The following is a 57,671-nucleotide window of genomic DNA, read 5'->3' as shown; positions in this document are numbered from 1 at the left end:
CATCGGTGTAAGCTTAAGGCGGGCCGGGTCTGAAAAATGACAGGGGCCGCAGCAATGAAGGGCAGCGTCGGGTGCTTCGGGCCGGATGATGCCGCTGAGTGGAGAGAGAATACATGAGTAAAGTTATCGGTATCGATCTCGGTACAACCAACTCCTGCGTTGCCATCCGTGAAGGCAACGAAAACCGGGTGATCGAAAACAGCGAAGGCGCCCGCACGACGCCGTCCATGGTCGCTTTCACCGAAGGTGGTGAAATGCTGGTCGGACAGGCCGCGAAACGCCAGGCCGTCACCAACCCGACCAACACGCTGTATGCCGTAAAGCGCCTTATCGGACGTCGCTTCGACGATCCGACCGTCCAGAAGGACAAGGAGCTGGTCCCCTACGAAATCGTTAAGGGTGACAACGGCGACGCATGGGTCGAGGCTCGCGGCAAGAAATACTCCCCGTCGCAGATCGCCGCTTTCGTCCTGGGCAAGATGAAAGAAACCGCCGAGTCCTATCTCGGTGAGAAAGTGACGCAGGCCGTCATCACCGTCCCGGCCTACTTCAATGATGCCCAGCGTCAGGCCACGAAAGACGCCGGCAAAATCGCCGGTCTCGAAGTCCTGCGCATCATCAACGAGCCAACAGCGGCAGCCCTGGCTTACGGCCTTGAGAAGAAAAACGGCGGCACGGTCGCTGTTTACGATCTCGGCGGCGGCACGTTCGACGTTTCGATCCTCGAAATCTCCGACGGCGTGATCGAGGTGAAGTCCACCAACGGTGACACCTTCCTCGGCGGTGAAGACTTTGATAACCGCATCATCGATTTCCTCGCGAGCGAGTTCAAAAAAGATCAGGGTATCGATCTGAAGTCCGACAAACTGGCTCTGCAGCGTCTGAAAGAAGCAGCGGAAAAAGCGAAGATCGAGCTGTCCTCCTCCAAGGAGACCGAGATCAACCTGCCGTTCATCACGGCGGATGCGTCCGGCCCGAAACATCTCGTGGTCAAGCTGAGCCGCGCGAAGCTCGAAAGCCTGGTCGATGATCTCATCACCCGTACCATGGAGCCCTGCAAGGCGGCTCTGAAGGACGCGGGCCTGTCAGCCTCCCAGATCGACGAAGTCATCCTCGTCGGCGGCATGACCCGCATGCCGAAGGTGATCGACGAAGTGAAAAGCTTCTTCGGTAAAGAGCCTGCCCGCAACGTGAACCCCGATGAAGTCGTAGCCATCGGCGCGGCCATTCAGGGCGCGGTCCTGAAAGGCGACGTCAAGGACGTCCTGCTGCTCGACGTCACCCCGCTGTCGCTGGGCATCGAGACGCTGGGTGGCGTGTTCACCCGCCTGATCGATCGCAACACGACGATCCCGACGAAGAAAAGCCAGACCTTCTCGACCGCGGAAGACAACCAGAACGCCGTGACCATCAAGGTCTATCAGGGCGAACGTGAGATGGCGGCCGATAACAAGCTGCTGGGCAACTTCGACCTGCAGGGCATTGCTCCTGCGCCGCGTGGCGTGCCGCAGATCGAAGTCACCTTCGATATCGACGCCAACGGTATCGTCTCCGTGTCCGCCAAGGATAAGGCGACCGGCAAGGAGCAGCAGATCAAGATCCAGGCTTCCGGTGGTCTGTCCGATGCCGACATCGACAAGATGGTGAAGGATGCCGAGGCAAACGCAACGGCTGACAAGGCGAAGCGTGAGCAGGTCGAGACCCGCAACAACGCCGAAGGTATGGTCAACCAGGTCGAGAAGTCTCTCAGCGAAGCCGGCGACAAGGTTCCCGCCGCGGATCGCACCGAGGCCGAAAGCGCCATCGCAGCCGTGAAATCGGCTCTCGAAGGCACGGACTCCGAGGCCGTGAAATCGGCTTCCGATCGTCTGACCCAGGCCGCGATGAAAATCGGTGAAGCCGTCTACAAGGCCGGTCAGGAAGGCGCAGCTCCTGGCGCAGCCGAGGGTACCTCCGCCGGCGGCGCGCATGCCGACGATAAGGTTGTCGACGCGGACTTCGAAGAGATCAACGACAAGAAGTCCTGAGCGGCACAGCCCTCTGCCGGCCGGACATTTCGTCCGGCCCCCGTTCCCGGAGACAGATATGTCTCGCGGGTTCAGGGCGCCCGCTCTTTTCCAGGAGCGGGCGCTCGTTTTTTTGTCCTCCCGACGCATAGTGAAGCGTCCGCGACCGGAGGCCGCCTGCGAGGAAATCCATGGCCACGAAAATTGATTATTACGCCGTTCTGGAAGTCAGCCGGGAGGCGTCATCCGATGAATTGAAAAAAGCGTATCGTAAACAGGCCATGAAATATCACCCGGATCGTAATCCGGGAGACGCCGCGGCGGAGGCCCGCTTCAAAGAAATCAACCAGGCCTACGATGTCCTGAAAGACGAACAGAAACGCGCCGCCTATGACCGGTTCGGTCATGCCGCCTTCGAAGGCGGCGGCGCCGGCCCCGGTGGCTTCGACTTCGGCGGCGGTTTCGCCGGAGGCGGCGGTCTGGGCGATATTTTCGAGCAGATGTTCGGCGATATGATGGGCGGTGGCCGCCGCGGCGGTGGCGGCGCACGTCGCGCCGGCGCCGACATTCAGGCGCAGGCCGAGATCACGCTGGCCGAAGCCTTTGCCGGCGTAAAGAAATCCATCACCATCAATACCCGCGTGATGTGCGAATCCTGTGAAGGCACAGGCTCGAAAGACGGTGAATCCGGCGTCAGCGTCTGCCCGAGCTGTCACGGCGCGGGCAAGGTGCGCGCCCAGCAGGGCTTCTTCGTCGTCGAGCGCGCCTGCCCGACCTGCCACGGCGCGGGTAAAGTCGTCAAAGACCCGTGCCCGGCCTGCCGGGGCGTCGGCACGATCCAGAAATCCCGCACGCTCGAAGTGGCCATCCCCGCCGGCGTCGAGGACGGTATGCGCATCCGCCTGACCGGCGAAGGCGAGTCAGGCGGCAAAGGCGCCGACCCTGGCGACCTCTATGTCCACGTCGCCATCCAGGCCAGCGACCTCTTCCAGCGTGACGGCTCGAACATCTACTGCCGCGTGCCGCTCCGCATGTCCCAGGCCGCTCTCGGCACAGAAATCGAAGTGCCGGTCATCGACGGCGGTCGCGCCAGCGTGAAAATCCCCGCCGGAACGCAGAGCGGCGAACATTTCCGCCTGCGCGGCAAAGGTTTCTCGGTGCTGCGGTCTTCCGCCCGTGGCGACATGTACATTCAGGTCACCGTGGAAACACCACAGCACCTGAATAAACGTCAGCGTGAACTTCTTGAGGAATTTGAAAAAGAAGCCGGCGAGAACATCAAAGGCAGCCCGGAACATGCCGGCTTCTTCAGCCGCGTGAAGGATTTCTTTGAAGGTAAGAGCTGACCGGGTCGTAGGCTTTTACAGGGGACGCTTTTCTCAGGGCTTTGCCCTGAAACCCGCCAAAGGCCCGGGTCTTTGGAAACCGGTCTGTTTATAAAACGGTGCAGGGGCCTTTGGCTCCTGCCGGGTCCGGGCACAGAGCCCGGTTCCAGACCCCGCCATCGGTTCAGTGCGGCACCACCTGCAAACCGTTATCCTGAGCCTGAGCCTGCGCCGGCAACGGCAAAGGCACCTGCCCCGTCATCGTCGGTTTCCTGACAACCGGAACCGGCGCCGCCTCGGACTCCTCCGTCGCCGGATTATCTTTCGATTCCTGCCCCGCCAGCGGGTTCTTCGTCAGAATCCGCTGAACATCCTGCGGATAGCGATTCATCAGCGCCAGCAGCGTGCCATTGGTCCAGCCAAACCCGATCTGCATCGGATACTCACCCCCGCCGGCACCCCCGGTCGGACTGATATCCTGCGCGACAACATCATACTTCTCGTAAAGAACACCACTTTTCTCGTAAGTGCCGATCACCCGCGCCATCCAGCGCTGTGCAATCTCCTCCGCCAGCGCATCCTCGCCATACTGGTTGAGACCCTTGATCGCCATCCACTGCAAGGGCGCCCAGCCATTCGGTGAATCCCATTGCTGCCCGCTGACGACATCGGTCGCCGTCAGACCACCCGTTTTCAGCAGCTTTTCCCGCAGCGTCTTCGCAATGGTATGCGCCTGATCGTTCGTCGCCATCCGGAAGAACAGCGGCGCCGCCGTCGCGCCGGACAGCACATCGCTGAGCTGCTCCGTCTTCCAGTCATAATCATAGAACGCACCACGCTTTTCGTCCCACAGAACCCGGCGAATGGCCGCAATCCGCTGCGCGGCGTCTTTCGCATAACGATCCGCCGACGCCCTGTCGCCGGTGATCGCGTAAGCTCTGGAAAGCGTCTCCGCGAGATGCGCAACGGCACAGTTCATCTCGACCGTTATGAGATCCGTCGTGATGATCGTGTTCAGCGTATGATGATCAGCCAGCCAGCGGGACGAGAAATCCCAGCCGGTCTCTGACCCGCCGCGAAGATCACGCCAGACCTCGCCCGCTGGCCGCTTCGTGGACGCCGCCGTGGCAATGTCCTGCGGATAGCTCTCGTCACGCGGCGTATCCAGATCGTCCCACGGACGCACCATCAGCGTGCCGTCCTTCAGACGCACGGCATGACGCCAGGCATGCCCGGGCTCGAGCGTCGCCGCGCCATCCACCCAGTAATCATATTCACGCTGCAACTCGGGCAGAAACGTTTTGTACGTGTTCTGACCATCATGCGTCGCCAGCAGATCGATCATCAGCGCGAAAAAAGCCGGCTGCGACCGGCTCAGATAATAAGTGCGACTGCCATTGGGGATGTGACCGTAACGGTCGATCAGCGAAGCCAGATCCTGCAATGTTGTCCGCAGAAGATCGGTCCGGCCATCCTCATTGAGACCAATCATCGTGAAATAGCTGTCCCAGTAATAGATTTCGCTGAACCGCCCGCCCGGAACGACATATTTCTCGGCAAGCGGCAGAAGCGAGGACCATGGCTGCGGCGTGTCCGGCGGCCGCGTCAGCACCGTCCACATGCCGGAGATGTAATCCCGCACACTCTCCCCCGGCTTGCGCTGATAAGCCGCCGAGACAAAAGCCGGAATCGTGAAATAGGTCGCCACGAACGTCTTGAGATCGAAACCCGGATCGTTCTTCTGCGCCCGCCAGGCCGTCAGAATCTCGGACGGCGGAAGGCTCGGATAAGCATCCGCCGCCGCCTTGGCATCGGTGAAAATCCTCGCCTCGCCAATCGCCGCGAACAGGCCGTCCAGCGCGATCGAAGGCGGCCGCAGATCCTGAGACGTATCGACGCGTACGGTCGAATACGAAGCCGGGACCACCGTCGGATGGAGCAGAATAACCGGGGCCACGGGAGCGGTCTGCCCCACCACGGTCTGCGTGACCTGCGTCGGTTCAGCAGCCACCGACTGCGCGCGGGCATCCGGCGCCAGTCCCGCAGCCCCGGCCAGAAGCAGCAGGGCCAGAGCGGGACGAGCCATTCCGGGCAGGAAAACAGCACTGAAAACAGGCAGGCGAGCCAGCAGCGAACGGTGCGAATTCAGCAGCCTCAAAAACTATCCTTTCCAGTCCCCGGTCGGCCCGACCTCGGGATTAAAGCGGTTGAAATCCGTCCGGGTTTTCCGGTGCGCGGGAAAATCAGTTATGACACAGGAGTGTATCCGGGTGGTGAATCCTGACAGACCACCCAATATGTTACCCAGTTTTTTCGGAGTCGGTTCTTCCGGCTCCGCCTCTCCGGGAGTTTTGCTCATGTCGTCCTCAGCCTCAACCCCGACCGCTCCCGGCCCTGACGCAGTCGCATCGGAGACACGCAGCCGCCGGTCATCTGTCGAAGGGCTGGGGCCTCTCGCCGCCACCGATGAACTGTTCTTCGGACGCAGCGGCGCTCTGCTCAGCCGGGACGAAGCCGCAACCATCACGTCGCAGGTGCTGAACGGCATGGATGACGGAGAGCTGTTCCTCGAATACCGCGAGAGCGAAGGCCTGTCGCTCGATGACGGCGTGATCCGCTCCGCCTCCTTCAACACAAGCAGCGGCTTCGGCCTGCGCAGCGTGCTCGGCGAGGAAACAGGGTTCGCCCACTCCGACGAAATCAGCGCCGTCTCCCTCCGCCGCGCGGGAGAGACCGTGCAGCAGGTGCGTAACGGCCGCTCCGGACTCATGGCACCGCCGCCCCGCCCGACAAACACCCACCTCTACACCGAAATCAATCCGCTCGACGGCACCGATTTCGTCAGACGCGCCAGCCTGCTCGGCGAAATCGACGCCTATGCGCGCGGCCTCGATTCCCGCGTCGTGCAGGTCATGGCCTCGCTCTCGTCCGAATGGCAGACCGTCCAGATCGTCCGCGCCGATGGTGTCCGGGTCGCGGATCTCCGCCCTCTCGTGCGCCTCAATGTCAGCATCGTCGTCGAACGGGACGGACTGCGCGAAAGCGGCTCGCACGGCTTCGGCGGTCGCTACAGCGTGGCGAAACTGCTGGAAGAAGACGCATGGCGCGGCGCCGTGGACGAAGCCTTCCGCATGGCCATGATCAGCCTGGACGCAAAACCCGCTCCCGCCGGGGAAATGGAAGTCGTGCTCGGCGCCGGCTGGCCCGGAATCCTGCTGCACGAGGCCGTCGGACACGGGCTGGAAGGCGATTTCAACCGCAAGAAAACCTCCATGTTCTCCGACCTCATGGGCCAGCGCGTCGCCAGCCCGGGCGTAACCGTCATCGATGACGGCACCCTCCCCGACAGGCGCGGCAGCCTCACCGTCGATGACGAAGGCACCCCAACCGGTCGCACCGTCATGATCGAGGACGGTATCCTCACCGGCTTCATCCAGGACCGCCTGAACGCCCGCCTCATGGGCGTCGCCCCGACCGGAAACGGCCGCCGCCAGTCCTACGCCCACGTCCCGTTGCCCCGCATGACCAACACGCTGATGCTCGGCGGCAACGCAACAGCGGACGAGATGATCGGCTCCGTCAAACGTGGCCTCTACGCCGTGAATTTCGGCGGCGGCCAGGTGGACATCACCTCCGGCAAGTTCGTGTTCGCCGCCTCCGAAGCCTACATGATCGAGAACGGAAAGGTGACATACCCCGTCAAAGGCGCGACCCTGATAGGCAACGGCGCGGACGCCATGAAAACCGTCTCGATGATCGGCGCCGATGTCGCGCTCGATCCCGGCATCGGCACCTGCGGCAAGGCCGGGCAGGGCGTACCCGTCGGCGTCGGCCAGCCAACCCTGAAAATGACCGGCCTGACCGTCGGCGGAACAGGCACCTGACCGCCCGGTCCCCGCACCCGTCCCCGGGCTCGGAGCGAGCCGGTCCCCCATGAGAGCAGAGCCCTTCTGACCTATGAAGCTGAACGTCTTCGTCATGAACGGCTTTCGCGCCGACAGCAGTACAGCCGGCAACAGCACGACCGCTGACGGCACGGCCTCCGGCTTCGGCAACGCCATGCCCGGCCTCTCCCCCGGCGCGATCATCCTGCAACCGGCCCTGCGGACCCTCGCTACCCTCCTCACCGTCCTCCTCCCCGTCCTGCTGTTTCGCGCCCGCGCCATGGCCGACGCCGATCTGTCCATCGTCGCCATGCTGTTCCTGGTCCGCAGCGCCCTGCTGCGCGACTGGTCCTGGCTCCGTGCCCGCTGGATGCAGTGCGGCCTCGCCTTATGGGGCCTGATCTCCCTCTCCTCCGCCCTCGCCGGACCCGCCGCCTCCTTCGTCCAGGGCCTGCTCACCCTCCGCTTCTTCGTCTTCTGCGCCGCCCTCGCTTACTGGGTGCTGACCGGCCCCCGGGCACAGCGGGCGCTCGGTGCCGTCTGCGCCTTTCTCGCCATCTGGACGATCCTGGAATGCTGGGAACAGTATCTCACCGGCACCAACCTGTTCGGTGACCCGCGCTGGGGAGACGGCGCCCTGACCGGCCCCTTCGTCCACCCGAAAGCCGGCAGCGCCCTGCTGATGGTCCTGTTCCCCGGCCTCATGCCGGGCATCCTGACACGCCTGCAAAAAACCGACCATCGCTCCCGCCTCACCGGCGCCGCCCTGCTCCTGCTCTCCGTCGTCACGATGATCCTGATCGGCCAGCGGATGCCCACCCTCCTGACCTGCGTCGGACTGCTGCTCACCGCCCTGCTGGTCAGACCGATGCGCCTGCCCGTCCTCGGCGCCTTCGTCCTGGGTGCCGCGCTCCTCGCCGCGCTCCCGGTCGTCTCGCCACCCACCTACGCCAAGCTGGTGCTGAAATTCAGCCACCAGATGAGCCACTTCGCCTCCAGCGATTACGGCCAGCTCTTCGGCCGCGCCAGCGCCATGGTCGCCGCCCACCCCTGGCTCGGCGTGGGATTCGACGGCTTCCGGCTCCACTGCCTCGATCCGCAATATGTCCACGACATGAAGCTGCTCGGCATCCCCTATATCGCGCCGCCGGAAGCAGGCTGTAACCTCCACCCGCATAATTACTACCTCCAGGCCGCCACAGCCGCCGGCCTGCCCGGCCTGCTCCTGTTCATGGCAATGGCGCTGTGCTGGCTGCGACTCATCGCCCGTCCGCACCTCCCGGCCCACGGCGCGGAGCGGGTCTCGGATGTCCCTGCGACCGTCCCCGCCACCCCGCGCAACGCCATGCTTCTGGTCGCCTGCTGTGTCCAGCTCTGGCCCCTGGCCAGCACCAGCGCCCTGTTCTCCGTCCCGCCTGCCGGATGGCTGTTCCTCACAGCCGGATGGGCGCTGGCCGCCTCAGGCGCATATCTTCGCCCCGGCCCGCCCTGAAAGCATGTCCCTGAAAGCACCGTCTTCCCGCCCGCAACCGCATAACCAAAGCAGCCCGTCCGTGACAACGACATACAGCCTTAAAGGCGAAAGACCCGGACCATGATCCCCCGCTACACCGACCACGCGGCGAACGAACGCACCTTTCTCGCCTGGGTCAGAACCGCCCTCGCCATCATCGCGTTCGGCTGCTTCCTGGCAAAATTTGACCTGTTCCTGCGTCTCGTCGCCCATATCCCGCCCACGCATCTGACAGGCGTCGGCCCGCGCGGCCCGGCCTCCCTGCTGGGCGCGGCCCTGGTGGCCGCCGGCACGATCCTGCTGCCCGCCGCCCTGTGGCATTACCTCGCCGCCCGCCGCGATATCCTCTCGCCGGATACACATTCCGTCGGCGTGAATCCGCTCAGCATCATCCTTGTCTGCGTGCTGGGACTGGTCGGAGTCTTTGCCTTCATCATGCTGCTGACCACCTGAACACCGCCGGCAGGCAGCAGAGTTCTCAGGGCTTTGCCCTTAAACCCACCAAAGACCCGGGTCTTTGGAACCCCGTTTATTTATCAACATATGGAGTGCCGGACCCTGCGGTCCCTGCCGGGTCCGGGCAGAGCCCAGGTTCATGAAAGCAAACTGTTCTCCTTGCATTTGTTCCTTTTTTGTTCCAAATAGAACAAACGCGAACGAATTATTAACGGCTCGTTTACGCTTCAGACCGCAGCGGACGGAAACGTCCGGATTCCTGCGGTATCCAGGAAACAGACAGAGCGGCCCGGAGCGAATTCCGGTTCCGCCTCATTGCCGGAGAGGCTCAGGCTGTGACAGACTCGGCGACAAACGTGGCTTTCGGGCCCGGGACGCCGTCGCTGTTCTCTCTCCAGAGGAGGCCAGCGGTGGAAATCGGGATTCAGGGAATGGAAATGGATAAGACAAAAGCGCTCGAAGGCGCATTGAGCCAGATCGAACGGGCGTTCGGCAAGGGATCGGTCATGCGCCTCGGCCAGCGGCCGAAGGAAGAAGCGAACTGTATCTCCACAGGCTCGCTCGGACTCGATATCGCACTCGGGATCGGCGGCCTCCCGCGAGGCCGCATCGTCGAGATCTACGGGCCGGAAAGCTCGGGCAAGACAACGCTCGCCCTGCACGCGATCGCCGAAGCCCAGAAAAAAGGCGGCACCTGCGCCTTCATCGATGCCGAACACGCGCTCGATCCCGGCTACGCCCGCAAACTGGGCGTGGATGTGGACAACCTGCTGATCAGCCAGCCCGATGCCGGTGAGCAGGCACTGGAAATCGCCGACACCCTCGTCCGCTCCGGCGCCATCGATGTGCTGGTCGTGGACAGCGTCGCCGCCCTCGTGCCGCGCGCCGAACTCGAAGGCGATATGGGCGACAGCCATGTCGGCCTGCACGCGCGCCTGATGAGCCAGGCTCTCCGCAAACTCACCGGCACTGTCTCGCGCTCGAACACGCTGCTGATCTTCCTCAACCAGATCCGTCTGAAAATCGGCGTGATGTTCGGCAACCCCGAAACCACCACAGGCGGCAACGCCCTGAAATTCTACGCCTCCATCCGACTCGATATCCGCCGCATCGGTGCCATCAAGGACAAGGATGAAGTCACCGGCAACCAGACCCGCGTCAAAGTAGTGAAAAACAAAATGGCGCCCCCGTTCCGTCAGGTCGAATTCGACATCATGTACGGCGAGGGCATCAGCAAAATGGGCGAACTGGTCGATCTCGGCGTCAAAGCCGGCGTCGTCGAAAAATCCGGCGCCTGGTTCTCCTGCGACAGCCAGCGCATCGGCCAGGGCCGCGAAAACGCGAAAAACTTCCTGCGCGATCACCCCGAAATGGCCCACGAAATAGAACGGAAAGTACGCGAACAGGCCGGCATCGTCGCCGAAGCCATGATGACCGGCCCGGACAACGAAACTGACGAGGACTGAAACCCCGGGCGCCGCCCGAACCCGGAAGGGGCCACAGGCCCCTTCACCCCGATTTATTAAAATCCGGGCATAAATCTTACGAAAATATGTCCGCTTACGCCTCTCTCCGGACATAGAGTTTTCCGGTCTTTTTCCCGATAGCGGACATAACTGGTTCAAAGCTAATCAGCCGACTTGCGCAGGAGTGCATCTCGGGTCGGTGAGGTCCTCACCTGCTCTAACTGTTGCTGCCGGCCCATTCGGACACTCGAAATAACTTCGCAATGCTGCGACGCGGCCCGCCAAACCGGGCTTACGCCACATTCACACAACCACGACAAGACTAGAGAGACAGCCAAACGCAAGCAGAAGTCTATTGATCAAATTGAAAGTTCGGCATCGTTTGGCTTCATCTGGTGCAAAAGGCCATCGTCTTTAAGACGGTCGTATGCAGCCCGGATCGCGTCCTCACTAAATTGGTTCCGCTTGGCCTCACTCCATCCCTGCATCTCGCGAATGATCTTCTCAACTGGAAAATGGCCTTCGTGATGGGCAAGCAAATGGACCGAGGAAAGAAGCTCCAATCCGTAAGGGCTTTCGTAGCCCTGAACCAGCTTGTTCAAACGATCAATAATGTCACTTGCAGCAGTTCCGGCTTGGTTCAAAAACTCGTTCGCAACGGCACACCCACTGGGCGTCACATGCGATTGGCGCTCGCCACTTAAGAAACCGTCGATCATTCCACGACGCTCCATCGAGATGTAGGCAAGCTTCAAGGTTTCCGAATAAGGGCCATGAAGATTGCGGGCAAACCTGAGTTTGAAGTCCACGCCCAAAGCTTGCAGGAAATATGCGATTTTTTGCAGCGAAATTCTGTCAAAAGACCCGTTGAAGTAGCGTTCGAGATCGTTGAGAGCTTTGAGCAAAATCGCACGCTGGAAAGTCATCGGCAGGCTCGAATGAACGTGCTCAGGGACGTCGGTGGCATTCTTGGGCGCGAACAAAACAATCTCGACGTCACTAAGAGACGAAAGCTTCGCTTCGATCAAAGGGCGCACATCCGTCCAGTCCAGTCCGCCATTTCCGCAACCAAGAGGGGGGATCGCAATGGACGTTATCTCGTGTTCTTGAATCGCCTCGACGAGTGCATCGAGACCGTCTTCAATGTACTCAATCTTGGACTTCGAGCGCCAATGGGCCTTCGTTGGGAAGTTGATCAGGTATCGCGGTCCTTCTGAGGCAAACAACTCCTTGGTATCGAAGACGAATACTTGGCCGGGACTTAAACCTTTGGCATCGCACAAAGATTTGTAGGCGCGGAAATTTGCGGGCCATCTGTTCTTGAACTCCAGAGCGACGCCTTTTCCCATAACGCCGACACAGTTAACAGTGTTCACCAGAGCCCCCACAGGCTCGGAAAACATGTCTCCTTTTTTGGTTCGTATCGTCATCCGTAGAAGCACCCACGCTGTGTCAAAATCGGGATGTTCCATGTTGAAACAGCCATCATCCCCTCCAAGGTAGCTCGCATCGCATCCGTTTTCACCACTATACACATAATTTTGTCCAGCGGTACCGCGCCATAAACCAAAAATTCTGCCATACGCTTCGCGCTACGCGTCATGCGCTCCGGCGGGGTTGCCATGTTGTGGTACCACTTGCAGACACCCGCGTAGCCGATGTCTGGTATCGCCGAAATCATCGGAGCCTCATCGAAGACGTCCCAGTGGACGTGGTCTTCGAGCTTGGTGAGGTCGGATTCAATCGTTGGCATCGGCGCTTTCGAATTCAGTGCATAGTCGCTAAAGCAAGTTAATAAACTGGAACCTATGAATGATTGTGGTGAACTGACCAAAAAGATCCGATCATCCTCGCAAGCTTTACGAAGTTCCACCCCCGCCGGAGAAATCAATGGTACGTTCCCCATGTAGATGGTGTATGTGAACGGCGTTATTGGGCTAAAATAAAACGGTACAAAATCGTTAACCACACGACCGTACGGCATCTGAAACTCGTCTGTTCCACGACGGTCCACAATTGCTCGATATGACGTTTGATGACAGCGTTGAGGGTATTGATGTCGCTTGGCTCTAACTTCACCATCCATAAGAAAGGTCGATAGGTCTTCATAATGAACCTGTCGAAAAATGAATCGGTTCGGCAAGTCTGCACTCCTCGTTTAAGCACCCTCAGATACTTGATACGGTTTCCCCAAGCGTTGCAGCTAGGTATCAGGCTCGGTTGTCCTCTCCATGAAACTCTACTGAATATCAGCTTCCTCTAACCGGACAACCCACCAGTTCCACGTAGAGAAAGTCCGTAATCCGCCCTTTGTGTCTGCCCAGAGTCCACGCCGCGCGGATCATGAAGGGCTACTTCGGGCTACGAGCCGCCCGAAGCGTTCTAAAAAATGTCAGCATTCCGGTGTATTCCACCTCAATAGCGGACTTTCCACTCTCCCCCCATATCGGACAGACAAAAGGAAACCTGAAATCAAGGCTTCAGAGAGACCGCAATACAATACTCAGGAACAACCATCGATCAGCAAGCCCGACCCACGCTGCCAAAAACGCAGACGCTTTGACGAGCAGGGCATAACAGCCAGTACCTCCGGAAGAAAAATCGCCTCCCCATCTACATAAACAGCACCACCACACCAGAAACACACCCCGGCCAGCCCGTCAAACTGTTGCTAACCCGACACAATCACGAAAAACCTGACCGCCAGGACGAAATTTACGCCGCAATTCCACTCCAGGTCATTGCACATCCAGAACGGTGAGACTTACGTTCGGTTACCGGTTGCGCGGAAGACGAGTGAGAACGGGAATGTCAGATATGTCGCGTGCTGAGACGGGCCGCAGGCCGTGCGGTTTTACTGACCACCGCTCTCTCCGGAATCGCCCATGCGGCCACGCCGGTCATTCATCGCCCTCACGCATCGCCGCATACGCATCGAACGACACCAGCCGGAAAAACGACGCTTCCGAAAAAGGCGCTTCCCATCAAAGGAATCGAAGCGCGCGGCGGCGCCGACGAAGTCGCGGTCAGTAAAAACCGCTTGCATGTCACTGTGGGTGGCGGCCTCATGCGGCGTGTCGAAGAATCGCGAAACATACAGTATGTCGGGCAGGATTACATATCCAAACAGGCCCCGACACAGAATGTCGTCAATCTCCTGGCCATGATGCCCAGCGTCAACGCCATGCCCACGGACGCAGCGGGAATCAACAGTTCCGGCCTGCAGGTTCGTGGCCTGACCTCAAACGACATGGGCTGGCTGATGGACGGCGCACCAGTCCTTTCACCGGGTGCCGGTAATTATCAGGCGGAAGTGCTCGATACCGAAAATATGGAACAGATCGCGATTGCGCCCGGCTCCAGCAGCACGGATGATCCCGTGACAAGTTCGCTCGCCGGCACGATCTATATGAAAATGCGCGATCCCACAGCGAAAGCCGGCGCGCAGATCGATTTCAGTTACGGATCGTTTAATACCTTTCGTGGATTTTTCAGGGCAGATACAGGAGAGATCGGTCATTCCGGCGTCCGTGCGTTCGCCTCCGTCTCCGATGCAACCGAGGAAAACTGGTACGGGCCCGGCATCCAGAAGAAGATTCATTCGGATGCCAAAATCCTGAAGGAATTTTCCGGAGGCAGCTCGATCGCATTCGAGCAGGTCTTCAACCTTTCAGATTCAGGTTATTATTACTACCCGACGGCGCAGGAATGGCGGCAGACACGATGGGTCAGCCCGGATGCGAACCTACAGCGGCGTCAACGATACCAGCTACTACAAGCTGAACAACGCCGCGCCGTTTTACAGCGGAACGATCCTGATGCCGATGAAATTCGTGCTCAATGACAATCTGACCCTGACGGATACACCGTATTTCTGGTACGGCTACGGCTGGTCGATGGGCGCCGATACCGTCCGGCAGGGCAGCACGTACGCCGGCACGCAGAACGTGGACGTGAATCTGGCGCAGGGAACCGGCGCCGGCAGCCTCGCCAGCGGCACCAGTGTTCTGGTCGACAATGCAAGTTACGGCATGACCTATATCGGCGGCAATAATCTGAAGCTGAACTGGCATACCCGGCACAACGATCTTTACGTCGGCTACTGGTATGAGAACTACAATCTGTCGGAAAAAGATCCGGTCGGGATCGTCAATCAGGCCACGGGCCAGCCTTACGACATCACAAAACTGTCCAGTCAGTACACCCTGCCGAACGGACAGAAATACTATTCAGCCGATTACTTCCTCCATTACCAGTTGAACGGCCTGTATGTCGGCGACAGCCTCAGACTCTTCCATGACAAACTGAACATCAACGCCGGATTCAAGGATGTGATGATCACCCGGTCAGCCGACAATTACCTGTCGGGAGCAACCCCGCATGAAGGCGTCAGCGAAAATGTGCCGCTGCCAACCGTGAGCGCACGCTACAGCCTGGACCGCTACAATCAGATTTTCATCCTGGGCGAGGGCGATTACCGGCAGCCTTACATGGGCAGCAACCTGGACGCCTACTCAATCAGTTCCGGCAGCCTCGTTAATGGTGCCTCCATGCCGAAATCGGAATACGCGATCAAGGAAGAGCTTGGGTACCGCTACAACGGTGAGAAAATCATCGCTTCGGTGGTGTTCTACAACATGAACATCGTCAACCGCCTTCTGACCCTCAACACCTATCAGAACGGCGTCCAGGTCAGTCGTACGGAAAATGCCGGCGGCCAGACCAGCCGTGGCGTGGACGTGCAGTTTGCAACCGCGCCGATCTGGGGACGGTTTACGCCTTACGTGACATTCGCCTATCTGTCGGCGCGGCAGGATAACAACACAGCAACGACCGATTCCAACGGAACGGTTGATTACCTGCGAACAGCCGGCAAAACGCAGGTGATGAGCCCGCATTACCAGGCCGCGCTGGGCCTGACCTGCGATGACGGACATTTCTTCGGCAATCTCAACGTCAAATATATCAGCTCACAGTACGCAACGCTGATGGATGACGAGAAAATGCCCGGCTACATCACCGACTCTCTGACCCCTGGCTACCGCGCACGGGATATCGGCTTTATGAAAGCACCGAAAATCCAGGTAACCCTGAACAACCTCAGCAACTCGACCCAGCGTATCGGCGTGTATGGCTATTCCGACAACGCCCGCGCCACTCAGGGTGTTTTTGGCGGAACGGTCAGCGGCAGCTCACCAGGTTATTATGTCGATCCGGGATTCGCGGCCATTATGTCGGTCAGCGTCGGACTGTAAAACAACAGCCCGAACCCCACCGGAGGACACGGAACTCATGCCTGTCACGATCTATGGCATCAAAGCCTGCGACACGATGAAAAAAGCCTTCACCTGGCTCACCGACCACAACATCGCGTACACATTCCACGACTACAAAAAACAGGGCATCGACCCGGAGCAACTCAAAGCCTGGGTCAGCGCAGCCGGCTGGGAAAAACTCCTCAACCGCGCCGGCACCACATTCCGGAAACTCCCCGAAGCCGATAAAACCGACCTGACGGAAGAGAAAGCCATCGCCCTCATGCTGGCCAGCCCGTCCATGATCAAACGCCCCGTGCTCGACACAGGACACATCACCATCGGATTCAAGCCCGAAATTTACGAAGCCGTGTTCAGCAAAAAAGCCTGATCCTCACAGTCTCTGCCCGCCAGGCAGAGACCGCAGAACCCCTCTACCGGCTCGCGGCGGCCACCTGCACATGGCTCGCCACCGTATGAAACGCCGTCGCCGCATTGGTCCCCAGCGCCTGCGTGATGGCCGGATCGAACAGCCGCGTGAACGACGCCGGATGCACGCCCATCCACAGAATGACAATCGCCAGCGGCCCCAGAACCGCCATCTCCGCCGCCGTCAGATCCCGCAGCAAACCCACCGTGCCCTTCACCGTGCCGAAGATCACATCCCGATACAGCGCCAGCATATACACAGCACCCATGATCATCGTCGTGCCCGCCAGCAGCGCCAGCCAGAACGAGACATGCACCGCGCCCATCAGAATCAGCAGCTCGCCCACAAAGGAACCCGTGCCCGGCAACCCGACATTGGCCATCGTAAACAGCATCGCCAGCGTCGCCAGAGCCGGCATCCGGAACGCCACACCGCCCAGCGCCGAAATGTTCCGCGTCTCCGCCCGCCAGGCAATCGCCGCCACACTGAAGAACAGCGCCGCGATTACCACACCATGCGACAGCATCTGATAGATCGCCCCGTCAACACCCTCCACATCCAGCGTGAACAGCCCGACCGCAATCATCCCCATATGCGAGAACGAGGAATACGCGATCAGCCGCTTCATGTCCGTCTGCGCGAAGGCGATGAACGCCGCATAAATGATCGCCACCACGCCAAGCGGCAGAATAAACGGCGCAAACCGATGCACCGCATCAGGGAACATCAGAACCCCGAACCGCAGCAGACCATAAGCGCCCGTCTTCGACAGCACGCCCGACAGCATCGCGGAAGCCGGCGTCGGTGCCTCGGTATAAGCATCCGGCAGCCAGGCATGCAGCGGAAACAGCGGCAGCTTCACGCCAAAAGCAATGACAAACGCCGCCAGCAGCCAGCACTGCACCGCCGTCGAAAAATGCGACTGCGTGAGCACCGGAATGTCCGTCGTCCCCGCCATCGTCCACAGCGCCACAAGTGCCACCAGCATGAACAGCGAGCCGCCAAACGTGAACAGAAAGAACTGAAGCGAAGCCCAGATCCGCTTCGGCCCGCCCCACACGCCAATCATCAGACTGCCCGGGATCAGCGTCGCTTCATAGAAAACATAGAACAGAACCAGATCCAGCGAGGAAAACAGCCCCATCAGAGCCGTTTCCAGAAACAGGATCGCCGCCATGAAGTCAGACGCCCGCCCGCGAATGCTCCGCCAGCCCGCCCCGATCGAAAGCGGCGTCAGAAACGCCGTCAGCAGCACAAAGACCAGACTGATCCCGTCAACCCCGGTGTGATACGAAATCCCGAAAGCCGGCATCCAGGACAGTTGCTGCTCGAACTGAGCCCCCGGCAGACGCGGATCGAACTCCGTCCACATCACCGTTACCAGCGCCAGAACGATCAGACTCGTCCATAACGCAATCCAGCGGGATGTCCGGTCCGCCGTTTCCGCCGGTCCGCGACCGAGCATGATGGCGATGCCGCCAGCCAGGGGAAGATAAGTGACGAGCGACAAAAGGATCGGGTGCACGGCGTACTCACAGGTCCGGTACGAAAGTGAACAGACCTTAGTCCCGTCGGACAGGCATCGCCAGCCGCCCCCCGGTCACGTTCCGCCGAGCACACCCCCGATAACACAGAAAAACGGCCTCACACCTGATCCGGTGCAAGGCCGTTCGTACTGTTCAGAACACCGTGATGTGTCGCCGCCATAACTATTCCGGACTCTTCCCGGACCGCGGCGCGGCTTCCGGCGGGCGTCAGGGCAGAGCCCTGAGAAATCAGTCGCCCTCCGCCGCGCGATGCTTGTCGAGCTGACGCTGAAGCGCACTCAGCAACGTATCGACCTTGCCACCAGTCCGCTGAATATAAGAGGCATAGTCCTGACGCTGCGTCAGACGCAGACTCGCACCCTCGCCAATCACATCCACAACCTTAGGTGAACCGCCAGCCGTGCTGACAATCCACTGCATGTTCGCATCCGCCTGCTGCGGACGATGCAGAATCGCATCCACAGCCTGATCCTCACCACTCGGCGTCGTCGATCCGATCGTGAAGCTGACGCCGCGATAATCGCCCAGCTTGTCCGTGATCGCGTTCACAAGAATCTGATGAAACAGCTTCAGATAAGTCGCCTGCTGTTCCGGCGTGGCCATGCGCCAGTAGCGCCCGAGACAGAACCGCCCGATCGCATCGACATCAACGTCGCTCTGCAACAGCGGCAGAACCTTCTGCTTCTTCTCCGACGAGGAAAGATCGCTGTTAACGATCCCGACAAGCTGGGTCCCGAGGTGACGAACGAAATCAGTTGCCGATTCTGCCGCAGACGCAGGGCGGTTCAGGCCGGCAATCAGAGCCAGAGCCGCAATGGCCCCAAGCACAAAACGGCGGCTTAAGCTGGTCTTCATGGTGAATTGTCCCTGGTCGTCCTGCATCGGATCAGTTGTACCAGTCAGGCACGGTCGCCCGGTGGTCGTTCTTGATGGAATCGGCCAGCGCCTTGCGCTGCTGCTGATAGGCGCTGCGAATGGTGGCATACGGATCAAGCGCGTCACGCTGAACCTGATCAAGGTCGTCAAGATGATCAGCGCGCGTGTTGATCGTCCCCATGATATTATAGGCCCAGTTAAAAGTAATCAGACCGTATCCACGCGGAACATAATTCCACGGCGACAGCCCCTGATCGATCCCGTAGCCGACCCCGTCACGAATGGAAGACGGCCCCATCATCGGCAGGAACAGATAAGGACCGGAAGCAATGCCCCACGTCGCCAGCGTCAGACCGCCATCGTTATCATGATGCGGATAGCCGACATATTTGGCCACATCCACAAAACCACCGACACCGGCCACCATGTTAATGCACCACCGCGCGAACGAATCGCCCGCCCGGCGCGGCTTGCCGGCCCCGACATCGTTGAAGAACACAACCGGCTCGTTCATCGTCCGGATCATGTTGCCCAGCGAACTGCGAACAGGCCGGGGCACCGCCCACACATAAGCCTTGGCCACCGGACGCAGAGAATATTTATCGGCCCAGACCGACAGATTATACATCTTGCGGTTCAGCGGCTCGAATCTGTCATTGGCTTCTTCATATTCAGCCAGTGCATCCGGATCTTTGGGCTTCGGCGCGACCATGGACGCACACCCGGCCAGCGTCAGAGCGCCAAGAACCAGGGAGCCAAACCGGCCAGCGGCCCTGTATCGCCTGTGAAAAGGAACTGAACGCTGTGCCAAACCGCCCGGGAGGGAAGCAATCTGCTGATTGTCAGTGACTGAACCCATACCCGTGAGTGTCTCCGTTGCAACTTCGATCTTGCCGGAATCCTTCAGTCCCCCGGCGGAACCAGCTCTTCCGGCCGGCAAAAATCGTCAGATCCCTGCCCTCTCTAACACGTCGCGTTACGGATGCAATCAGCGGAAGGCACGGAACTTCCCGTCCCGGAGCGCACAACCAGCCGCTGTGACCGATGTGCCGCACCTCCCCGAAGCACGGAATACGACGCCGGAACCTGAACGCCGTTCATGACAGAAAGTTGAGACTCCGCTCGCCTCTGATCGGCAAACCGGCCTCCGGAAGCCCGCGCCCCGGATGGTTTCCAGGGCAAAGCCCCGATGCGGACAGCAAGACATAACGCGGGCAGAACCGATGCGAAGCAGCGGGCGGAAAGCCCGGTCCTACAACCGCCGGTCGCGCTTTATAACGTCCCAGGCCGCGTTAATTTTCGAGATTTTCGCCACCGACACGCTGATCTCGTCCGGACTGGCATTGCGCGCCGTCAGAGTGTCGGGATGATGCGTCCGTACAAGCGTGCGCCATGTGGCCCGGATCTCTTCATTCGTCGCCGTCATCGACACCCCGAGAACGGTATAGGCGTCATCCTCCGCCATCGCCGGACGCGACCGCCCGGATTCCCCCCGGTCCCACGCGCCCTGGCTGAGCCCGAACGCCTTGTGAACCCGCGAGAGAAACCGAATCTCGGCCGGATGCAGAGGCTGACCTTTCGGACAGTCGGCCCGGGCAATGAAAAACAGAGTGGACAGCAGATCCTCAAGCATCAGCTTGTCATCGCGGAAGCTGTGCCCCAGCTCCCGGGCAAAATGCTCGTAATCATCCGTCCGCTGCCGGGCGAGATCGAACAGACGTCCCACCTCGGCGACATTCTCCGGCGGAACCCGCAGACGGCTCTTGAAAGCGTCGATCTCCCGCCGGTTAACCGGCGCATCGCACTTCGCAAGCTTGGCCGTCAGAATGATCGTGCAGAGCGCGTAAAGCTGGTCCTTCCGACCCGTCACCGCCGCGAATTTCGCCGCAACAAACGCAGCGGCTCCGTTCGGATCAGGCGCGGCACGGGACGCCCAGCGGTCGCTCCAGCCCCCCGAAGGCGGCTCCAGCAATGTGCCGCGATCAGCGGCATGACCCAGCGCGGCGCCAAGCACCGCTCCCATCCGCCCGCCAACCGCAAACCCGGCCACAGTGCCGAATACTTTACCCCAGATGCTCATAATCCGACTCTAGCACCGCTGATAAAACCGCCCAAGCCCACCCTTACCGCGTGGTTCTGTCCGGATTATGTGTCGCTGCCGTTCTCAGGGCGTTGCCCTGAAACCCGCCAGAAGCCGGGGCCTCCGGAAAAACAGCCAGTCGGGGCGCAGGGGCCGTCGTGCAATGGCACGCTTTCGCGTGACGCACCCCTGACGGATTCGGGCAGAGCCGGGCGCACTCACAGCCCCGCCTGATCAGAAGGCCGGTCAATCGCGGAATGCGCCAGCCCCACAAGCTCCTTCGCCAGCCCCGGCAGACCGGCGCGCCAGACAACATCAGCCATCTGCAACAGGGAATGCGAAATCATCAGCGGACTGGTCTGCGGACAATGAGGCATACGCAGGACGTTGGCAGACATGGAATCCTCATCTCGGTTTGATCGATTTTCGGCGTTCTCCCGCCGCCGGAGGGACGCTAGAGCAGTTGCTCTTTCTGAAAAGTTAATAATCATAGGGGCGGCAGATAAGTTTTTCATCTTGTTAGCTAAACGCAAAAAGGGGCCGGTTCTGTCGTCCCGTGGAAGCATGCGGCCGGCCTATCGCACGTCTCGTTCCCCGGAAATCCGCCGTGGACTGCGGGCGACTCGGGCACTCTATCCGTCCCCAGTCTCAGACGCCGGACGATCTCACATGCAGCAGCGCGGCAATCCGCAACGCGGACGCCAGCGGCCGCCCCGGATCGCGCGTTACGTCAATGCTCTCCACCAGCTGCGCCACGGACTCCCCCCGCACAGCCGCCATCCCGTCCAGAACGTCCCAGAACTCAGCCTCCAGCGCCACACTCGTTCCATGGCCGGAGAGCACCAGACTGCGCTTGGCCAGATGCCGCGTCATTCCGCCGCCCCGAGTCGCCCGCACGCCCACCGCGCCGCCTCCGCCACAACAGGATCGGAATCCTCACACAAACCCTGCACCACCTCCAGCAGCCGGGCGTCCCCGGAATTGCCCGCGGCAATCAGGACATTGCGCACAAACCGCCCCCGCCCGATCCGCTTGATCGGAGACCCCGAAAACAGCCGCCTGAACCCCGAATCGTCCAGAACCGCCAGCTCCGCCAGATCCGGCGCCACCAGATCCTCCCGCGCCCGCAGCTTCAGATGCCGGGACTCCGCCGCAAACCGGTTCCACGGACACGCCGCCAGACAGTCATCGCAGCCGTAAATCCGGTTCCCCATCGCCACCCGAAACTCTTCCGGAACCGGCCCCGCATGTTCGATCGTCAGATAGGAAATGCACCGCCGCGCATCCATCTCATACGGCGCGGGAAACGCATCCGTCGGACACGCCACCAGACACCGCGTGCAACTCCCGCACTGCCCCGCCCGATGCGCCGTCGGCGGCAGCACGAGCGTCGTGTAAACCTCTCCCAGCAACAGCCAGCTTCCATGGTCCCGCGACACCACATTCGTGTGCTTGCCCTGCCAGCCCAGCCCCGCCCGCTCCGCCAGCGGCTTCTCCGGCACCGGCGCCGTGTCCACAAACACCTTCACCCCGGCCTCAACCCCGCCACGCCGTGACTCGACCACCACGAACTGCGCCAGATGCTTCAGCAACCCCTTGATGATATCGTGATAATCGCGATGCCGTGCATAAACCGAGATATTTCCCGCCCCCGGCAGCCCCAGTGTCGCCAGCGGATCGCCTTCAGGCGCATAAGACATCCCGACCGAAATCACACTCCGCGCCTCAGGCCACAACCCCTGCGGATGCGCCCGTGCCTCCACCCGCTCCGCCAGCCAGCCCATCGTGCCGTGCCGCCCGTCCGCCACAAACGCCCTCAGCCGCTCACCCGCCTCCGGGCCGGTCTCCGCGTCGCAAATCCCGAACGCATCAAACCCCAGCGCAAAAGCACGCTCCCGAATGCGCTCCGCCAGAGAAGAAGAACTCACCGGAACCCGTGCCCCGAACCCGCCGGAAACCATCTCCGCCCGAATCCCATTGTATTAAACAGGTCAGCACGCAGGCCGCCGCGCGCCCGACCGGGTGAGGACATAGCCCCGATCATCAGGGCACAGGCGGAATGACCGGCTGCGGCATCTCATCCTCAGACCAGTCCTCCATGGCCCATTCCGCCCGCAGATGCGCCCCGTGCGCCGACAACGTGCCATCGACAATCGCCATCCGGATGCCCCGCATCAGCCGCTGATAATACGCCAGATTATGCCAGGTCAGCAGCATCGGCGCGAGAATCTCGTTCGTCCGGAACAGATGATGCAGATACGCCCGCGAATGCCGCGAACACGCCAGACAGTCGCAATGCGGCGAGAGCGGCCGCGCATCCTCCGCAAACCGCGCATTCCGCAGATTCAGAGTCCCACGCTCGGTATAAGCCCGCGCCGTCCGCCCCGCCCGCGTCGGCATCACGCAGTCGAACATGTCGATCCCGCGCTCCACCGCTCCCAGCAGATCGTCCGGCGTCCCCACGCCCATCAGATAACGCGGCGCATCGACCGGCATCAGAGGCGTCGTCACATCCAGCGTCGAGAACATCAGCGCCTGACCCTCGCCAACCGCCAGACCGCCAACCGCATACCCCTCAAAACCAATATCCGTCAGCGCCTTCACACTCTCCGCCCGCAGCTCCGGCTCCGTCCCGCCCTGCACAATCCCGAACTGCCCGTAACCCGGACGCGCCACAAACGCCTCGCGGGACCGCGCCGCCCACCGCATCGACATCCGCATAGAAGCCGCAATCGCCTCAGGCGCCGCCGGCAGCGCCGGACATTCATCCAGACACATCGTGATCGTCGCATCCAGCGCATGCTGAATCACCGTCGAACGCTCCGGGTCCAGCCGGTGCTTCGACCCGTCAATATGCGACTGAAACGTCACCCCGTCCTGATCCAGCTTCCGCAACGCCCCGAGCGACATCACCTGAAACCCGCCGGAATCCGTCAGAATCGGTCCCGGCCAGTCCATGAACCGATGCAGCCCGCCCAGAGCCCGCACCCGCTCCGCGCCCGGGCGCAGCATCAGATGATACGTATTGCCCAGCACAATCCCCGCGCCCGTGGACCGCACCGCATCCATCGTCATAGCCTTGACCGTGCCGGCCGTGCCAACCGGCATGAAGGTCGGTGTCTCAACCGGCCCGTGCGCCGTCTGCAGCCGCCCCGCCCGCGCCGCGCCATCGGTGGATTCACAGATCCAGCGGAATGTGTCGCTTTTCATCTCGGTCCAGTTCTCTGAGTCATAGCAAAAGCCTCAGGGCAGCGCCCTGAAACCCGGCAAAGGTTGCGGATCCTTGCAAACCATTCTGTTACGGACAAACCGCGTCCGTCCGGCGTAACAGACACGCATCCCCATAAGAATAAAACCGGTACCCGTCCGACACCGCATGCGCATAAGCCGCCCGCATCCGCTCCGTCCCCGCAAACGCACAGACCAGCATGAACAGCGTCGAACGCGGCAGATGGAAATTCGTCATCAGCAGATCCACCGCCCGGAACCGATACCCCGGATGAATGAAAATCGACGTCTCCCCGTCAAACGGCCTCACCGTGCCACCCTCATCCGCCGCACTCTCCAGCAGCCGCAGCGATGTTGTCCCCACCGCAACGATCCGGCCGCCCTGCGCCCGCGTCTCGTTGATCCGGTCCGCCGCCCGCCGCGTGATGATCCCCCGCTCCGCATGCATCTTATGCGCCGACAATGTCTCCGACCGAACCGGAAGAAACGTCCCGGCCCCCACATGCAGCGTCAGCGTCTCCCGCCCGATACCCGCCTCATCCAGCCTGGCCAGCAACTCCGGGGTGAAATGCAGCCCCGCCGTCGGCGCTGCCACAGCCCCCCGATGTTCCGCGAAAATCGTCCGGTAATCGACTTCGTCCTCCGCCGTCGGCCCTGAAGGACGCGCAATATAGGGCGGCAACGCCAGCGCCCCCGCCTTGCGGAGAAAGCCGTCAAACGCTTCTCCCTCACAGGAAAACCGCAACGTCGCCCCGCCTTCGCCATCCAGGCTCGCAACCGTCGCCACATCCCCGTCCGAAGCCCCGGGAAACGTCAGCACATCTCCCGTCCGCAGCCGCTTCGAATTTTTAATCAGCGCGCTCCACGACCCGTCCGCCTGATGCTGATCCAGCGTCACCCCGATCTTAGCCACGCCCCGCCGCGCATGCAGCTGCGCCGGAATCACCGCCGTATCATTGGCCACCAGCAGATCCCCGGCCCGCAACAGCCCCGGCAGATCCCGGACATGCCGGTCCACAACCGGCACCCCCGGATCACACGGCACATCCAGCAGCCGCGCACTGTCTCGCGGCTTCACCGGATGCTGCGCAATCCGTTCCTGCGGCAGGTCAAAGTCGAAATCAGCAGTAAGATCGTCCATAGGCCGCAGCCTTTACGAATTCCGGCTCCTTTGCGCCAGCCTCTTCACGATGAACCGACTCCAACCTCACTCACAACCCGACAGAGATCGTGGCGTTCGGACAGGTTTTGTTAGCGTTAACTGTTGAGGGGTGATTTTCCACGGGTCGGTGCCAGCCCGGGCTCTGCCCGAACCCGACAGGAGCCGCAGGCCCCTGCGTCCCGATCCGTTGATAAACAAACCGGGTTCCAAAGGCCCCGGCCTCTGGCGGGTTTCAGAGCAAGGCCCTGAGAAAAGCAGCAACACTTCATGCGACCAGAGCCAGAGGCGTGCCGGAATTTCACCCGCAAACAATATCCGGACAGATAATACAGGAACACGCGCCTCCCGCAGGGATCACAGCCCGGCTGACAGGCTCCCCATACCCTGCTGGAAAACTCTCCCCGAAGAGCGCGATCCGCAATCTTCCAGGTCCCGGAAACTACACCGGATTTATATTGCGAATGTAAAACAAAAAAGTCCGTAACAGTCCGGAATCCACCCTGACTCCGTCCTGTCCCCGCAACAGATCCCACACAAAAAACGGTTGGTCCCCGATCACGGAGACAGGTCTTCTGTCACAAATCATCCAGTCTGATCAGGAACACAGCGCCATGCCGCCACCCGTCCTCATCGTCTCCGGGCCGCCGCCGCGGCCCGCGCCGCAATGACCGAAAGATGCCGCCGGCACAGCAGCACATCCATCGCCCCGGTCTGCTTGCATGAAAGCTCAAACGCCTGCGTCCGTCGTGCCAGGTCCGTCAGCGCGGGCAGGGACCACAGACCAAGCGCCCGCTCAAACCCCTGCTGTTTTTTGAAAAACACCGGCGGACGCAGCGACTTCATGGCCTCCGACTGAGACTGCCCCTGTTCCGTCGCCGCCTTCACCCGCCGCAGGCGCCCGATATGCCCCAGCAGAACCCGCGCCACCGCCACAGGATTCGCCCCCTCGGACAAAGCCCGCTCCAGCGCCAGATCCGTGCCGCCCCGGTCGCCCTCCATGGCAAGAAACACCGAATCATCAATCGAAGCCGAACCGGAATCACCAATACAGATCCGGACATCCTCCAGGTCCAGTTCATGATCTGGACCGGCATAGAGCGCCAGTTTCTCAATCTCATTGCGAACCCCGATCCGATCCGCCCCTAACTGAGACACCAGCCAGCCCAGCGCCTCGGATGTGATCCCGACCTGCCGCTCAGCGAACATCTGTCGCACCGAATTCTCCAGCGCGCGGCCTTCCTCCGGATAACACCCGATTGATGCGGAATCCGACCGCTCCTCCGCCAGCTTCCGCAGCTTTCCCCGTGCCGGCAGCACACCGGCCTCGACAATAATCACCGCCGAACCCGCGCCGTCCAGAACAGAGGAAACAGGCCGGGCAAGGCTGTCCGTCCCCTCCCGAACCCAGACCACCCGCTGCCCGCCGTCCAGCGACAAAGCCGTCGCTTCTTCCTCAAAACGGTCATGCGTCTCGCGCGACAGCGCGGCCACCCGGAACGGGTCGTCCAGCGATCCGGCCACGCGCTTCACCAGATCGGACGCATATTCCCGGATCAGCCCGCTGTCATCACCATGCAGCAGAACAAAACGCCAGGCATCCGGCGCATTCAGCACCTTACCGATCGAGCGGGTATCGACCTTCACCATGCCGCAATCAGCCCGCCTGTCTTTTAGTAGTTGGTAGGATCGCTGTTCGGGTCCAGCCGCCCGGTGGCCATCGCCGGCAGACCGTCATCACCGGCCCGTTCGACAGGCTGCTCCTCACTGGAGTTAGGCATGCCATTCGGGATCGGATAATAGACAGGTGCTTTCTTCTTGTTTTTCTCGGTCGGCGCCTTTGTTTCAAACCAGATGGCCACCTGCTGCGTCACACTCTCAGCAAGCGTCTGCGCCACACGGGTCTGCAACGTCTCGGTATTCATGTTTTGAGCAAAATACTGCTCGAAGGTATTATTGATTCCATCCATTGTCGTCGCATCCCCTTCCGCAAGCAGTTTGGGATGCTGGCCGACAGTAAACAGCCGCCAGTGGGCGCGTCCCACGACACGGTTCCGGCCCGAAGTGTTGTCGGCGTGAATATCGACGGACTCGTTGCTCATTGAAGGGCTCACATAGATCGTATACCCGTCGGGATCTTCCGGCCCCGCGCCTGCCATGTCCTGCTGCAGAGCCAGCCGCACAAGCTGGCCGTAACGATCCGGAATCCCGGCGACATAGATCCGCTTCAGCGTTTCACTGACGCCGGCATGATGCGCCGTATCCTGATAAAGCGGCTGGAAACCACACGCCGTAATGCAGAGCGGCGCAGTCAGCACGAGCCTGCACGCAACCTTTGTCAGCAGAGCGGAGAAACGGTTGCGTGAAACGCTCATTTATTTTGCCACCACGAAATTGACGATCCGGTTCGGGACATGAATACGCTTCACGATCCGCTGCCCCTCAAGAAGCCGGGCCACATTAGGTTCCGCTTCGGCACGCGCCAGCACAGCCGCCGGGTCTTCATCAGGCTCCGCTTCGATCGTGCCGCGCAGTTTCCCCATGATCTGAACCGCAAGATGAACCTGCGTCACAGCCAGCAAAGCCGGATCGGCTTCCGGCCAGCTCCGCTCAGCCGCCAGAGACTGACCCGGCTCAAGCGCCGCCAGAAGCTCTTCCGCCAGATGTGGCATCATCGGCGCGACAAGCAGCGAGAGCGTCCGCGCCGCTTCACGCCGCGCGAATGCGACTCCGGCTTCTTTCGCGGAACGCTCGGCATCAGCCAGCGCCGAGGTCAGCTCATGCAGCCGCGCCACGGCGACATTGACGGCAAACCCCTCAAGAGCCTCCGTCACGGCCGCAATCGTGCGATGCGTCGCACGCCGCAATGTGTCTCCCGCTGTGGAGATGTCATCCGGAAGCGCCGCATCCGCCGTACAATCGGCCACCACGCTTCGTACGATGCGGAACAGCCGCTGCACGAAGCGCCCCGCACCGGCAACCCCGGCCTCCGTCCACTCCATATCCCGTTCCGGCGGGCTGTCCGAAAGCACGAACCAGCGGGCGGTATCAGCACCAAACCGATCGATGATTGCCGACGGCGCCACCGTGTTCCGCTTCGATTTGGACATCTTCTCGACACGGCCAACCGTTACAGCATTGCCGGTCCCGCGATGCGTCGCACCGGAAGAACCGCGCTCCACTTCTTCCGGATACAGCCAGTTTCCGTCACTGTCTTTGTAGCTCTCGTGATTGACCATGCCCTGCGTAAAGAGCCCGGCAAAGGGTTCGGTCACGTCGAGATGGCCGGTTTCCCGCATGGCCCGCGTAAAGAAACGGGCATAGAGCAAGTGCAGAATGGCATGTTCGATGCCGCCAATATACTGATCGACCGCCAGCCACCCGTCCGCTGCGGCCCGCACCGTCGGCGTATCGGCATGCGGCGCGGTGAACCGCGCGAAATACCAGGAGCTGTCGACAAACGTATCGAACGTGTCCGTTTCGCGTAAGGCTGGCTTACCGCAGGACGGGCAGGACACATGCTTCCATGTCGGGTGATGATCGAGCGGGTTCCCCGGCCGGTCAAAGGTGACATCTTCCGGCAGCACGACAGGAAGCTGGTCATCCGGAACCGGCACGGCGCCGCAGCTCTCACAGTGAATGACCGGGATCGGGCAGCCCCAGTAACGCTGACGCGAGACACCCCAGTCCCGTAGCCGCCAGTTAACGACGCCACTTCCGATTCCAAGCCCCTCAAGGCGGGCAATCGCTTCTTTCCGGGCCGCTTCGCAGGTCTCTCCATCCAGAAATCCGGAATTGATCATCGTGCCTTCGCCGGTCCACGCCTTCTTCGTAATCCCGAAGCTCGCGGCATCCTCGCCCGCCGGCAGCACGACAGCTTTGACAGGAAGATCGTATTTACGGGCGAAATCCAGATCGCGCTGGTCGCCGGAGGGGCAGCCGAACAGTGCGCCGGTGCCATAATCCATCAGTACGAAGTTGGCGATCCAGACCGGGAAAGTCGCATCCGGTAAAAAGGGGTGGCTGACCCGGAGCCCGGTATCCAGCCCGCGCTTCTCCGCTGTTTCAACCGCCTCGACAGATGTTCCCATCCGGCGACACTCGGCCACAAATGCGGCGGCCTCCGTATTCCGGGCCGCCACTTTGGCGGCGAGCGGATGATCCGGAGCAATGGCCAGAAACGACATGCCGAACAATGTTTCCGGTCGGGTGGTGAACACTTCAACGGAGTCAAGATTCTCATCAAACCCATGAGGCGGCTGAGCAAGTGAAAACCGCAGACGCGCCCCCTCTGACCGGCCGATCCAGCGCTCCTGCATCACCCGGACCCGGTCCGGCCAGCGCTTCAGTGTTTTCAGCCCGTCCAGCAGATCCGGCGCGAATTTCGTAATGCGCAGAAACCACTGCGAAAGCTTCTTTTTTTCGATCAGCGCCCCGGAACGCCAGCCCTTGCCATCGACAACCTGTTCGTTAGCCAGAACCGTATGATCCACCGGGTCCCAGTTCACCCAGGATTCCCGCCGGTCAACCAGACCGGCTTTCAGGAAATCCAGAAACAGCTTCTGCTGCTTGCCGTAGTAATCCGGCAGGCACGTGGCAATTTCCCGATCCCAGTTGAGCGAAAATCCCAGACGCTGCAATGTCTCACGCATCGCGGCAATATTCGCCAGGGTCCACTCTTTCGGATGTACGCCACGCTCACGCGCTGCATTTTCAGCGGGCAACCCAAACGCATCCCATCCCATCGGATGCAGAACCGAGAACCCACGTGCCCGTTTATACCGCGCGATTACATCGCCCAGCGCGTAATTCCGCACATGGCCCATATGAAGCTGCCCGGACGGATAGGGAAACATTTCCAGGACATAGTATTTCGGTTTTCCGGCAGGCGGAATATCGGGAACCGTAAAGACACCGGCCTTCTCCCATTCTTCCTGCCAGTGGCTTTCCACGTTGCGAAAGTCGTAATGGGTCAGAGTATCATCGGCAGTCATGGTGTCTTATCCAGGATACAGAAAAAAAGGCTCATAATGTGCTGCGTAAAGAAGCGGATATGAGCCGGATCACGCTGACAGGTTGCTCCCGACAATAGCCGGGAGGCGCTGCCTGATCTCAGTTGTCGCGGTTTCCGTTGTCGGCCCGAAGCTCACGTGCCCGTGCCAGGATTTTCGATGTAATGTCCGATGCCATGTTCGCGGCTGGCGGCGTATCAATCCAGGCGCCATCCTGCTGCATCTGGCGGAAAACACTTACCCGCAGGGCATCGGAACGGAGGCGGCGGTCAAGAATATAGGCCGTAATCTTAAAACGCTCACCATGTGCTGCCGGCGGTGTATACCAGTCGGTCAGGATGAAGCCTCCTACGGCGTCAGCCGACGCAATAGGCATGAAGGACAGGGTATCCAGAGCACCACGCCACAGGTAGGCGTTAACACCCCCGTTTAGCTGGTCATCACCTCCGGTCGCTCCACGATCCTCGCTGAGAAGGTGATTTCTCGGCGCGGTCAGGTCGCTGGCCTTATCGCCGCCTGAACAGGCTGTCAGTGTAAAAAGCGTGAGAACAGCAACCAGGTGCGTTGTATGTCTGACATACAATGAAGTCTGGCAGGGACGAGTGGTGGACATGTGGTGCTGCGACTCCTGTAGAAAGGCACGCCAACAGCCCCCGCCTTTGTGGCATCTCCCGGCCTCGGAGGCGGCAGAATGGGGCATGACCGCAAGTAGTCTGGCCAGGCTTTCATATCCCGTTGAGCAGGCGGAGCCAAGCGCCGCCGGTCTTTCTTCCGGGGTATCAGGCATTTTAATTCAAAACAGATGCAGTTTCGGACAGTCCTGCGTCAGTCAGCAATCGACGAAGCATCAGTTGCTGTAGCGCAGGGAGATGACTGTAATGTTCCATTACGGTGTCCACCGAAAGCGAAGGTGCCAGACAGGCAAGACGCCCTTTAATGTCGGCCTTTTCATCTTCGGTATCTGTCCCGTCCTCGTACTGGAGTTTCTGCAGCGCAGCAAGATAAAGCACGAGCATTGCTACGCGGGTTGGCGCCGTGCTGATGGAGGTTTTTGCCCGCCGGATCGCCTCTTCGGTGCAACCGGTCAGGAGGAGCAAAAGCACAAAATCAGTATCAAACAGGTCCGCGAAAGGGTGTGTCGCGTGAGACCTGATAAATAATTCCAGGCTGCTGCGTGCGGCATCTGTATCTCCACTGACGAGCTTCGAGTAAGCGCTGATTGCGGCAATGAGGCCGGCTGAAGGGGTTGCCGGCGCTATCTCAGCGAGCAGATTTGCGCCATAGTTCGCTTCACCCGGAATATTCAGAAGCAGTCTTGCCAGAATAAGCCTGCCGATCATGCTTTCAGGCATTGCGTGGACCAGTTGGCGCGCGGCCTCAGTCGCTGCTTCGATATCCTGTGTGTATGCCGTTTCGTTCCATTGCTCGAAAGAACGTATCAGCCTGAAAATTGCAGAAACAAGAAGCAGGAACGGATGCTCAGGATCACGTTGTAATCCACGTTCGAGTAACGTCTCCACTTGTGAATAAACTGCGGGTTCGTTCCGGTTGATAAGTGCAAGCGAACGTAACCCGGCTTCGACGGGAAGAAGATCCTCTGCTGCACGTCCTGTCGTATTCCGGGCCTCCGTGACAGCTATGCGCCAGGCAATTTCTGTCGTCATGAGAGAAGCAACGGCATCAATGGTTTCGGGCGTGACATGGAACCGCTCGGCCCAGACGATGACGCCGCCGTGCCGCCGGTCCGTGAGGCGGACAGTTAATCTTGTGGCATGACGGGGGGCGCGCGCCAGTCCTTCAACAGGTGATGTGGTGCCGGGCTGTAGTCTGGTTTCTACGAGATAATCAGACTGCGGGTAGTTTTCTGAGGCTGCTATGCTTCCCGTCCCGGGCGCAATTTTCTGACATGGAAAGACAGACAGGAAACCGAACTGAACCAGCTGGATGATGAGAAAATCAAACAGATTGTCAGCCTGATCGGCTGAAACTGACAGAAGCTGTGCACCTTGTATGTGTAAGAATCCAACACTTGCGATATGGCTGTTCAGGATGCCATGGCGTGCGATATGTTCCGCTGAGGACAGTCCCGCCGCCCGGTAAGTTCCGCTGCTCTGAGATGCATGAGCTATGCTCTCCGCCATCCAGGACGCGCTCTCAGAACCTGCTTTTCCATTCGCATGCTGAGCGCGAAGTTCTGAGATAATAGCCATGGTTCCCGGACCCGGCTCCGCATCAAGGGTATCGCGGAACGTAATTACGCATTGTTCTGCCGCGAGGAGGCCGGCCCCGGTGTCATTTCGACGCGCAAGTTCGCGCAACTGAGCCTGCCACGCATTTTCGTTAAGCCGGTCCAGACGCAGCAGACGTGCCGCAACTGCCATTCTTTGCTCGGTCTCCGGCAGTGCGGCGAGAGCCTGTTCAAGAGTCGTGACGAGATGTTCCCGCAGCCGGTTTCGTTGCGCTGACAGCCATTCATCAAGCGCCGGATCGACAGAGTCGAGATCGGTCAGCAGGGTGGCGGCCGTTTCCGGGAGTTTAAGGATACCGGATGTTGTTGCATTCAGATACCGCTCGGCATCCACTGTCGTCAGTACGGGCTTCAGGGCCAGAGTGTGTCTCTGGACATCGATAATATCTGTCCCCAGAGGACTAAGTGCTTCGGCAAGCCGGTGAATTTCCTGCCTTAGCGAAGCACGTGCCTGTTCATCCGAACGGCGGCTCCAGAGAAGGCTGGCCAGCGTACGTCGGGTCACCGTCCTTCGGTCAGATAACGCCAGTATCGCCAGAAGACCTCTGGTTTTGGCGCCGGTCGGAGTGATTACGGAGCCGTCGAGCATATGAGCCGACATTGAACCGAGAAGTTCAATGCGCAGAATTGCTGCGTCGGATTTTCTCAATCCTGGCTTGGTCAGCTCAAACAAACTCATGTGCTCCTGCCCGCTTCGTTCATTGGCACATCAGCTGATAACCAGACCAGATGAACCAGTTGCGGACTTTCAGATTCCCTTTGTGAGAGTTCCGGCTCAGAGAGCACAACTCCGTAATATGGAAAATAAGGTAAAACAGTTTCGCACGAGTGAATGCCTGTTTCTAAATTGTTTCCGAATTCATGGAGACGTAAGGCAGGTCGTGATGCCGAAAGTCTGAACGAATGATTCCACTATATCGCAGTGGCAGGAATATTATGTAAACAACCAGCATAATATGTGAAGCCGGGCATATGCGTTGTTATGTGGGCTTTGCCAGAGCGTGGCCTTATCGTTTCTCTGGTATTAAGTTTTTCGAACAACAAAAAAGGAGGGTAAAAACCCTCCTTTCCCGTATTTCAGAATCAGCCCGATGAGCGTCCGGGCCAGGCGAAGAGAGTATAAAAGTCAGGCGACCTGGATATCTGTTTTACCTGTATTTCTGACAAGATATGGGCCAGCAGACAGCACTTCAATCTCAACCATTTTTGCAAACAGTCCTCCAGAAGTTTGTCCAAGCGTCAGAAGCGCGTTCCCCGCTGTCCAGCGACCAATGCCGCCTTCAAAATTGTGCCATCCATCAACCGCATCACGACTTTTGTGAACTGTCACGGCCTGACGGTCACGACCATTTGTAACGCACACATTGCCAATAAGGACACCAAGTTTACGTCTGTCATCACAAAAAGGGCCAATAGCATCAGAAGGACGAGTAATGTTTGAAGCGATTCTTACGGAATCAACATTGGCCGGAACCATGAAGCAATAAGTATGGTCAGTGTGACGAACCGGCCGGATTTCACGACCGTCCCTGGTTACCAGCCTGAGATCCGGATCAGTAATCTTCTTCGCTGCCTCTGAGGCGGAATCTTTATCAAAGCCAAGCTGTTTCGCCCGGGATGCCAGCTGATTCCATATAGGCTCTACTTTGTCCTGTGCGGTGACCAGTGGTGCCGCGGCATCATTTTCCCAGTTTTTGCCACCGGAAATGATAATGCCACCAGCGAAATGTGGGCGCATGGACCGAATGACGGAGTTTTCGAAAGTTCCGCGGTTTCCTGTATCAAGGTAGCTTTCGCTGAACAGTCCTTCGGATACGATCACAGCGTGCTCGTCGAGTTCGACATGGTAAAAATCATAAGCAGGGATACTGCGATCTATAACGATTGAGCGGTTATTGACCAGCATGCGAACAGGGACAAACTGTCCGTCAATATAGATACAATGTTCGGATGTTACGAGCAGATCACGGTGCGGCATTCCTGAGCCAAACGCATCCTGATGAATACGAACAGGATAAGCATCCTGCTCAAAATCAAGTCTGGATACATCGGCATGTGAACGTCCGAGCCAGCTAAGCGGATGATATGTCAGAGTGTCGTTAACAAGGACTGCGATCTCGTCCCCGGCAACCAGAGTCTCAACTGGTTTTTCGCCGTCGCGTGTCAGAATATGCGTTCCGGTAAGAAAACAACCATCAATCTGGCAGGAGTTGTTCGGATCGGTATGGAAATACGTTAGCGGATAGTTGGCTCCTACTGTGACCGGTACACTGATATAACCAGGCAGCGTCTTGCCGCCGGGATCGGCCGGAGTGTCGGTAACTGAAATCGATGTGTCATGCTTGAGCACAAGGCTGGAACCGGATGATGCAGTGGTACTGGCGATGCCCAGTGTGCCATACCCCCCCGGAACATCTTCAGCGCAAATGCCGGAGCCGGAGCCGAAATTGGTAATCGTGGCGTTCTGAAGCGAAGGGTAGGTGTAGAACTGGTCGCCACCGGCTGAAAGGTCTGCTCCTGGCATGTTGGCCTGATAAGCCCATTTTCCACTGGTATTTTCCAGAACAAGTATTGAGCCTGAAGTGCCCATGTTAATGGTGCCGGCTACACTTGCACTGGTCTGGATGTCGAGGTGCGCGCCGTTTACATTAATTCCACCAGTGGACTTGGAGGAATTGTACTCATTCGTAACAACTGTGCCAATACTCGCGCCATCTGGCAAAACGTACCATTTGCCTGTTTCCAGTGTTATTGTGTCTGAACTGGACGCAAGCACGTAAGGATCGGCTTCCGAGCCATTACCGCTGGTGTAAGCTGCGTATTGTACAGCTTCTGCCGCAGCCAGTGCGCTGCTTGTGCTGTCAAGCATGTGGAGTTCCTTAAAACAGAATCGAAAAAGGCTTGTTTGATTTTTTTTAACTACCAGCCTGATATGCTGTCAACGAAATAAAACGTTAATGTTTTTTATTTTCAAACACGCACGCTGATATGGCTGATTCGGTGAGGTGTGTCCCGCTTTTTTTGGGGATGCGAAGTCAAAAAATGCCCTGATATGATACATTACTGCGATATAAAATGTCGTTGTGTTTTTCGTGTTCGGTTTGTGCGTTGAGAGATTTATTCTCTGGAACGATTCTCTAAAAAATATTAATAACCACTTAAGACGAGACGTCAGGTAATGGCGTCGCGCTTGGTTGCCCACTGATTCGCGGACGGGTCAGATGTGGGAAGTATCATGAAATAACGGGGGTAATTCAGATGCGTGAACTTACTATGACTGAACTTGATGAAGTATCAGGTGGATGCTGTATTTCTTCCTGTCATCCGGCGCCGTCCTGTAGCCCTGCGCCATCATGTGGCACGAGTGCGGCTGTGATAGCGGCCTATGCCGGATACCTTGCCGGCGAATATAACGTCGCAGCGGACATCTATAATCACGCCAGCTGTTCAACAATCAGTTCGGCTGTCCAGAATGTCTGTACCGACACCCGGCTCGGTTATACAGAAGGCCTCAGCATGACAGTCGCTCAGGCGACTTCTTTGCTTAATACGGTCGTTTCTTCGATTAAGTCAGCTGTAACGCTGAACGGATGCGGCATGGTGTCAGGTATGAGCACAGTTACTTTCCCGCCGAATGGCACGGGTACTCTGGGCTGATCTTCGGACAGAAATTATAACCTGAGTTTCTGACGGCTGTAATCTGATTAATTGACGATCACCTGGTGGCTGCACAGGCAGACCACCAGGTGATCGTCTTTTTTTTGTTTCCTTTATCTTTATTTTTTTGTTGTGACTATGTAAGCGAAACGCTCTGTACTGAGAGATTCCTTTTTGTATGTCGTCACTTTATCGCCAGGAAGCGATCGACGCACGCCGACAGGCGTGGCTGGGGCAGGTGCAGGCCACGCAATCCCTGTCTGTCCGGGTTATTTCCTGGGTAACGCTGGGGCTTGTTGTTCTGGCCATCCTCTATGTACGCTTTGGTATTTATACACGCCGTGTACATGCGACAGGTCTGATGCTCCCGCCGACCGGCCTGATTACGATTGATGCAAGTGCGGCGGGAGTTGTCAGTAAGAGGCTGGCCGAAGAAGGCATGCAGGTTCACAAGGGGCAACCGCTCTTCGTGATTGATCTTGAGGCCCGGACGACAGCCGGCGCTACGCAGGGACAGGTTCTTGCGCAATTACACCGGCAACGCGAGCTGTTCGAGCGGCAGAAGGAAATCCGGGTTGCGGACGCACCTGTCGAGAAGCAGGCTCTGGTAAATCAGATTCGGAACCTGCAGCAGCAGCATGTTCTGACAGGGCAGCAACTTGCCAATGATGCTAAAGTGCTGCCAGTCGTTGAAGCAGCCGTAAACCGGATGAGAAATGCTCAGAGTGCTCATCTCGTGACTGAGACGCAGTTTCAGAGTCAGCTTTATACTTATGCTCAGTTGCTTAGCAGTCATGCTCAGTTTCTTCAGAATTATACCGATACCGAAGGTAAAATCTCAGATAATACATCGAAGCTGATACGGTATGATCGGCAGACAGCGCACGATATTAACGATCTTGATCGACAGATTGCCCAGATTGATCAGCAGATTGACGAAAGTGAAAGCCATCGTGAAATCCTGATCGAGGCCCCGGAGGACGGCGTTCTGAGCGCCGTACGTGCAAATCCGGGACAGCAGGTGAGTTCTGGAGCTCCACTCGTGACGCTGCTGCCCACAGGACGTGCGCTTGATGCTGAATTGTACGTGACAAGTGCATCCATCGGTTTTGTTCGTGAAGGTGAGCCTGTCCTTCTGCGTTACGCAGCCTTTCCATATCAGCGTTTCGGTCTTGCCAGGGGGCGTGTGACAGAAATCACACGGGCGCCTTTAACGGCGACAGAACCCGGACAAACTCAGCAGCAACAGCAGGCGGACAGTTCGAAAGATCAGAAGTCATCGTCGGATCTTTACAGGATACGGGTTAAGCCTGATCTCCCATATGTAATTGCTTATAGCCATGACAAACCGCTTCAGGCCGGGATGGAAGTCGAGGCCGATATCGCAATTGATTCACGGCACCTTTACCAATGGATTTTTGACCCGGTGACCAGCATGCATGACAGCATTATAGCTGTCAGTGGTGGCCTCGTCGATAAATGAGTACTCCTTTTGATTCCCTTCAGTTTGGTTTCGGTAAAAAAGTGCCGGTTGTTCTGCAGGTTGAGGCTGCGGAATGCGGAATTGCCTGTCTGGCGATGGTTCTCGGATTTTATGGTCACCAGATTGATCTTGCTACGCTGCGTCGCCGTTATTCGGTTTCTATCAAAGGTGTGACATTACGCAGTCTCGTGCAGGCTGCTGACACACTCGGTTTTACCAGCCGTGCAGTGCGGCTTGATCTGCAGGATCTGTCTAAACTCCGGACCCCCTGTATTCTTCACTGGGGAATGAACCATTTTGTGGTTCTCGTGTCGGTCAAAGGCGACCTGATCACAATTAATGATCCGGCTGTCGGTCACCGGACAGTCCCGCTCGAAGAGGTGTCCAGAGAGTTTACGGGCGTTGCTCTTGAGGTGACGCCAAATGAGTCGTTCGAACGTAAAGATGAGCGTGAAACGATCCGTCTGCGCGACCTGTTTCGCCATGTTGCCGGTCTGCGGGGCGCTCTTATGGGGCTGTTCTTCCTGTCGCTGGGACTGGAGGTCATAGCTCTGATTTCGCCGATGATTTCACAGGTCGTGATCGACGAAGTTATCGTTACTGCAGATCATGATCTGTTAATGACGATCACATTCGGGCTCGCCTTATTGCTGCTGGTGCAGATGTTTATCGGTTCTGTCCGTACATGGGCGGTCACACTGTTCAGCACGAGAGTTGGTCTGGAATGGAATACCAGTCTCTTTGATCATCTGACCCGTCTGCCGCTTGATTATTTCAGTAAACGCCATGTTGGTGACGTTCTTTCCCGTTTTGGTTCGCTCGGGTCGATTCAGCAGGCTTTGACGACGGACATGGTCCAGACCGTCATGGACGGCCTCATGGGCATCGGTATGGGAATCATGCTGTTCGTTTATGGCGGCTGGCTGGGTCTTGTTGCGTGCGTTGCTCTTCTTCTGGACATTTTGCTCAGGCTTTTGACCTACCGGACCTATCGTGAGGCATCAGAAGAACAGATTGTCGTCAATGCTCGTCAGCAGAGCCATTTTATCGAGACTTTGAGGGGGATGGCGAGTGTCAAGCTTCTCGGACTCAGAGAAAGACGTCGCACGACCTGGCTGAATATTATCGTCGACAGTATCAACATCAAACTCCGGCTACAGCGGTTCGATCTTATTTATGGCCGGCTGGGGGATTTTATTTTTGGTGCAGATCGTCTGATTATGATGGTTCTGGGCGCGAAGCAGGTGATGGACGGGTCCATGTCTGTTGGTATGCTTGTCGCGTTCCTGTCTTATAAAGATCAGTTTGCCAGCCGCGTTGGCTCTCTTGTGAGTACGGGCTTCAAACTGCGAATGCTCAATATTCAGAGTGACCGTCTCGCCGACATCGTTATGACGGAACCCGAACCTGTCAGTACAACAATTTCGGCAGCGCATCATGGTTCTGCGGCTCTGGCATGCCGGGAGTTGTCAGTACGCTATGCTGAACAGGAACCATGGATCTTTCGGAACATTGATCTCGATATCCCGGCAGGCCGAAGCGTTGCGATTGTCGGGCCATCAGGGTGCGGCAAGACCACATTGCTGAAAGCAATGATGGGACTTCAGGTTGTGGATGAGGGACGTATTTTTATCGATGGTGTTGATGTGTCGGTGCTGTCGCTTGATGGCTACCGTGAGCGTATTGCCGGAGTGCTGCAGGACGACGGACTTTTCTCAGGATCAATCGCTGATAATATCAGTGGCTTTGCCGAACATCCGGATCAGGATCTGATTGCGCAATGTGCTGCAAAAGCGGCAATTCTTGAAGATATTAAACGTATGCCGATGGGCCTGGAAACGCTGGTCGGTGATATGGGGGGAGCTCTCTCAGGAGGTCAGAAACAACGTGTTATTCTGGCACGCGCTCTCTATAAGCAGCCTCAGATCCTGTTCCTCGACGAGGCCACCAGTCATCTTGACGAATATACCGAATCAATCGTGGCAACCTCGCTTCGCGATATGAATATTACCCGGGTTATGGTGGCTCACCGACCGGCGACCATTGCGCATGCTGATTATATTTATTCGTTTGAACCAGGTGGTGTGCTCGTGCTGCGCAAGGGGCCTCAGTCTGCTGCCTCATCAGCACCAGCAGTTTCTTCGACGGCCGGATATGCCTCCGCCGCGCAGTTTGGCTCTTCGTGGAATATTTCAGCGTCTTAACGCTGGATGTTGTCCGGGGCTTTGTCGTGGATACAGCGTTTGGGCAGGTATCCTGGAATGTCTGGGTCCGTTGATGAGTTAATTGGCCGGGTAGAGGGAATGCGTTGTCGCCTGGATGACAGGCGGCTGTGACATTGCTAGAACCCCTCGCAACGCCTGGTTGCATGGGTGGCTTGTGGCAGTTTCGCGGGAACGTTAGCCAATGAAGATCGTCGCTTGTAATAGCAATCCTCCTCTGGCTGAGGCTGTTGCTGCCGAGCTTAACATGTCTCTCTGCAATGCGTCGGTCCGACGATTTGCAGATATGGAGATCTTTGTCGAGATCTTCGAGAATGTTCGTGGTGAAGACGTTTTCGTCGTGCAAAGTACCTGTACGCCGACCAATGATAATCTGATGGAACTGTTGATTATGCTGGATGCGCTGCGCCGTGGATCGGCACGCCGTATCACAGCTGTCATGCCATATTTTGGCTATGCACGGCAGGACCGCAAATCAGGTCCACGCACTCCAATCAGCGCAAAGCTGGTGGCCAATCTGCTCGTAGAAGCCGGCGCAGACCGGATTCTGACCATGGATCTGCATGCCATGCAGATCCAGGGGTTCTTTGATATTCCTGTAGACAACCTTTATGCCGCTCCACTCTTTGTGCGAGATATTAAAGAGCGTTATGGCGATCGTGATCTTATGATTGTTTCGCCGGATGTTGGCGGCGTAGTTCGTGCCCGGCAGCTGGCGCAGCGTCTCAATACGGATCTGGCAATTATCGATAAACGTCGTGAACGCGCCGGCGTCTCGGAGGTGATGAACGTGATCGGCGATGTCAAAGGGCGTCACTGTCTGCTGGTGGACGATATTGTCGACAGCGGCGGTTCGCTTTGTAACGCTGCTCAGGCGATCAGCAATCAGGGCGCCGCTTCTGTCGGAGCCTACGTGACGCACGGTGTGCTGACAGGGCGTGCAGTTGAACGTATCGGGAGTTCATCGATCGAGATGTTAACTCTGACCGACAGCATTATGGCGACGGAAGCCGTTGAAGCAGCACATAATATCCGACAGATCAGTATTGCCGGATTACTGGCGCGGGCTATGCGGGCCGTCTCGGACGAGAGCTCCGTGTCGTCTCTGTTTGACTGAGCGGGAGAGGCATATATGCTAAGTTCGACCTCTTACTGGTATCTTCGTCATGGGGAGACAGACTGGAATCGACAGGGCCTCTCTCAGGGGCGAACTGATATTCCGCTGAATGCGAATGGTCTTGCACAGGCCGAGGTTGCCGGCACAATACTGGCAGAACACGCAGTGCAGGATATGAGAATTGAACGAATTGTCTCTTCGCCGCTTACTCGAGCCTTAAGGACCGCCGAGATTGCAGCTGACGCATTAGAGCGGTCCGGTGCACGTCCATCGCTGACTGTAGACAAAGGCCTGGAGGAAGTCTGTTTCGGCGACCAGGAAGGGCGACCGATGGGAGACTGGTACGATGACTGGATCGAAGGTCATTATACTCCACCTGGAGCTGAACCTTTTACACTGTTACGCGACCGGGCGGTTAATGCTGTAAACAGGGCGTTGTCGGGGTCGGGTATGGTTATGATCGTAGCGCATGGCGCGCTTTTCCGTGCCCTTCGGTCTGCGATGTGTCTCCCGGTCAATGTGCGGTTGCCGAACGCTGTCCCTGTCGTCGCAGAGCCTCCGAAGAAAAATGAAAAACCCTGGAAGCTCCGTGTTTGCAGTTAATGCATGACGTTATTATGCAGGCTGAACTGAGAAAATCCTGAGCCGTCCGGGGCGGCACTCAACCAAACAGGTTGACCGAGGCTGATGTCTCATCTTTGTCGGCTTTGCTTCGATCTTCTTCGGTGATGACATTTCCGGTAGCATCCAGCCCGATAGACAGGGAACTGCCATGAGAGCGTTTGCCTGTGGCATTAATATTCGTGTCTGCGACAGTCGTCGGTGAACCGGACGTACGAGCCTTATGTTGCATGGCAAGCACGGCATAGCTGGTGCCGCTGATGTTAGATAGCGTCGTCATTGCGGTATCCTCCCGGGAAGTATTTGAACCGATTCCGGTTAGCGGAGAGTAAACTCCTGCTGTTCACGCCGAGATAAAGATACCATTATGAACGATGGTCTGATTGTGGCGTTTTCATGCTGTCAGTCGATATTGCAATGGAGCATATCATGTTCAGTATATACAGGATCGTTCCCGCCGCCGTTCTGGCTGTCGGGGTTGGTGCAATGCTTTCGCAGGCAGCGCTGGCCGCAAAAAGCGAGGTTTTTAGCGGAACATTCCGGGCAGAGCACGGGACTAAGTCAGTCCCTTCAGGTGAGGTCAGAGCCACGCTTAACCCGGACACGAATGTGCTGACTTACAGGATCATCTGGAAGGGCCTGTCAGGACCTGTCAATGCAGCTCATTTCCATGGTCCGGCTTCCTACGATCAGGATGCTGATGTCATGGTGCCAGTGGACGGCCCGTACAAGAGCCCGCTTTCCGGAAAGGTGACTCTTGATAGCGAACAGGCGAAGGAGCTGACGGACGGAATGGTTTATCTGAACCTGCATACCGAAGCCTGTCCAAATGGCGAAGCTCGTGCCCAGATGGGACGTCGCTGATTGTCAGCGTTTTTCTTCTGAAATGGTCAGGGCCAAGGCAGAGGCACAGGAGTGTCTCTGCCTTATAAATGTGATTTCTGAAAGATAAACAAATAATTTTTGTGGCATTGAGTTGTGTAAATAGTAATATTTTGATCGAACTCTGGATTATATTAGATAAAATAACGTATTGTTAAAGAATTATTTGACATCAGTTTAGCGGAATTTGTGTGTGTGAGATTATTTTTGACTGAAATTTTCGGAGGCGACGGACGTTTTCCTTACTAATCGGCCCGGTATCATTTCCCCAGCTCGCGCGAATAAATGAAACAACATCTGCGACCTGCTGGTCGGTCATCGTTTTGCCAAATCCTGGCATGACAAAAGTTGTTGGCGATGATCGCATCGCAGGAAGTGTGCTGCCGGCAAGGACGATCTGGATCAGGCTGTCCGGAGCTGGATTCATCACGACGGGATTACCTGCAAGTGGCGGAAAAGTGGTCGGGTAAGCATATCCGTCGGTACGGTGACAGGCTGCGCAACGATCTGCATAAAGTCGTGCTCCGCGGGCTGATGTGTCACCGTTGTGTAATGCTATAGTCTCGGTCGGGCTATACTGCCATGGTGGCTGATCTTTGTCGCAGGCTGGAAGTGATTTGAGAAAATGGGCGATAGAGGAAAGATCTTTATCATTCAGATATTGTGTTCCATGAACGATGGCACTGGTCATACCACCGAAGACTGAACCTCGGGCTGTGCGTCCGTTGCGAAGAAAACCGACGATATCCACTTCTGACCAGCGACCGAGTCCTGTCCGGTTCTCTCCGCGCAGACTTGTTGGAGTCCAGCCATCGACAGAATTTCCACCTGAAAGAAAAACCGCACTTTCCTGCGCTGTCAAAGCTTTTTCCTGAAGCGTCATAGCTCGGGGCGTATGGCAGGCGCCACAATGGCCTGGTCCTTCTACGAGATAAGCGCCCCGGGCAAGCATGTCGTCTTCAGTAAAACGGGCCGTTGATTTTCTGGCTTGTTCTGCTGAAGGCACAAAAAATGCCTGCCAGACATGGAGTGGCCAACGCATGGAGAGAGGCCATGTTGCCGTGCTGGCAGGCGGAGTTTCAGGGGAGGGTCTGACCGTGGTTGTAAAATAGATATAGAGTGCATGGATATCCGCATCCGTCATGCGGGCATAAGATGGATAAGGCATGGCAGGATAAAGTGGCGCTCCGTCAGCGCGAATGCCTTGTCGTACTGCCTGGCTAAACTGGCTTTCCGTATAGCGTCCGATCCCGTGATCGCGGTCGGGGGAAATATTAGAAGAGAAAATTGTACCGAAAGGCAGGTCAAACGGTAACCCTCCCGAAAACTGATCATGTCCGGGCAGAGTATGGCAGGCCGCACAATCCGCAGCACGCGCCACATATTCTCCCTGTTGCGCAACAGGAGAAATATTCTCTGCAGATGCGCTGCATGAAAAGATGCATGTGAGAGCCGCAATGATGACTGTGAACCCAAGCCTCTTTCTGTCAGATGTCAGATAACAGGAAATATATTTTTTATTTTGACACGTTTTCGATGTTTCCATCACACGGGCACCAGAGGGCCGGGGTTTTTTAAATAGGTCATGCGGATATGGTGTGCGCTCCAGTAAGCGAGAGCCGCGACCATGCCGGTCGGGTTATAACCTGTGCCCTGCGGAAAAGCATTCGAGCCGATAACGAAAACATTAGAAACGTCCCAGCATTGCAGATAGCGGTTAAGGGCACTTGATTTCGGGTCATCTCCCATAACCGCGCCACCCCCAAGATGCGTGGTCTGATAAAAGCGTGTATCGAAAGGCTGCCCGAATTCCTTCATTCCGAGATGGGTGCGGCGGGCGCCCATAGCTTTCGTTACAGCTTCAATTTTACCGACGACATAACGGTTCATGCGGATATCATTTTCTTTCCAGTCGAATGTCATCCGTAGCAGAGGTCGGCCGAAAGCATCTTTCCAGGTTGGATCAAGGTCGAGAAAAACATCACGATAAGCCATGTTGGAGCCATGAGCGTCCATCCGCACAGCATGCGTGTATGTGTCGATCATTTCGCTTTTCCAGGCCGATCCCCATCTTGGTGTTCCTGGTGGTCCGCCTGCTTTGGCGGCAGCGATGGCTTTGACGCCGGCTTGGTTCACCCACACAGGTGATCCACCAATGAAACCGAGTGGTCCATGATCGAAGTTTTCGCTGTTAAAATCATCGAAAGCGACGCCGCCGCCGCCCGTTCCGATGAACTGGTTCGTGTAAACTGAAGGATCCATCCAGGCGGTGGTGGTGCTGATGTTCTGATAGACAAAGTTGCGTCCGACGACACCGGTGTTGGCAACCGGATCATAGGGGCTTCCGATTCCGGAAACGAGCATCAGATGCACATTGTTAAACTGGAAAGCAGCCAGGATGACGAGTTCGGCAGGCTGAATGATTTTGTCGCCTTTGTCATCCAGATAGGTAACGCCGGTGGCCCGGCTTTTCGTGGAATCTAGGTTGACGTGCAGGACCGTGGCGTTCGGACGAATTTCGAAAAGTGGATTGTTTCTCAATGCCGGAAGAATATTTACGTTCGGAGACGCTTTTGAATACATGTAGCAGGCATAGCCGCTGCAATAGCCACAGAAATTACATGGGCCCATCTGGGCACCATATGTATTGGTATATTGTCGGGACGCGTTAGCCGCAGGAATGGAGTAAGGATGGTAGCCGACTGCCTCGGCTGCTTTCCGAAAAAGATGTGCTCCGGTTACGTCCTTAAGGGGGGGAAGAGGGAAGTCATCGGAGCGATCGGGAGCGAATGCATTTCCCTTTCCGACAATTTTTCCATTGACGGTGTAGGCTTCTCCGGATGTGCCAAAGACTTTTTCGGCCTTGTCGAAAAAAGGTTCAAGTTCGGCATATGTGACGCCATAATCCTGAAGATTCATTCCATCCGGGATAAAGGATTTTCCATATTTAGCGATTACCGTGCTACGCATGGCGAGGTCATCAGGTGCGATGCGGAGATGGACCCCGGACCAGTGCAGGCCGGCACCGCCAACGCCCTCGCCCGGCAAAAAGGCAGCCAGTTGCCGGTACGGCAGTGCGGTCTGGGTGATGTTGTTTCGGATAGTGACAGTTGTTTTCTGTAACTTCTGAAAAATTTTGAAACGGAAGTTTCCTTCCAGCTCATCAAGTGAGGTGGGATAAGCACCGTCGACAGCTGTACTTCGCTCTGCTCCACGTTCAAGCATAACGACATGCTGACCAGCTTCCGTCAGCTCTTTAGCCATAATGGAACCGGCCCAGCCGCCGCCGACGATAACGACATTGACGGATTTACGTGTGATGGTGGCCACGTCAGATTGTCTCCCCGGAGATCGATACCGATCCGAGCGGATATTGTTTTCCATACTGGTCGACCCAGTCCATGAAATCGGCACGGGCACCCGGAAAGCCGGTCATGGCCCAGCCTCCCAGCCCTTTATTCCCTCCATGGATCGGGTCCGAGAAGGCGCCCTCCTGTGTGTTGCCCAGCAGGTGACCAAAGAAGGTTGAAGCTGGCAGATCGCCGAACTGGTGCTCGCCGGATTCCAGCTCACGGAGGAATGAATCACGCGTGGCCGGATCAAGGTCGGCAAATTCCGTGTTGTGCATCTGACGGCAGAGATCACATGCACCGGAGATGCCGTAACGGTAGATGTCACGCGGTGTGTAGATAAGCTGATAACCCAGGTTGGCAGGGCCGGTAATGTGTGGCCCCTGCATGTACCACAAGGCGCCGTATGCGTAAGGTGTTTCCATTTGCCGGTCTATAAACTCCGGCACGCCCAGCTCGATCGCACTCGGACCATAAACATCCTGTGGAATCAGACGGTCACAGGCCGCATGGAGAAAGCGCCATTCTTCCTGTGTGAAGAAGGCGGGTTCATACCTGATTTCTGGCGGAGCGGCCTGGGAGCGGCGGGCGATATAAGTGCAGGTTGTGAGGGCCGTTGCACCGGCAAGAGTCTGAAGAAGAAGACGTCGGGGTAAAGGTGATGATGGCATGCGGTGGTTGTGGCTCTGGTCGTGATAATCCCGGAATGGGTTTGTCTCTGCGACTATAGGTTAAGGGGACTGAACGGAGCAAACTCGGTTCAGTCCGTTGCCGGAAACATAATTGCTGTCCTGTGTACACTGTCTCTGTCTCTGTCTCTGTCTCAAGGCGACGATGTCGAATCTCTGTCATTCCGGAAGCATCTTGTCGTGTTATAACGATAAATATAACGTGGGATTCGCTTTTTCCTCCCGGTGAATGCCGGGCTGAGGGAATGTGGCCATTTTCTTACGCGACCTGTTAGTAGTCCCGCTCGTGGTCTGTGTTCGTAATGACGCGGATCGGTTTTCTGTTCGGTTTGTTTTCACATTATGGCGATAGATGTTGCACCGGGTCTGGTTCTTCAGGAGTCAGAGCTTGTTTTTACCTATATCCTGGCCTCCGGCCCCGGCGGGCAGAACGTCAACAAGGTTGCCACAGCAGCGCAGCTTCGGTTTGACGCAGCCCGCTCACCTTCATTATGTGACCGGACAAGAGAAAGACTGATCCGGCTGGCAGGCAGTCGTGCGACACGGGAAGGGGTAATCGTGATTACCGCCCGGAATTTTCGCACGCAGCAGAAGAATCGCGAAGATGCAATCGGGCGGCTTTCAGAACTGATCCGTGAAGCGGCCCATCGTCAGACTTTCCGGGTTAAAACCCGTCCGGGGCGTGCGGCGCGTCAGCGGCGGCTGGACGGGAAGGCGCATCGTGCCGGGATTAAGCGTGGACGCCGTGTCAGTTCGGACGACTGACAGCCGGAGTTTCAGTCTGGCTATGTGGAAGGACTTAGACCCGGGAATAACTGACTTCGCGATCGGGGTTACAGGGAACAGAATTAACGAGGGCGAGAGCTGAAAAGAGGGCGGTTCGGAAGAGGCAGGTCGCCATGCCGCATCTTTTAGTCGAAAATCCTGTCGCATGTGTGGGTGATCATGGCGGGTGGGAAGTTCCAGATCGTGATCGATCTGCTTAGCTGAGCGTGATCAGCACCGGAACATGATCCGATGGCTGCGGCATGGCGCGTTCTTCACGGTCGGGGGCAGCGCTGAAGAGTCGCTGGGCGATGCGCGGGGAGAGTAGCGCGTGGTCGATGCGGAGGCCGCTGTCCCGGTTCCAGGCACCGGCCTGGTAATCCCAGAACGTGTAGCAGGGGTCGGTGGGATGCAGGGTACGGACGGCATCGGTGAGGCCGAGCCAGAGAAGGCGGCGGTAAGCCGCGCGGCTTTCGGGGCGTACGAGGGCGTCAGTGGGCGGGAGCGCACCGGGGGCGTAGTCCCGATCGGTGGGGCAGACGTTGTAGTCCCCGGCGAGGAGGAAATCGGTGTCGTCGCGCAGCATGGCTTCGGCGTGTCCGGCGAGAGCGGAAAAGAACTCCAGTTTGTTTTCGAAGCCGGTTTCGCCGCCGGAATTGCCGTTAGGAAGGTAGAGGTTTCCGACGACGAGGTTGCCGGCGGCAATCTCGATATAGCGGGCGGGGGGCTCGGGGTCGCGCAGGCCGGGGAGCTTGCTGACACGAAGTTCGACCGGGACGCGGGAGAGGATGGCGACGCCGTTATAGGATTTCTGGCCGGCGACGTGGGCGGTGTAGCCTGCTTCCAGGAAGAACTCCGTCGGAAACTGGTGAGTTTCGCACTTGATCTCCTGGAGAAGAAGGAGATCGGGTTCGTTCCGTTTCAGCCAGTCCAGCACGAGGGACTGGCGCTGGCGGATGGAGTTGACGTTCCAGGTCGCGATTTTCATGCCGGCGTAAGAGTCCCGCTTCAGGTCTGTGCGGGCTTTAGCCTGCGAGGGAAAAGCTGGTGCCACAGCCGCAGGATGAGGCGGCATTGGGGTTTTTTACGGCGAAGTGGGCGCCCATAAGTTTGTCGATATAGTCGAGTTCGGAGCCTTCGAGCAGATCGAGGCTGCCGGGATCAACGACGACGCGGATGCCGTTTTTCTCGATGGTGATGTCGTCAGGAGCGGTTTCAGCGTCGAGTCTGAACTCGTACTGGAAACCGTTGCAGCCACCGGCTGATACGGCCACGCGGAGGGCGTGAGGGATGCTGTCGTCTTGGCGCACAGCGATAATTTCCGCGATTCGGCGGGCGGCGGCGTCTGAGACGGAGAAGCGGGGCTGCTGGGTCATGGGATTATAATGGGGTGTCCGGGGCGCGATGGGAAGGGCGATGTAGGTTTTTACGGGGCTTTACCCCGAACCCCGCAGAGTGGTCCCTTTGATCACGGTGTAGTTTAATAAAACGGGTTGCCGGAGGCTGTGGTTCCCGCAGGGTTTCAGGGCAGAGCCCGGAGGCATTACAGTGCGTCCTCACCACTTTCGCGGGTGCGGATGCGGATAACGCGGGAGAGGTCGCTGACGAAGATTTTGCCGTCACCGATTTTGCCTGTGTGGGCAGACTGGAGAATGGCTTCCACAACCTGGTCAACTAAGGCATCGGCGATGGCGATTTCAATCTTGATTTTTGGCAGAAAGCTGACGTGATATTCGGCGCCGCGATAGATTTCGGTCTGGCCCTTCTGCCGTCCAAAGCCTTTGACTTCGGAAACGGTGAGGCCCTGGATGCCAAGCGGGGAAAGGGCGTCGCGAACGTCGTCGAGCTTGAAGGGCTTGATAATGGCCGTGACGAGCTTCATCGCAGTTCTTCTCCTAATCGTGCGAACACCACCCATGCAGGGAAGCATATCGCCCGGTCTGTGTCACGCTGCGACAGACGCTGCGGAATGGGATAGTCTCGCGCTTTAAAGCATGGCATGTCTCCCGGTTTCCTGGCCGCATTTCCATATGAAGCCGGAATGCGGCCAGCTGGTGCGTTATGATCGTACCTCTGAGTTTCGAAAGGACGCGGGCATGATGACATCCGGCAAGACGGATGAGAGCGGAGCGGGCGTTTCCACGGGCGCCGCCGAGGTCGATATCTGCATTATCGGGGCGGGGCCTGTGGGGGCGACGCTGGCCTGCCGTCTGGCCCGCGAGGGAGTGCGTGTGGCGGTTGTGGACCGGGCGCCTCTGCCTCCGATGGAGCATCCGGACTTCGACGGGCGGGCTTATGCCATTGCCGCAGGTTCGAAAAAGCTGCTCGACGATGCGGGGGTGTGGGGCCATTTGCCGCAGGTGCCGTGTCCGATTGAGGATATTCTGGTAACGGACGGGCGTGTTGGCGAGGCGCCTTCGCCGCTGTCGCTTGAGTTTACGCGCGAGGATTCGGATCAGCCGTTTGGCTGGATGGCTGAGGCGCGGGCATTGCGCGTGGCGCTGAATGCGACCCTGCACGCGTCTCCGAATGTGACGTTACTGGCGCCGGCAGAGGTGACCGTGGTGCGGAACGAGGCGGGTGTGACAGTCACGGCGAAGGACAGACGTGTGGTCCGTGCACGGCTGCTGGTCGCGGCGGACGGGCGGGCCAGCCGGACGCGGTCTCAGGCGGGGATTCCGGTGACGAAGCTGCCTTACGGCCAGAGCGGGATCGTCTGCGCTATTGCGCATGAATATCCACATGACAACGGGGCCCTGGAACATTTTCTGCCGGGGGGGCCGTTTGCGCAGTTGCCGATGACCGGGACGGCGGAGTTTCCCCATCTTTCGGCTGTGGTCTGGAGCGAGAAGGATGCGATGGCTCATCGTCTCGCGGGGCTGCCGCATGAGGCGTTTGCACGGGAGTTGCGACGCCGGATGGGAGACCGACTTGGCGAAGTGACGCCGGTGGGACGTCGATGGGTATATCCGCTTTCAGCGCAGTATGCCCAGCGTTACACGGCGACGCGGCTGGTGCTGGCAGGCGATGCGGCACATGGGATTCATCCGATTGCGGGACAGGGTCTGAACCTGGGGTTTCGGGATGTGATCGCGCTGTCTGAGTTGCTGATCGAGGCGCATCAGCGCGGCGAAGATCCCGGTTCTCCTGCGTTGCTGGCGCGGTATCAGGCGCGGTGTCGTCCGACGAACATGCTGATGTTCGTGGCGACCGATGCGCTGGATCGGCTGTTCAGCAATGACAATCCGGTGCTGCGGATGGCGCGGGATGTAGGGATCGCGACGGTACAGCGGTTTCCGCGTTTGCGGAAAGCGTTTGTGAAGCACGCGATGGGCATTTGAAACAGGGATACTGTCTCAGAGCGCGACCGTTTATTATCCCGGTTTCTGTCGGGTGTCAGTGAGAGCTGATTAAAGAACCAGTCCGGGCCGGAATTATGCCGGGATTGAGGCTTTGAGGGGGTGGCTGACGCGGGGAAAGAGCAGCTGGTGCCCGGTGAATAGCGGGGTGCTTTCCGGCAGCTCATTGAGTTGATCGGTGGCCGTTGCCAGAGAATTACATGCAAAATCGAAAGCGCTCCAGGCCTGCTGGTCGGTATGCCCAGCCCCCGATGCGTTGATATGCAGGATACAGCATCGACCGTGTCCGAAGAAATCGAGAAGGGGCACGAGTGTAATTTCGAAGCTGATATGGTGTTTCTGGCTGCCGTTGATGTGACCGAGGAGCGCCTGGGCCAGTTTGTAAATCCGGTCTGGTGTGTTGCGGTCGGGCTGGCGGAAGGCGATGGCAATGTAGGAGCCAATATAACGGTCTGAGCCGTCGGGAGCCGGAGTTTTGCGCCGGACCAGGCCGCATTCGCACCCGCAGGTCAGGAAAGATGAGCCCCGTTTGTTGACGGTTTGCAATAAGCGGAGGAGGCCGGCGGAGCGTTGCGCTTCAGGGATGAAGGTGGCGAGTTCAGGCTGGTCGACGAGATCGACATAGCCATGATTCCTGCTCCTGCCGCCGTAGCCTGATGGTTTGTAAGGAACAGTCGAGTGCGCTTCATCGCTTCTGGCGATGGTATACCCCTGGCCCTGAGTAATGATGGTCGTAGCCACCCTTGTCTCCACTGCATTGTTTTGTGCAGCATGGGCGGATCATGTTGAATTTGGGTTAAGCGAACGGCCTGCATTCGGGTTTATTTAACAACCAGCTAAGGAACTGTGCTTCTTTGCGGGTTCCGGGGCTGAGTCCGGAAGCAAAAGAATTCAAAAATATTTGTGGTTGTCGAGGATTGTTGAAAACGGTCCTGCTCACATTTTTTTCAGAGAACGTAAAAAAAAGCGTCCGGAAGTGAGCCCTCCGGACGCTTTCAGGTGGTTCGTCGCTTAGCTCAGGGCATCGGACCGGATACGGCTGCGGGGGCGACGCTGCGCGTCGTCTGCGGAGCGCGGGGGCCGGGCGCTTCTGGTGTCGCCGGAGCTTTTGAGGGCCGGAGCGGCGGACAGTTCGGCCTCCAGCTGCACGATACGTTTGCGAACGCTGTCGCGCAGCGTGGCGGCAGTGTGGGACTTCATCGACGCTAGGGTTTCCTTGAGGTCGCGAAGCTGTTTCTGCTTCTCGGCAAGGGAGCGGCGGATCGGCTGGTTGTCCGAAAACTGGCCGTGAAAAGCACGCATGATTTCAAAACCCATTCAGGCAGGACATGAGGTGAAGATCCCTTATGTAGGACCAGACCATGAACAAAAAAGAAAGAAACAGGATTTCCGACATGCTTTTAAGGAGATCTGATCCTGCCGATCAGCTCTCGCCCGCATATCGGGTTTTGACCTGTTTCCGGAATAGTGACGCTTATCAGGAAGGACCCGGCTAACCGGGTGGAGTATTCCTGCGGACGATTGTCCCGAGAGCGTCAGCCAGAGCCGCGCATTGCGGGGCGGTGCCGATCGTCACCCTGAGCCAGGAAGACGTTCGCGGGCCTTTTAAGTGGCGCACGATAATCGCCCTTTCTCTCAGCGCGGCAGCCACCATGGCTGCGTCGCGGTCAGCATGCCGAACGTAAACAAAGTTGGCACAGGAAGGCAAGACCTCAAATCCGAGCTTTGTCAGCGCGGATGAAAGGGATGCCCGTGTCGCCATGACTTTCGCCACGGAATCGCGGAACCAGGCTTCGTCTTCGATCGCCGCCTGAGCGCCGGCCTGGGCCAGGCGGTCGAGCGGGTAGGAGTTGAAGCTGTCTTTGACACGCACGAGGGCCTCGATCAGATCGGGGTTTCCGAGTGCGAATCCGACGCGCAGCCCGGCCAGCGCCCGGGACTTGGAGAGGGTCTGGACGACGAGCAGATTCGGGTGGCGTTCGATCAGCGGAATGGCTGAGTCGGCGCCGAAATCGACATAGGCTTCATCGATCAGGACCACCCGGTCCGGGTGACTGGCGAGCAGATTTTCGATGTCCCCACGGCTGAGGGCAATGCCTGTCGGCGCGTTGGGGTTGGCGATAACGATCCCGCTGTTGGGAAGAGCGTAGTCTTCCGGTCGGATGCGCATGGAGGCGTCGAGCGGGACGGTCTGAAAGGGCAGGCCATAGAGGCCGCAATAGACCGGGTAGAAGCTGTAGGTGACATCCGGGAACAGGATCGGGTCACCGTGGCTGAACAGGGCCTGGAAGGCGTGGGCGAGGACTTCGTCGGAGCCGTTGCCGACAAAGACGTGCCGGGCGGTGAGCCCGTGGCGGGCGGCTATGGCCTCCCGCAGGGCGAGGGATTCCGGGTCCGGGTAGAGGCGAAGCGTGTCGTCGGTGGCTTCCCGGATGGCGGCTATGGCCATTGGCGAGGGGCCGTAGGGACTTTCGTTGGTATTGAGTTTGACGATGTTGGTAATCTTGGGCTGTTCGCCGGGAACGTAGGGTGTCAGGCGGTGGACGAGCGGACTCCAGAACCGGCTCATGCTTCGCTTCCGAGGATGCTCATCATTTCCGGGTAGCCCTGTGCGGTGGCCAGGTCGCGGGCGCTCTGCCCCTCGCCGTCTTTCAGGGCGGGGTCGGCTCCGGCGTCCAGCAGAAGACGGGCCATATCCTTGCGGCCGAACATGGCGGCGAACATGAGGGGGGTGCGCCCGACGTCATTGGCGGCGTCGACGGTGGCGCCTGCTGCCAGGAGCAGTTTCGCCAGTGCCGCGCTGCCCTTGAAGGCGACGCCGGCGAGGGCCGTGGCGCCTTTGGCGTCCCGCTGGTCGATGGCGGCGCCGGCGTTCAGCAGCACGCGGGCGGTCTCTTCGTGGCCATTATAGGTCGCCAGGATCAGGGCTGAATGGCCTTTTTCGTTAGCGAGATCGGGACTGAGGCCGGCGGCTATGAATTCACTGACGAGGTCGGTTTCGCCGTCGCGGGCGGCGTTCAGGAACAGAGCCTCGACTTCGGCCTGGTCGAACGTCTTGTCTTCCTGCTCTGTCATGAGAGTCTCCTCCTGTTTTTGCTGGACGGGCCGGAACCCGGTGATCTGGTTCTTACGGTATACGCGGCGGCTTGCGAAGCGTCTGACGATGGATGTGTGATGTGCCGGAGGCCGGGTTATGTGTCCCGGGCTTTGCCGGAGACCGGGGATGCGAGTGATTTTCGGGGGCGGGTTTTCCGGAAGGGGTGGGGTGGGAGTTTTGACGGATCACGGATTGTTGCCGGTTTGGGGGGACAGTGTTTCGGTTTGTGCCGGGCGGGGCCGGGGGCGAGGTCTGTGGCGGGGTGGCATGGTGAGAGCTCTGGTTGTGGCGATCTGTAACTGAGGCTGTCTCTGCTGCTGTTACGGGAGAATTTATTTTGCACGGCGGGTGTTGACCGGGACCGGGGACAGTGGGGATTCCGGAAAGTTATGGAAATATTTAGTTTGGTTCCGGAATGTTGTGGCGGGCTGAATGATCGGGCAGAGGCTGCTGCTCAATGCGTCCTGATTTGTGGTCGCCCGGTGTCGGGTCGGGACCTGTTATAAAACGGAACTGCAGGGGCTCTGTTCGGACCTGGGGGGCGTCATGCGAAGGCGTGTCATGCATGACGGTCCTTGCGCCCCGAGCTGTTGATAAACGAACCGGTTTCCAAAGGCTCCGGCCTTTGGTGGGTTTCAGGGCAAAGCCCTGAGAGACGACACTCCGTGGCTCGGACTGTATCAAAATTGATCTCAACTCTTCGGAGAGTTACATTTCGATACGACTTTGCCGCACTTCGGAGACACCATCTCCCCATAACCGTGTCCGGAATCGGAGGATTTGTTTAATGAGACGTGTAATTCTTGTCGGGATTGCGGTCTTCGCATGCGCTCTCGGGGCGAAAGAAAGCCGTGCCCAGTTTCTTACGCCCGGTCAGCTGGCGCAAAATGCGCTCGGCTCGGAAAAATCGGCCTTTAACCAGAGCGTGAAAAACGAGAAGGATGGTGTGACGAACAGCATGCAGAATGTTCGTGATGGGATCAGAAAACGCGAGCAGAATGCGAAAGACAGCTACTCGAACGCTGTTGATCCTTACAAAAACGCTTATTCTGACAAGAAAAAGGAATTGAAGTCGGAGCGTGACGGTTTTAATTCACTGACGTCCGGCTGGTAAGAGTCGGTTCGTCTCACCCGGCCCCGTTTCGACGGGGCTTTTTTTTGGTCCTGTTTGCGTCTGGCGTTGTTGTTCTCAGGGCTTTGCCCTGAAACCCACCAAAGGTCGGGGCCTTTGGAAACCGGTTTGTTATAAATCAGGGTGCAGGGGCCTGTGGTCCCCGGGTCGATCTGTTCTCGTGTTTATCCGACAAAAATAGAAATGATCAGTCCGGTTCCGAACAGCAGGAAAAACGCACCGGTGGTCAACCGGCCTCTGGTTGCCACACCTGGGCGGCTCAGAGAAGATCTGATGCGGCGCGCCAGGATCGCATAAATGCCGAGTACCAGAAATTTCACGATGGCAAATGAGATGACAAGCACAGCAAGTATCAGATAACGCCGGTGGCCCGGTGCATCGGATATGAACTGTGGAAACAGGGCGGAAAAGAACAGAATAGCTTTGGGATTGCTGATACCGACCGAAAACGAGTGTATCCAGGAGGCGCGTCCTCCCTTTTGTTTTGTTGTCGCATTTGGGTTCGGGGCATTTGAGTTCCGGAACGGCAGAGGAGGTGCGGGACGCAGATACCGGATGCCAAGCCAGATGAGATAGGCCGCGCCGAAAAGACGCAGTCCGATAAATAGCATCGGGCTTGCGGTGATGAGCGCTCCGACCCCGGCTGCGGATAAGGTCGCCAGCAGCAGGATCGCGCACAGATCACCGCTAAGTGCGAAAATCGCACGCCGGAAGCCGAGGGATACAGCATTGTTGACCAGGAAAACGGTGGACGGACCGGGCGTGGCAACCTGTGCCGCCGCAACCATCAGAAAGGCGAGGTAATGTGCGGCTGTCATAACGGATGATTCCAGGCAGGGTGGAGTAATATCGAAAGGCTGGCTTTCTCCCTCGTAGATCGGTACAATTAGTCGATCAATTATTACATTGTTCCGAGCACAATAAATGTCAGCCAGCAGTTTCCTGAGACATGCCGACAAGCTCTCCGCACAGATCCGTCGCGGCACGCTCAAAGCAGGGACACGCCTGCCCCCGGTACGAGATTATGCCTATGAGCATGGAATGGCGGTTTCTACGGCTGCCCGTGTTTATGCAGAGCTCGTCCGTCGCGGGCTGGTAGCAGGGCATGTCGGCAGGGGGACTTTCGTCAGGCCGCCCGTCACCGAACCACGTTTCTCCGAGCCGGGTCATCTGATCGATCTGGAGTTTAATGCTGCGGGGTTATTGCCCGAAGAAGCCTTATTGTTCCGAGGTGTAATGGAACAATCCTGCATGCCGGACGTGTTGGCGGCTTTAGGCAATTCAGCTTCCGCTTATGCTTCGACTGATGTGAGAGCCACTTTTGCCTGGCATCTGCATCGTGAGGCGTGGAGCCCTGAAGCGGGGCATCTTCTGATTGCCGGCAGCGGTCGCCAGGCCATTGCGGGCAGTTTTGCCGCTTTGACCGAACCGGGGGCCTCAATCGGGATTGAGGCAACGACGTATCCCATGACGCGCGCCATCGCACGGCGGCTGGGTCGGACTGTTATCCCGCTTGCGATGGATGCGGACGGGGTTCTGCCTGACGCGATCGCAGATGCACGACAGAACCATGAGGTGCGCGTCGTTTATCTCCAGCCGGTGCTTCATAATCCGCTTGGTATGACGATGAGTCCGGCACGACGCGCAGCCATTGCGGAAACCCTTGTCCGGCATGATGTGACGCTGATCGAGGACGTGGTGTATGGCTTTCTTGCGCCCGATGACGGACCTCCGATTGCCGCGCTGGCGCCGGACCATGTGATTCTGATCGATAGTCTGTCGAAACGAGGCTTTTCGGGAATGCCGCTTGGTCTGCTGGTGATCGGTAATCGCGCGTTACGCGATCGGGTGGCGGGCAGTCTTCGCTCCGGTGCCTGGCTGGCTGCTCCGCTCTCCGTTGCCATCGGGTGTGGGATGATAACGTCTCAGGCTCTTTCGACATTTGAAGCAAACCGACGGGTGGATGCGCGTCATCGGCAGAGTATTCTTCGACATTATCTGCCGGAGACGTGTTTGCAGAGCGATGTCCGGTCTTACCATGCCTGGCTTCGGCTGCCGGATCCCTGGCGTCCCGAAACATTTTGTGCCGCGGCCCTCCGGGAGGGAATTGCGCTGACGCCAGCGACAAGTTTTACCGTGCAGCCGTCTCACACAAAGGATGCGGTGCGCCTTGCTCTGGCGAAGCCGACGATGGAGCAGCTTGACCAGGCGATGAGCACTCTTCGTCGCCTGCTCGACGAAGGGAACGCTTATCCGATCTATTAGCTTTCATTTCTGTCTTTAAACTCTGTTCGGATTGGCAAGCGGTCCGGAGCGGCTGACAACATCGAAAATCCAATCCAGATGATGTTCCTCAAGATTGATCGGCGGCTGAAATCCATTGGGTGCCGTAGTTTCCACTCGGATGCCATAGAGTTTTTTGGGCGGATGTTCAGAGAGATATTTTCTTGAGTTGTCACGTGTGTGTTTAATAATATTAGAAATGTGTGAAATTATCTGGAGATTCGGGTCGGGGATATTTTTAAAATCCAGGTCTTTTTCTCCTGACTTCTCTGCTTCCTCTGCAAGTTTCCTGTAATTGCCGAGATTTACAGGTTTGATTGTCGGGTTTTCATAATGGAACCATTGATAAACAGAAGTTTCCCGGAAATGGCAGGCGGAGAGCACAAACGCACGCCGGAGTTCTAAAAGTGCTTCTTTAAGTGTCTGACCGAAAATGAGTTGAGTGATTTCAGCGGGTTATGATTCATGGGTTTGCGATAACCTGATGAGATCAAGATGGCCTGGACTGAAATCACCCGAGCGCAGTATC

General features: G+C 58.1%; 50 protein-coding genes. 19 read left to right on the top strand and 31 right to left on the bottom strand.

The window, feature by feature from the left end:
• Positions 1–113 precede the first annotated feature (113 nt).
• The gene (gene dnaK / locus GOB90_RS08420) at positions 114–2,027 is read left to right on the top strand and encodes a molecular chaperone DnaK (protein ID WP_146892610.1); all 1,914 of its coding nucleotides are present in this window, start codon (positions 114–116) and stop codon (positions 2,025–2,027) included.
• 170 nt (positions 2,028–2,197) lie between these two features.
• A complete protein-coding gene (gene dnaJ / locus GOB90_RS08415; RefSeq protein WP_146892608.1) occupies positions 2,198–3,352 on the top strand; it encodes a molecular chaperone DnaJ in 1,155 nt (384 codons plus the stop codon).
• A 163-nt stretch (positions 3,353–3,515) separates the two neighbouring features.
• On the opposite strand, the gene treF is transcribed toward dnaJ, so the two are convergent.
• The gene (treF, locus tag GOB90_RS08410; protein WP_146892621.1) at positions 3,516–5,417 is read right to left on the bottom strand and encodes an alpha,alpha-trehalase TreF; all 1,902 of its coding nucleotides are present in this window, start codon (positions 5,415–5,417) and stop codon (positions 3,516–3,518) included.
• Positions 5,418–5,688: 271 nt separating this feature from the next.
• Between treF and tldD the strand changes: the two genes are divergently transcribed.
• The 4 genes from tldD (at position 5,689) to recA (ending at position 10,650) form a co-directional block, all read left to right on the top strand.
• Positions 5,689–7,215 (top strand): metalloprotease TldD, encoded by a 1,527-nt coding sequence (gene tldD / locus GOB90_RS08405; protein ID WP_146892606.1) that lies wholly within the window; start codon positions 5,689–5,691, stop codon positions 7,213–7,215.
• Between the two features lie 73 nt (positions 7,216–7,288).
• Positions 7,289–8,707: an O-antigen ligase family protein gene (locus GOB90_RS08400; protein WP_242011891.1), complete on the top strand. Its 1,419-nt coding sequence runs from the start codon at positions 7,289–7,291 to the stop codon at positions 8,705–8,707.
• Positions 8,708–8,809: 102 nt separating this feature from the next.
• Complete coding sequence (locus tag GOB90_RS08395) at positions 8,810–9,181, top strand: YidH family protein (protein WP_173572002.1); 372 nt, start codon at positions 8,810–8,812, stop codon at positions 9,179–9,181.
• A gap of 440 nt (positions 9,182–9,621) precedes the next feature.
• Positions 9,622–10,650, top strand: coding sequence for a recombinase RecA (recA, locus tag GOB90_RS08390; RefSeq protein WP_221223403.1), 1,029 nt, complete (start codon positions 9,622–9,624; stop codon positions 10,648–10,650).
• Between the two features lie 359 nt (positions 10,651–11,009).
• Here recA and darG read toward each other — a convergent pair whose 3' ends face one another.
• Both darG and GOB90_RS08380 read right to left on the bottom strand, forming a co-directional pair.
• Complete coding sequence (darG, locus tag GOB90_RS08385; RefSeq protein ID WP_146890473.1) at positions 11,010–12,080, bottom strand: type II toxin-antitoxin system antitoxin DNA ADP-ribosyl glycohydrolase DarG; 1,071 nt, start codon at positions 12,078–12,080, stop codon at positions 11,010–11,012.
• On the bottom strand, positions 12,077–12,736 hold the full coding sequence (locus GOB90_RS08380) for a DUF4433 domain-containing protein (RefSeq protein ID WP_146890462.1): 660 nt from the start codon (positions 12,734–12,736) through the stop codon (positions 12,077–12,079). The genes darG and GOB90_RS08380 overlap by 4 nt, the downstream gene beginning before the upstream one ends.
• Positions 12,737–13,474: 738 nt before the next feature.
• On the opposite strand from GOB90_RS08380, the gene GOB90_RS08375 reads away from it, so the two are divergent.
• From GOB90_RS08375 to GOB90_RS08365, 3 genes are read left to right on the top strand one after another with little or no spacing between them, the layout of a single operon-like run.
• Positions 13,475–14,494 carry a TonB-dependent receptor plug domain-containing protein gene (locus tag GOB90_RS08375; RefSeq protein ID WP_146890459.1) on the top strand — a complete coding sequence of 340 codons (1,020 nt, stop codon included), beginning with the start codon at positions 13,475–13,477 and terminating at the stop codon, positions 14,492–14,494.
• Complete coding sequence (locus tag GOB90_RS08370) at positions 14,388–15,905, top strand: TonB-dependent receptor (RefSeq protein ID WP_146890456.1); 1,518 nt, start codon at positions 14,388–14,390, stop codon at positions 15,903–15,905. The genes GOB90_RS08375 and GOB90_RS08370 overlap by 107 nt, the downstream gene beginning before the upstream one ends.
• Positions 15,906–15,942: 37 nt before the next feature.
• Positions 15,943–16,296: an ArsC family reductase gene (locus GOB90_RS08365; protein ID WP_146890453.1), complete on the top strand. Its 354-nt coding sequence runs from the start codon at positions 15,943–15,945 to the stop codon at positions 16,294–16,296.
• A gap of 43 nt (positions 16,297–16,339) precedes the next feature.
• On the opposite strand, the gene GOB90_RS08360 is transcribed toward GOB90_RS08365, so the two are convergent.
• The 15 genes from GOB90_RS08360 to GOB90_RS08290 form a co-directional block, all read right to left on the bottom strand.
• Complete coding sequence (locus tag GOB90_RS08360; RefSeq protein ID WP_146890450.1) at positions 16,340–17,860, bottom strand: complex I subunit 4 family protein; 1,521 nt, start codon at positions 17,858–17,860, stop codon at positions 16,340–16,342.
• Positions 17,861–18,110: 250 nt separating this feature from the next.
• Positions 18,111–18,737 carry an MlaC/ttg2D family ABC transporter substrate-binding protein gene (locus GOB90_RS08355; protein WP_146890447.1) on the bottom strand — a complete coding sequence of 209 codons (627 nt, stop codon included), beginning with the start codon at positions 18,735–18,737 and terminating at the stop codon, positions 18,111–18,113.
• Between the two features lie 31 nt (positions 18,738–18,768).
• Positions 18,769–19,470: an MlaA family lipoprotein gene (locus GOB90_RS08350; RefSeq protein ID WP_242011897.1), complete on the bottom strand. Its 702-nt coding sequence runs from the start codon at positions 19,468–19,470 to the stop codon at positions 18,769–18,771.
• A gap of 540 nt (positions 19,471–20,010) precedes the next feature.
• On the bottom strand, positions 20,011–20,838 hold the full coding sequence (locus GOB90_RS08345; RefSeq protein WP_146890441.1) for a TerB family tellurite resistance protein: 828 nt from the start codon (positions 20,836–20,838) through the stop codon (positions 20,011–20,013).
• A 218-nt stretch (positions 20,839–21,056) separates the two neighbouring features.
• Entirely contained in the window at positions 21,057–21,236 is a 180-nt protein-coding gene (locus GOB90_RS08340; protein ID WP_146890438.1) for a hypothetical protein, read from the bottom strand.
• Between the two features lie 250 nt (positions 21,237–21,486).
• Positions 21,487–21,711 carry a ribbon-helix-helix domain-containing protein gene (locus GOB90_RS08335; protein WP_146890434.1) on the bottom strand — a complete coding sequence of 75 codons (225 nt, stop codon included), beginning with the start codon at positions 21,709–21,711 and terminating at the stop codon, positions 21,487–21,489.
• Complete coding sequence (gene queG / locus GOB90_RS08330; protein WP_146890431.1) at positions 21,708–22,799, bottom strand: tRNA epoxyqueuosine(34) reductase QueG; 1,092 nt, start codon at positions 22,797–22,799, stop codon at positions 21,708–21,710. Before queG ends, GOB90_RS08335 begins: the two co-directional genes overlap by 4 nt.
• 82 nt (positions 22,800–22,881) lie before the next feature.
• Positions 22,882–24,048, bottom strand: coding sequence for a tRNA guanosine(34) transglycosylase Tgt (gene tgt, locus GOB90_RS08325; RefSeq protein ID WP_146890428.1), 1,167 nt, complete (start codon positions 24,046–24,048; stop codon positions 22,882–22,884).
• A gap of 88 nt (positions 24,049–24,136) precedes the next feature.
• Positions 24,137–25,207 (bottom strand): tRNA preQ1(34) S-adenosylmethionine ribosyltransferase-isomerase QueA, encoded by a 1,071-nt coding sequence (queA, locus tag GOB90_RS08320; protein ID WP_146890425.1) that lies wholly within the window; start codon positions 25,205–25,207, stop codon positions 24,137–24,139.
• Between the two features lie 648 nt (positions 25,208–25,855).
• Positions 25,856–26,872, bottom strand: a complete 1,017-nt coding sequence (gene holA / locus GOB90_RS08315; RefSeq protein ID WP_146890471.1) for a DNA polymerase III subunit delta — start codon at positions 26,870–26,872, stop codon at positions 25,856–25,858.
• 26 nt (positions 26,873–26,898) lie between these two features.
• Positions 26,899–27,600, bottom strand: coding sequence for a hypothetical protein (locus GOB90_RS08310; RefSeq protein WP_146890422.1), 702 nt, complete (start codon positions 27,598–27,600; stop codon positions 26,899–26,901).
• Positions 27,601–30,219, bottom strand: coding sequence for a leucine--tRNA ligase (gene leuS, locus GOB90_RS08305; protein ID WP_146890418.1), 2,619 nt, complete (start codon positions 30,217–30,219; stop codon positions 27,601–27,603).
• A 118-nt stretch (positions 30,220–30,337) separates the two neighbouring features.
• The gene (locus tag GOB90_RS08300; protein ID WP_146890413.1) at positions 30,338–30,850 is read right to left on the bottom strand and encodes a DUF3576 domain-containing protein; all 513 of its coding nucleotides are present in this window, start codon (positions 30,848–30,850) and stop codon (positions 30,338–30,340) included.
• Positions 30,851–31,025: 175 nt separating this feature from the next.
• Positions 31,026–33,164 carry an AfsR/SARP family transcriptional regulator gene (locus GOB90_RS08295; RefSeq protein ID WP_146890409.1) on the bottom strand — a complete coding sequence of 713 codons (2,139 nt, stop codon included), beginning with the start codon at positions 33,162–33,164 and terminating at the stop codon, positions 31,026–31,028.
• Positions 33,165–33,611: 447 nt separating this feature from the next.
• The gene (locus GOB90_RS08290; protein ID WP_242011890.1) at positions 33,612–35,207 is read right to left on the bottom strand and encodes a Hint domain-containing protein; all 1,596 of its coding nucleotides are present in this window, start codon (positions 35,205–35,207) and stop codon (positions 33,612–33,614) included.
• 536 nt (positions 35,208–35,743) lie between these two features.
• On the opposite strand from GOB90_RS08290, the gene GOB90_RS08285 reads away from it, so the two are divergent.
• The 5 genes from GOB90_RS08285 to GOB90_RS08265 all read left to right on the top strand — a co-directional run bounded on the left by GOB90_RS08285 (position 35,744) and on the right by GOB90_RS08265 (position 41,567).
• On the top strand, positions 35,744–36,142 hold the full coding sequence (locus GOB90_RS08285) for a hypothetical protein (protein WP_146890399.1): 399 nt from the start codon (positions 35,744–35,746) through the stop codon (positions 36,140–36,142).
• Between the two features lie 178 nt (positions 36,143–36,320).
• Entirely contained in the window at positions 36,321–37,625 is a 1,305-nt protein-coding gene (locus tag GOB90_RS08280) for an HlyD family secretion protein (RefSeq protein WP_146890396.1), read from the top strand.
• Positions 37,622–39,829: a peptidase domain-containing ABC transporter gene (locus GOB90_RS08275; RefSeq protein WP_146890393.1), complete on the top strand. Its 2,208-nt coding sequence runs from the start codon at positions 37,622–37,624 to the stop codon at positions 39,827–39,829. Before GOB90_RS08280 ends, GOB90_RS08275 begins: the two co-directional genes overlap by 4 nt.
• Before the next feature lie 202 nt (positions 39,830–40,031).
• Positions 40,032–40,964, top strand: coding sequence for a ribose-phosphate pyrophosphokinase (locus GOB90_RS08270; protein ID WP_146890389.1), 933 nt, complete (start codon positions 40,032–40,034; stop codon positions 40,962–40,964).
• A 15-nt stretch (positions 40,965–40,979) separates the two neighbouring features.
• Positions 40,980–41,567, top strand: coding sequence for a histidine phosphatase family protein (locus GOB90_RS08265; RefSeq protein WP_146890384.1), 588 nt, complete (start codon positions 40,980–40,982; stop codon positions 41,565–41,567).
• Positions 41,568–41,625: 58 nt separating this feature from the next.
• Here GOB90_RS08265 and GOB90_RS08260 read toward each other — a convergent pair whose 3' ends face one another.
• Positions 41,626–41,865, bottom strand: a complete 240-nt coding sequence (locus tag GOB90_RS08260) for a hypothetical protein (protein ID WP_146890379.1) — start codon at positions 41,863–41,865, stop codon at positions 41,626–41,628.
• A 149-nt stretch (positions 41,866–42,014) separates the two neighbouring features.
• Between GOB90_RS08260 and GOB90_RS08255 the strand changes: the two genes are divergently transcribed.
• On the top strand, positions 42,015–42,449 hold the full coding sequence (locus GOB90_RS08255; RefSeq protein ID WP_146890376.1) for a CHRD domain-containing protein: 435 nt from the start codon (positions 42,015–42,017) through the stop codon (positions 42,447–42,449).
• A gap of 190 nt (positions 42,450–42,639) precedes the next feature.
• Here GOB90_RS08255 and GOB90_RS08250 read toward each other — a convergent pair whose 3' ends face one another.
• From GOB90_RS08250 to GOB90_RS08240, 3 genes are read right to left on the bottom strand one after another with little or no spacing between them, the layout of a single operon-like run.
• Positions 42,640–44,013: a c-type cytochrome gene (locus GOB90_RS08250; protein WP_146890371.1), complete on the bottom strand. Its 1,374-nt coding sequence runs from the start codon at positions 44,011–44,013 to the stop codon at positions 42,640–42,642.
• Positions 44,013–45,797 carry a GMC family oxidoreductase gene (locus GOB90_RS08245; RefSeq protein ID WP_373322039.1) on the bottom strand — a complete coding sequence of 595 codons (1,785 nt, stop codon included), beginning with the start codon at positions 45,795–45,797 and terminating at the stop codon, positions 44,013–44,015. The genes GOB90_RS08250 and GOB90_RS08245 overlap by 1 nt, the downstream gene beginning before the upstream one ends.
• A gap of 1 nt (position 45,798) precedes the next feature.
• The gene (locus GOB90_RS08240; protein WP_146890369.1) at positions 45,799–46,488 is read right to left on the bottom strand and encodes a gluconate 2-dehydrogenase subunit 3 family protein; all 690 of its coding nucleotides are present in this window, start codon (positions 46,486–46,488) and stop codon (positions 45,799–45,801) included.
• Positions 46,489–46,848: 360 nt separating this feature from the next.
• Here GOB90_RS08240 and arfB point away from each other — a divergent pair, with 360 nt between their 5' ends.
• The gene (gene arfB, locus GOB90_RS08235; protein ID WP_146890367.1) at positions 46,849–47,271 is read left to right on the top strand and encodes an alternative ribosome rescue aminoacyl-tRNA hydrolase ArfB; all 423 of its coding nucleotides are present in this window, start codon (positions 46,849–46,851) and stop codon (positions 47,269–47,271) included.
• 217 nt (positions 47,272–47,488) lie between these two features.
• Here the strand turns inward: arfB and GOB90_RS08230 are convergent, their stop codons facing one another.
• The 3 genes from GOB90_RS08230 to glnK all read right to left on the bottom strand — a co-directional run bounded on the left by GOB90_RS08230 (position 47,489) and on the right by glnK (position 49,153).
• Positions 47,489–48,259, bottom strand: a complete 771-nt coding sequence (locus tag GOB90_RS08230) for an exodeoxyribonuclease III (RefSeq protein WP_146890465.1) — start codon at positions 48,257–48,259, stop codon at positions 47,489–47,491.
• Positions 48,260–48,296: 37 nt separating this feature from the next.
• Positions 48,297–48,647, bottom strand: coding sequence for an iron-sulfur cluster insertion protein ErpA (gene erpA, locus GOB90_RS08225; RefSeq protein ID WP_146890364.1), 351 nt, complete (start codon positions 48,645–48,647; stop codon positions 48,297–48,299).
• A 167-nt stretch (positions 48,648–48,814) separates the two neighbouring features.
• On the bottom strand, positions 48,815–49,153 hold the full coding sequence (glnK, locus tag GOB90_RS08220) for a P-II family nitrogen regulator (RefSeq protein ID WP_146890362.1): 339 nt from the start codon (positions 49,151–49,153) through the stop codon (positions 48,815–48,817).
• A gap of 217 nt (positions 49,154–49,370) precedes the next feature.
• Here glnK and GOB90_RS08215 point away from each other — a divergent pair, with 217 nt between their 5' ends.
• Positions 49,371–50,612, top strand: a complete 1,242-nt coding sequence (locus tag GOB90_RS08215; RefSeq protein ID WP_242011895.1) for a UbiH/UbiF/VisC/COQ6 family ubiquinone biosynthesis hydroxylase — start codon at positions 49,371–49,373, stop codon at positions 50,610–50,612.
• A gap of 93 nt (positions 50,613–50,705) precedes the next feature.
• Here the strand turns inward: GOB90_RS08215 and GOB90_RS08210 are convergent, their stop codons facing one another.
• From GOB90_RS08210 to GOB90_RS08195, 4 genes are all read right to left on the bottom strand, one after another.
• Positions 50,706–51,371, bottom strand: coding sequence for a hypothetical protein (locus tag GOB90_RS08210; RefSeq protein WP_146890358.1), 666 nt, complete (start codon positions 51,369–51,371; stop codon positions 50,706–50,708).
• A 270-nt stretch (positions 51,372–51,641) separates the two neighbouring features.
• Entirely contained in the window at positions 51,642–51,932 is a 291-nt protein-coding gene (locus GOB90_RS08205) for a hypothetical protein (protein WP_146890356.1), read from the bottom strand.
• Between the two features lie 190 nt (positions 51,933–52,122).
• Positions 52,123–53,199 (bottom strand): histidinol-phosphate transaminase, encoded by a 1,077-nt coding sequence (hisC, locus tag GOB90_RS08200; RefSeq protein ID WP_146890354.1) that lies wholly within the window; start codon positions 53,197–53,199, stop codon positions 52,123–52,125.
• Positions 53,196–53,705, bottom strand: a complete 510-nt coding sequence (locus GOB90_RS08195; protein ID WP_146890352.1) for an ankyrin repeat domain-containing protein — start codon at positions 53,703–53,705, stop codon at positions 53,196–53,198. Before GOB90_RS08195 ends, hisC begins: the two co-directional genes overlap by 4 nt.
• 809 nt (positions 53,706–54,514) lie before the next feature.
• On the opposite strand from GOB90_RS08195, the gene GOB90_RS08190 reads away from it, so the two are divergent.
• Positions 54,515–54,841 carry a hypothetical protein gene (locus tag GOB90_RS08190; protein ID WP_146890350.1) on the top strand — a complete coding sequence of 109 codons (327 nt, stop codon included), beginning with the start codon at positions 54,515–54,517 and terminating at the stop codon, positions 54,839–54,841.
• 182 nt (positions 54,842–55,023) lie between these two features.
• On the opposite strand, the gene GOB90_RS08185 is transcribed toward GOB90_RS08190, so the two are convergent.
• Positions 55,024–55,677: a LysE family translocator gene (locus tag GOB90_RS08185; protein ID WP_146890347.1), complete on the bottom strand. Its 654-nt coding sequence runs from the start codon at positions 55,675–55,677 to the stop codon at positions 55,024–55,026.
• Positions 55,678–55,783: 106 nt separating this feature from the next.
• Between GOB90_RS08185 and GOB90_RS08180 the strand changes: the two genes are divergently transcribed.
• Positions 55,784–57,124, top strand: a complete 1,341-nt coding sequence (locus GOB90_RS08180) for an aminotransferase-like domain-containing protein (protein WP_146890344.1) — start codon at positions 55,784–55,786, stop codon at positions 57,122–57,124.
• Positions 57,125–57,139: 15 nt separating this feature from the next.
• Here GOB90_RS08180 and GOB90_RS08175 read toward each other — a convergent pair whose 3' ends face one another.
• A complete protein-coding gene (locus GOB90_RS08175) occupies positions 57,140–57,526 on the bottom strand; it encodes a hypothetical protein (protein ID WP_173572000.1) in 387 nt (128 codons plus the stop codon).
• Between the last annotated feature and the right edge of the window lie 145 nt (positions 57,527–57,671).

Origin of the sequence: Acetobacter oeni, assembly GCF_011516825.1 — a bacterium.
Classification (GTDB): domain Bacteria; phylum Pseudomonadota; class Alphaproteobacteria; order Acetobacterales; family Acetobacteraceae; genus Acetobacter; species Acetobacter oeni.
Note: the sequence above shows the minus strand (reverse complement) of the source record. Positions and strands in the feature narration are given on the sequence as shown.

Coding starts and splice junctions, on each gene's coding strand:
- GOB90_RS08345 (WP_146890441.1), bottom strand. CDS start 20,838: ATGAGCATCTGGGGTAAAGTATTCGGCACTGTGGCCGGGTTTGCGGTT.
- GOB90_RS08260 (WP_146890379.1), bottom strand. CDS start 41,865: ATGACGACGCTATCTAACATCAGCGGCACCAGCTATGCCGTGCTTGCC.
- GOB90_RS08180 (WP_146890344.1), top strand. CDS start 55,784: ATGTCAGCCAGCAGTTTCCTGAGACATGCCGACAAGCTCTCCGCACAG.
- GOB90_RS08250 (WP_146890371.1), bottom strand. CDS start 44,013: ATGGAAACATCGAAAACGTGTCAAAATAAAAAATATATTTCCTGTTAT.
- erpA (WP_146890364.1), bottom strand. CDS start 48,647: ATGACCCAGCAGCCCCGCTTCTCCGTCTCAGACGCCGCCGCCCGCCGA.
- GOB90_RS08350 (WP_242011897.1), bottom strand. CDS start 19,470: ATGGTCGCGCCGAAGCCCAAAGATCCGGATGCACTGGCTGAATATGAA.
- GOB90_RS08205 (WP_146890356.1), bottom strand. CDS start 51,932: ATGCGTGCTTTTCACGGCCAGTTTTCGGACAACCAGCCGATCCGCCGC.
- hisC (WP_146890354.1), bottom strand. CDS start 53,199: ATGAGCCGGTTCTGGAGTCCGCTCGTCCACCGCCTGACACCCTACGTT.
- GOB90_RS08265 (WP_146890384.1), top strand. CDS start 40,980: ATGCTAAGTTCGACCTCTTACTGGTATCTTCGTCATGGGGAGACAGAC.
- GOB90_RS08400 (WP_242011891.1), top strand. CDS start 7,289: ATGAAGCTGAACGTCTTCGTCATGAACGGCTTTCGCGCCGACAGCAGT.
- GOB90_RS08275 (WP_146890393.1), top strand. CDS start 37,622: ATGAGTACTCCTTTTGATTCCCTTCAGTTTGGTTTCGGTAAAAAAGTG.
- queA (WP_146890425.1), bottom strand. CDS start 25,207: ATGGACGATCTTACTGCTGATTTCGACTTTGACCTGCCGCAGGAACGG.
- tldD (WP_146892606.1), top strand. CDS start 5,689: ATGTCGTCCTCAGCCTCAACCCCGACCGCTCCCGGCCCTGACGCAGTC.
- queG (WP_146890431.1), bottom strand. CDS start 22,799: ATGGTTTCCGGCGGGTTCGGGGCACGGGTTCCGGTGAGTTCTTCTTCT.
- GOB90_RS08230 (WP_146890465.1), bottom strand. CDS start 48,259: ATGAAAATCGCGACCTGGAACGTCAACTCCATCCGCCAGCGCCAGTCC.
- GOB90_RS08280 (WP_146890396.1), top strand. CDS start 36,321: ATGTCGTCACTTTATCGCCAGGAAGCGATCGACGCACGCCGACAGGCG.
- GOB90_RS08395 (WP_173572002.1), top strand. CDS start 8,810: ATGATCCCCCGCTACACCGACCACGCGGCGAACGAACGCACCTTTCTC.
- GOB90_RS08310 (WP_146890422.1), bottom strand. CDS start 27,600: ATGAGCGTTTCACGCAACCGTTTCTCCGCTCTGCTGACAAAGGTTGCG.
- treF (WP_146892621.1), bottom strand. CDS start 5,417: ATGGCTCGTCCCGCTCTGGCCCTGCTGCTTCTGGCCGGGGCTGCGGGA.
- GOB90_RS08380 (WP_146890462.1), bottom strand. CDS start 12,736: ATGGATGGTGAAGTTAGAGCCAAGCGACATCAATACCCTCAACGCTGT.
- GOB90_RS08365 (WP_146890453.1), top strand. CDS start 15,943: ATGCCTGTCACGATCTATGGCATCAAAGCCTGCGACACGATGAAAAAA.
- GOB90_RS08295 (WP_146890409.1), bottom strand. CDS start 33,164: ATGAGTTTGTTTGAGCTGACCAAGCCAGGATTGAGAAAATCCGACGCA.
- GOB90_RS08270 (WP_146890389.1), top strand. CDS start 40,032: ATGAAGATCGTCGCTTGTAATAGCAATCCTCCTCTGGCTGAGGCTGTT.
- GOB90_RS08195 (WP_146890352.1), bottom strand. CDS start 53,705: ATGACAGAGCAGGAAGACAAGACGTTCGACCAGGCCGAAGTCGAGGCT.
- GOB90_RS08190 (WP_146890350.1), top strand. CDS start 54,515: ATGAGACGTGTAATTCTTGTCGGGATTGCGGTCTTCGCATGCGCTCTC.
- GOB90_RS08255 (WP_146890376.1), top strand. CDS start 42,015: ATGTTCAGTATATACAGGATCGTTCCCGCCGCCGTTCTGGCTGTCGGG.
- GOB90_RS08355 (WP_146890447.1), bottom strand. CDS start 18,737: ATGAAGACCAGCTTAAGCCGCCGTTTTGTGCTTGGGGCCATTGCGGCT.
- GOB90_RS08215 (WP_242011895.1), top strand. CDS start 49,371: ATGACATCCGGCAAGACGGATGAGAGCGGAGCGGGCGTTTCCACGGGC.
- GOB90_RS08285 (WP_146890399.1), top strand. CDS start 35,744: ATGCGTGAACTTACTATGACTGAACTTGATGAAGTATCAGGTGGATGC.
- GOB90_RS08335 (WP_146890434.1), bottom strand. CDS start 21,711: ATGACGCGGCATCTGGCCAAGCGCAGTCTGGTGCTCTCCGGCCATGGA.
- darG (WP_146890473.1), bottom strand. CDS start 12,080: ATGACGATACGAACCAAAAAAGGAGACATGTTTTCCGAGCCTGTGGGG.
- GOB90_RS08340 (WP_146890438.1), bottom strand. CDS start 21,236: ATGTCTGCCAACGTCCTGCGTATGCCTCATTGTCCGCAGACCAGTCCG.
- GOB90_RS08370 (WP_146890456.1), top strand. CDS start 14,388: ATGCGAACCTACAGCGGCGTCAACGATACCAGCTACTACAAGCTGAAC.
- glnK (WP_146890362.1), bottom strand. CDS start 49,153: ATGAAGCTCGTCACGGCCATTATCAAGCCCTTCAAGCTCGACGACGTT.
- dnaK (WP_146892610.1), top strand. CDS start 114: ATGAGTAAAGTTATCGGTATCGATCTCGGTACAACCAACTCCTGCGTT.
- dnaJ (WP_146892608.1), top strand. CDS start 2,198: ATGGCCACGAAAATTGATTATTACGCCGTTCTGGAAGTCAGCCGGGAG.
- GOB90_RS08300 (WP_146890413.1), bottom strand. CDS start 30,850: ATGTCCACCACTCGTCCCTGCCAGACTTCATTGTATGTCAGACATACA.
- recA (WP_221223403.1), top strand. CDS start 9,622: ATGGATAAGACAAAAGCGCTCGAAGGCGCATTGAGCCAGATCGAACGG.
- GOB90_RS08185 (WP_146890347.1), bottom strand. CDS start 55,677: ATGACAGCCGCACATTACCTCGCCTTTCTGATGGTTGCGGCGGCACAG.
- GOB90_RS08240 (WP_146890369.1), bottom strand. CDS start 46,488: ATGCCATCATCACCTTTACCCCGACGTCTTCTTCTTCAGACTCTTGCC.
- leuS (WP_146890418.1), bottom strand. CDS start 30,219: ATGACTGCCGATGATACTCTGACCCATTACGACTTTCGCAACGTGGAA.
- tgt (WP_146890428.1), bottom strand. CDS start 24,048: ATGAAAAGCGACACATTCCGCTGGATCTGTGAATCCACCGATGGCGCG.
- arfB (WP_146890367.1), top strand. CDS start 46,849: ATGGCGATAGATGTTGCACCGGGTCTGGTTCTTCAGGAGTCAGAGCTT.